Source organism: Burkholderia sp. Tr-20390, assembly GCF_017104595.1.
Classification (GTDB): domain Bacteria; phylum Pseudomonadota; class Gammaproteobacteria; order Burkholderiales; family Burkholderiaceae; genus Burkholderia.
The window spans coordinates 1-56,872 of record NZ_JAAGPC010000006.1 but is presented as its reverse complement, the minus strand read 5'-3'; the positions used below and the strand labels follow the sequence as shown (position 1 = coordinate 56,872).

The window sequence follows — 56,872 nt, the reverse complement described above, 5'->3', positions numbered from 1 at the left end:
GACACTGCAGCGACTTGCCGCCGGCCGTCACGTTGCGCGTGCCTTTCGGCGCGGCCGCCTGGAAGCTCAGCTGCACGTTGGCGACCCCCTTCGCGTCGATCGACGGCGCGAGCCGCACCTGGGTCTGGCGCACCATCGCGCCGTTCTCGTCGCGCGGCAGGTTGTCGGCGTTCGGGCAACCGTCCGGCATCGCGACCGCCCCGCTCGGCGGCACCGACTTCCAGTTGAAGTCGTCCGTCTCGCCCGAGCGGATCTTGCGGGTCTCCTGCGTATTGCCGAAGCTCTTCGAGTCGACCTTGACGGTGTATTCGAGCTGCCCGGTACCGCCGCCCTTCAGGCTGCCCTTGACCGGCGGCGCCGCGAATACGCTCGCGCTGACGCACGCCGCCGCGAACACGACCGACCACGTTGCGGCGACTGACAAGCTGCGTTGGCTCATGCTGACCTCCTTGGTATGCGGCGGCACGCGCGTGCCGCGCGGTTTTCGATGCATGATGCGCTGCCAGTCTACCGCCAAGCGGGATGCAATGCGCCGCAAACGCATCGGGTGTTACCCCGCTTGCGTTCGCGGCGCCGCAACCTTACATGCGAGGCCGGCTCAGAAGCCGCTCAGCACGAGCTTGCCGATCGAACGCCCGGCCTCGAGCAGCTGGTGCGCGCGCCGCACGTTCGCCGCGTTGATCGTGCCGAGCTGCTCGCCGACCGTGGTGCGCAGCGTGCCGCCGTCGACGAGCCGCGCGACTTCGCCGAGGATCCGGTGCTGCTCGATCATGTCCGGCGTCTCGAACATGGCGCGCGTGAACATGAATTCCCAATGAAACGCCGCGCTCTTCGCCTTCAGCAGTTCGACCGGCACCGGCTTGTCGTTCTCGACGATCGTGCAAATGCCGCCCTGCGGCCGGATGACCTCCGCAGCGGCAGGAAAGTGACGATCCGTGTCGTTGAAAATCAGCACGTAGTCGACGTTCGAATACCCGGCCTCGCGCAGCTGCGCAGGCAGGTCGCCGAAATGGTCGACCACCGCGTCCGCGCCCAGCGAGCGCACCCACTCGGCCGACGCCGGTCGCGACGCGGTCGCGATCACGTGCAGCTTGCCGAGCGCCTTCGCGAGCTGGATCGCGATCGAACCCACGCCCCCCGCGCCGCCGATGATCAGCACCGACTTGCCGGCGTCCGCGCCCTGCGGCGACACGCGAAGCCGGTCGAACAGCGCTTCCCACGCGGTCAGCGCGGTGAGCGGCAGCGCGGCGGATGCGGCGAAATCGAGCGTGCGCGGCTTCAGCGCGGCGATCCGCTCGTCGACCGTATGGAATTCGCTGTTCGCGCCCGGCCGCGTGATGCTGCCCGCGTAGAACACTTCGTCGCCGGGCCGGAACAGCGTGACGTCGGCGCCGACCGCGACCACCGTGCCGGCCGCATCCCAGCCGAGCACGCGCGGCGTGTCCTCGACCTGCGGCTTCGGCGCGCGCACCTTGAAGTCCACAGGGTTCACGGAAATCGCCTCGACCTTCACGAGCAGGTCGCGCGGGCCCGGCACGGGCTGCGGCAGCTCCACGTCGAGCAGCGCTTGCGGGTCGTCGATCGGCAGATAACGGGTCAGTCCAACGGCTTTCATCACGACACTCCTTCAGGAAATCCTGTGGGCCGCGGCGCAGCCCCATGAACGTCATCGTAGGCAACCCGATCATTCGCGAAAAGCGCTATATTTCCTGAAACATTTTCAGGAATTTCAGAATAATGGCCTCCGATCCGATTCCGGCCCCGGATAAACCGCTCGATCTGCTCGACGTCGCGCTGTTCGTGCGCGCGGCGCTGCTCGCGAACGTCACCGCCGCCGGCCGTGAATTCGGTGTGTCGGCCGCGGTCGCGAGCGCGCGCATCGCGCAGCTCGAACGCCAGCTCGGCGCGCGGCTGCTGCACCGCACCACGCGCCGCATCAGCCTCACGCAGGACGGCGAAGTCTTCATGGCGCACGCCGACACGCTGCTGTCGGCCGCCGATGCCGCGCGCGCATCGGTCGGCCACGGCCGCTCCGAGCCGTACGGGCGGCTGAAGGTGTCGATGTCCTCGTCGTTCGGCCGCCAGCATGTCGCGCCGGTGATTCCCGCGTTCCTGCGCCGCTATCCGTCCGTGTCGCTGGACCTGCGGCTGTCGGACGAGATCGTCGACCTCGTCGACGACGGCTACGACGTCGCGATCCGCCTCGGCGCGCTGAAGGATTCGACGCTCGTCGCGCGCAAGCTCGCCACGAACCGCCGCGTGCTGTGCTGCTCGCCCGCGTATCTCGCCGAACACGGCACGCCGCGCCATCCGGCCGACCTCGCACAGCACGAGTGCGTGATCCTCGGCGACCAGCGCGACTGGTCGTTCGCCACGCCGCAAGGCCCGCTCACCGTGCGGGTGGGCGGCCGGCTCGTCGCGAGCAACGGCGAGGCGATCCGCGAAGCGCTCGTCGACGGCTTCGGGATCGCGATCAAGTCGACCTGGGACGTCGGCCCGCTGCTCGCGAGCGGCGCGCTCGTCACGGTGCTCGACGACTATCCGTTCGCGGAAGACATCGCGATCTGGGCCGTCTACCCGAGCCGCGCGCACGTTCCGCTGAAGACGCTCGCCTTCATCACGTTCCTGGCCGAGCATTTCGGCGATCCGCCGTACTGGGATCGCGCGGACGGGCCATGACCGCCCCGCCGCGCACGGTTTCGATCCGCCCCCCGCCGCCGCGTGCGGCCAACCGGCTACAATGGCGCGTTCGCCACGCAAGGGCCCGACTCCGGACGGGGCCCGCACCGGCAGGCGGCCGCCCGTTGGCCGCATACGCATTTCATTCGTTTCCCAACCATCCCGTCATGACCCACAACCTCGTCATCCAGAGTCTTGCGCCGCTGTCGGACACCCATCACAAACCGCTGCTCGCGCTGTCGCGCGGCACCCGCATCGTGCAGACCGACGATCATGCGCTGCGGATCGACAACGCGAACCCGGCGCAACGCCTCGACATCGATGCCTACTGCGGCACGCACGCGCTCGACTTCGCGTTCGTCGAGGCCGGCCTCTCGCTCGGCGATTTCGGGCTCGCCGTGATGGACATGGATTCGACGCTGATCACGATCGAGTGCATCGACGAGATCGCCGATTTCTGCGGGCTGAAAACGCAGGTCGCCGAGATCACCGAAGCGTCGATGCGCGGCGAGATCCGCGACTTCAACGAAAGCCTCACGCGCCGCGTCGCGCTGCTGGCCGGGCTCGACGCGCACGCGCTCGAACGCGTGTACGAGGAACGGCTGCAACTGTCGCCGGGCGCCGAGAAGATGCTCGCCGGCGTGAAGGCCGCCGGCATGAAGACGCTGCTCGTGTCGGGCGGCTTCACGTTCTTCACCGAACGGCTGAAGGCGCGCCTCGGCCTCGACTACGCGCATGCGAACACGCTCGAGATCGTCGACGGCAAGCTGACCGGCAAGGTGCTCGGCGAAATCGTCAACGCCGACGTGAAGGCGCGCCTGCTGCGCGAGACATGCGCGTCGCTCGGCCTCGAGCCGCGCCGCGCGATCGCGATGGGCGACGGCTCGAACGACTTGAAGATGATGGCCGAAGCCGGGCTGTCGGTCGCGTACCACGCGAAGCCCGTCGTGCGCGATGCGGCGACGGTCGCGTTCGATCACGTCGGCCTCGACGGGCTGCTGCGGCTGTTCTGATCCCGCGGCATCCGAAATGAAAAACGCCGGCGCGATGCAACATCGCGCCGGCGTCTTGTTTTTCTGCCGAACGTTGTCGGCGGGCGATCAGCCCAGCGCAGCCTGCATCGCGCGCTCGATGTCCGCACGCAGGTCGCCCTCGTCTTCCAGGCCGACATAGAAACGCACCAGCGTGCCGCGATGCGCCCAGTCCGGACGCATCGACGCGACGTCGTAAGGCATCGCGAGGCTGCACGCGCCGCCCCAGCTCCAGCCGATCGCGAACAGCTCGAGCGACTCGACGAAGCGGTCGACCTGCTCCGCACTGTAGCGTTCGTCGAACACCACCGAGAACAACCCGCCCGCGCCGGTGAAATCGCGCATGAACGACGCGTGCCCCGGGCAATCGGCGATCTGCGGGTGCAATACCGCCGCGATCTCCGGCCGCGCCTTCAGCCATTGCGCGAGCGCAAGCGCGCTCTTGCTGTGCGCGTCGAAACGCACCTGCATGCTGGGCAGGCTGCGCAGCACGAGCGAGCAATCGTCGACCGACACGCCGACACCGCAGCGCATCCGCGCGAGCTTCAGCTGCGCATGCAGCGCCGCGTTCGCGGTGATCGTCGCCCCCATCAGCACGTCGCTGCCGCCCGACTGGTACTTGGTCAGCGCCTGCACCGAGATGTCGACGCCGTGTTCGAACGGCTTGAACGCGAGCCCGGCCGAAAAGGTGTTGTCGATCGCGGTAACGATGCCGCGCGCCTTCGCGGCCGCCGTGATCGCCTGCACGTCCGGCACTTCCATCGTCACCGAGCCGGGCGCCTCGATCCAGATCAGCCGCGTGTTCGGCTGGATCAGGTCGGCAATGCCGGCGCCGATCAGCGGATCGTAGAAGCGCGCGGTGATGCCGAAATCCTTCGCGAGCCAGTTGCCGAAATCGGCGTTCGGCCCGTACACGTTGTGCGGAATCAGCACGTCGTCGCCGGCTTTCACGATCCCGAAGTAGACATTCATGATCGCCGCGAGGCCCGACGGCTGCAGCAGCGCATGCGTGCCGCCCTCGATCTCGGCAAGCCGCTGCGCGAGCGCGAGCGACGTCGGCGTCGCATGCAGGCCGTAGCGCCACTGGTTGTCGTTGTGCCAGACGAGTGCACGCATCGTCGCGAGATCGGGAAACACGACCGTCGACGCGCGCGCGACCGGCGGCACGAACGAACGGAAGCCTTCCGGGATCACGTCGTCGGGTTGAACGATGCGGGTTTGCAGTGCGCGCTTGGGAGTGGATGCAGTCATGACGGGAAGCCGGGCACGAGGCCGTTCGGTTGCGGAATATGCAGCTAGATTAGCCAAAATCGGCGCAATTGGCCCGGTACAATGCGCGCCGCATGCACCGAGCCAGCGCGGGTTCAGTCGTCGGTGCGCAGATTGACGACGCCGCCCACCGTCTCGATTTCCTGCACGCGGCCGTCGCGCACCTGCAGCGCCGCACGCTTGCCCGGCGCGAGACGCAGCACGACGGGCTGCGGATCCGACTCGTCAGAATTCATCCGGTCGGCCTTCAGGGCACCCGTCGCGTCGAAGCGGCCGATCCACACGCCCGTGATGTTCGTGCCGTCGTTCGATTCCTCGATTTCGAGCGTGTCGCCGTCGCGATCGCCCGCGAGCAGCACAACCTCGCCCGTATCGGCGAACTGGTATTCGCCGTGCACGCCTTCCTCGTCCGTCTTCGGGCCGAGATGCACGACGATCGGCCGGTCACCGAGCGTGCCTTCGTAGCGCGGCAGGCGGGCGAACTCGGGATTCGGCTTCAGCGGCCGCGCCGTTGCCGGTTCATCCTGCTGCGCGCCCGGCGCGACAGCCTGCGCCGCGACGACGCCCGGCATCACCATGCCCGCCGCCAGCGCGCCCGCGACGACGAGCGCCCGTTGCCATTGCGAATATCGACCCACCGTGTGTTGCTCCTTGCTTCAGATTCGCTCGAAAATCGCGGCGATGCCCTGCCCGCCGCCAATGCATACGTCACGAGCGCCTTGCCGTGGCCGGCGTGCGCATGCCGCGTCAGCCCTGCATCAGGCGCTCCACCGCATCGCGGTGCGGAATCGGCGCGACCGCACCGTAGCCCGTCGTCGAGAGTGCCGCCGCCGCGTTCGCATAACGCGCCGCCGCGAACGGATCGTCGCCCGCGACGATCCGCGCGACGAACGCACCGCCGAAGCAGTCGCCCGCGCCCGTCGCGTCGACGGCTTCGACCGCGAAGCCCGGCACGACGCGCCGCTCGTTCGGCGTCGCCACATATGCGCCTTCCTTGCCGAGCTTCAACGCGACGACCTGCGGCCCGTGTTCGAGCATCGCATCGACGATCGCATCGCGATCATTCGCGCCGGTGAGCGCCGTCACGTCGTCCCAGCTGGGCAGGCAGATGTCGGTCTGGCGCAGCGCCTCGCGCATCACCGCGCGGGCGCGCGGCAGCGGCCACAGCTTCAGCCGCAGATTCGTGTCGAAGCTGACCTTCGCGCCGTTACGGCGCGCGTGGTCGATCCCCGCGAACGCGGCGTCGCACGCGGCCGTGCTGATCGCCAGGCTGATGCCCGACAGGTGCACGGCTTTCGCGGCAGCCAGTGCGTCGAGCGGCAGATCACCTGTTGCATAACGGCTCGCCGCCGAGCCCGCACGCAGGTAGTCGAACTGGTGACCATCGGCGCCGTGCGTGACGAAGTACACGCCGGTCGGCGCCGTGCGGTCGATCCGCACGTACGTCGTGTCGACGCGTTCCGCGCGCCACATGTCGGCCAGCAGGCGGCCGAACGGATCGTCGCCGATCGCCGACACGAAGCCCGTCGATGCGCCCTGGCGCGCGGCGGCGATGCAGAAGTTCGACGTGTCGCCGCCGAAGCCCTGCAGGAATTCAGGCCGGCCCGGCTGCGACTGGTTGAATTCGATCATCGCCTCGCCGAGCGCGAGGATCTCCGGAAATGCGGCGGTCATCGCTTACACCTCGCCCCACAGATCGTGGCCGTCGGCGCCCGTGATCTTCACGGACACGAAATCGCCGACCTTGTAGCGCTTCGATGCCTTCGCCGCCGGCTCGACATAGACGACCCCGTCGATCTCCGGCGCATCGGCCGCCGTGCGGCCGATCCCGCCTTCCTCGCTGACTTCGTCGATCAGCACCTTGAGCGTCTTGCCGACCTTGCGCTGGATGCGGTTCGCCGACACTTCCTCGGCAACTTCCATGAAGCGCGCGCGGCGTTCCTCGCGGACTTCATCCGGCAGCGCGCCGTCGAGTTCGTTCGCGGTCGCGCCTTCGACCGGCGAATACGCGAAGCAGCCGACGCGATCGAGTTCCGCTTCGCGGATGAAGTCGAGCAGCGTTTCGAACTGCTCTTCCGTCTCGCCGGGGAAGCCCGCGATGAACGTGCTGCGAATCGTCAGGTCCGGACAGATCTCGCGCCACTTCTGCACGCGCTCGAGCACCTTCTCGGCGTTCGCCGGACGCTTCATGCGCTTCAGCACTTCCGGGTGCGCGTGCTGGAACGGCACGTCGAGGTACGGCAGCACGTGGCCCTTGAACGGGCCTTCGGCCATCAGCGGAATCACTTCGTCGACGCTCGGATACGGATACACGTAGTGCAGGCGCACCCATGCGCCGTACTGCGCGGCGAGTTCGCCGAGCGCGGCGACCAGGTCGGTCATGCGCGTCTTGATCGGCTTGCCGTTCCAGAAACCCGTGCGGTACTTCACGTCGACGCCGTACGCGCTCGTGTCCTGCGAGATCACGAGCAGTTCCTTCACGCCCGACTTGAACAGGTTCTCGGCTTCGAGCATCACTTCGGCGACCGGGCGCGACACGAGGTCACCGCGCATCGACGGGATGATGCAGAACGTGCAGCGGTGGTTGCAGCCTTCGGAGATCTTCAGGTACGCGTAGTGGCGCGGCGTGAGCTTGATGCCGGCCGCGGGCACGAGATCGGTGAACGGGTCGTGCGGCTTCGGCAGGTGCGAATGCACGGCCTGCATCACTTCGCCCACTGCGTGCGGGCCGGTGACGGCGAGCACCTTCGGGTGGACTTCCTCGATCAGGTTCGAGCCGCTGGCGCTCGACTTGGCGCCGAGACAGCCGGTGACGATCACCTTGCCGTTCTCGGTCAGCGCTTCGCCGATCGCGTCGAGGCTTTCCTGCACGGCTTCGTCGATGAAGCCGCAGGTGTTCACGACGACGAGGTCGGCACCGTCGTAGGTGCCGGAGATTTCATAACCTTCGGCGCGCAGTTGCGTGATGATCTGTTCGGAGTCGACGAGCGCCTTCGGGCACCCGAGGGATACGAACCCTACTTTGGGGGATTGGGACATCTGGAATGTGGGGGCGTGGCAGCAAAAGCGTGAGTTTACAGCCATTTAGGGGTGGCGAGGCAAAACAGGCGATCGGCGGCGGCATCGACCGTCGAATCGGATGCACGACGCGCCGGCGGGCCGTCATGCGACGGCTGCCCGATGCGTCCCTTTCAATTTGAAATCGCGCCGTCTGCCGCGACGCGTCGACGATCAAGCCACGTATGGCCGTCGACGGGCGCATCACGGCAGCGATGTCCCCGCAACGCGCCATCGGTCTACACGCATCGAAAAGTATGAAAAACTTCACGCTCGCCGCGCTCGACGCATCGCAGTCAACTGACCGCCGAGCCGGCGCCCGATCTTCCGCGTTCATCCTGCCTATACAAAAGGACGCTACATGTCAGTACGACGTTTGATATGCACCTGGCTCTCGCTGTGCCCGTTGATTGCAGGCACGGCGATGGCCCAACCCGTCGAGGTACCGGGCTTTACCCACGTGCGCTCCCTGGGCGGCATCGACGAATACCGTCTGGATGCCAACGGCCTTACCGTGCTTGCCGCGCCCGATTCCGCCGCGACGGTGGTCAGTTTCCAGGTGTTGTACCAGGTGGGTTCACGCAACGAAGCCGCGGGCACGACCGGTGACACTCACCTGCTCGAGCACCTGATGTTCAAGGGCAGCCGGCACTACAACAAGGCGCTCGGCAATTCACTGAACAGCTACATGGAGCGCGTGGGCGCGACCTTCAACGCCACCACGTCGATGGACCGCACCAACTACTTCGGCACGCTCGGGCGCGATGCGCTGGAAGGCTACATCGCGATCGAGGCCGACCGCATGCGCAACCTCCTGCTGCGCCCGGAAGACCTGGCCAGCGAGATGACGGTCGTACGCAACGAGTACGAGCGAGGCGAGAACAGTCCTTTCACCGCCTTGTTCCAGCAGGTCATGGCCACGGCTTACCAGGCGCATCCCTACCACCATCCCACCATCGGCTGGCGTAGCGACATCGAGCATGCGAGCGTGGACAAGCTGCGCCGTTTCTACGACACCTTCTACTGGCCGGACAACGCCACCGTCATCCTGGTCGGCGATTTCCGGCCGGACCAGGCGTTGGGGTGGGTCAGGCAGTATTACGGCGCCATCCCGCGCGCGCCCCAGGCCATTCCCGCTGTCACGACCGAAGAGCCGCCGCAGCAGGGGCCGCGAAGGCTGGTGCTCAAACGCGCGGGCGCAACGGGCAGTCTGATCATCGCCTTCAAGGGGCCGCGCGCGCTCGACCCCGATGCGGCTGCGTTGACCGTACTGGGCCTGGTATTGAGCCAGGGCAAGAGCAGCCGGCTGTATCGCGCACTGGTCGACACCACCGTTGCCACGCAAGCCGGCGCCGGCTTCCATGCGCTGCGCGATCCCGGTCCGTTCGTCGTGACAGTCAGCCTGCCGCCCGACACGAAACACGAGCAGGCCGAGAAAATCGCCTGGACCGAACTGGAGCGGATCAAGACCGAGGGCGTCACTCGCGAGGATATCCAGCGGGTGCTGGGCCCTTACCGGGCCGATCAGGTCTACCAGCGTGACGGCGTCCGCGCGACGTCCGCCCGATTGGGCCACGCGGTCTCGCTGGGCGACTGGACACGGTTCGTCACCGAGCTTGAAGAACTGGAAAAGGTGACGCCCGCCGATGTGCAGCGCGTCGCCCGCAAGTACCTCGTTGAAAACCAGAGCACCACCGGCTGGTTCGTCCCGGAGAAATCGTAATGAAGCAGGTTCGTTTCAACCCTCTGCGGACGTGGCTCGTGTGGTTCGCCTTGCTATGCCTGCCTGTCGCGGCTCAGGCAGGCATCGCCGAGCGCGTCGTGCGCGCCCAGGCCGGCAGCATCACGCTATTGACCTATTCGATGTCGCCGCATGAAATGGTCTCCCTTACCGGGGTGATGCCCCTGGGCGATGCCGACACCGCCAGCAAGGCGGCCAATCCCGCCGTGCCGTTGCTGACGGGCATGTTGCTGCAGGAGGGCAGCACCCGTCGCGACAAGGTGGCGATCTCCGCGCTGCTGGAAAGCCTGGGTGCTCAGTTGTCGTTCCAGACCGACGGCGGCTATGTCGGCATACACGGCCAAAGCCTGACCAAGGATTTGCCGACGCTGATCGACCTGATGGCCGAGCAGTTGCGCCTGCCGGCCTTCAAGCCGGAGGAGCTGGCCAAGGCCAAGAGCCGGCTGGAGGCCGCGGTCCGTAACGCCGGAGAAAACCCGTCGGCTCGGGCCACCGAGGCGCTGAATCGGTCCATTTACCCCGCCGCCCACCTCAACGCACCGGTGCCGCGCGAACGGATGCTCGACGCGATCGCCGCTGCCACGCTGGACGACATCAAGGCCTTTCATCAAGCCTATTACGGGCCCGCCCACATGACGCTCGTCGTGGTCGGCGGCGCGGACCCTCGCCGCCTGCAGTCCATGGTGACCGAAGCCTTCGCGGGCTGGAGCGGGGGCCGGGCACTCGTGCGACAGGGCCCGCCACGCAAAGCAAGCCGGCCCGACACGCAGCGCATCGCCATGGGGGACAAGGAATCCATCAGCGTGATGCTGGGTCAGGCCATCGACCTGCGCGCCAACGATGCCGACTATCTGCCCCTCAGCGCGGGTGTCAACATCTTGGGCAACGGCTTCACCGGCCGCCTGATGGCAGGGGTCCGCGACAAGGAAGGCCTGACCTATGGCATCCGCGCCGGCCTGTCCGGGCTCTCCCTGATGGACGGCGGATTCGTCATCACCAGCAGCTTCGCCCCGCCCCTGCTGAACAAGGGCGTCGCCAGCACGCGCCGGATTCTGGATGCCTGGTGGAAACAGGGCGTGACCCAAGCGGAACTGGATGCACGCAAGGACGGCATGATCGGCCGCCATCAAGTCGCGATGGAAACCACCGCGCAGATGGCCGCCATGATCGCGCAGACGGTGCTCCAGGACCGCCCGCTGAGTGACCTGGACACCTATGCCGAGCGCGTCCGCGCGTTGACCGTCGAACAGGTCAACTCCGCCATCCGCAGGTACCTGGACCCTGACAAGATGACGTTAGTGGAAGCAGGCACGTTTGCGGAGAAATAACTGCCGCCTCGCTTCGTTCCGCGCCCCGCCCGGCTTCGGCCGGGCCGCTGCCATCGCACGATCGTGCGTGCGCCTGCGCTGCGCAGAACGCCACCGGATGCAGCTTCCCGCCGACGGTCGCAATCACCGACCGGTTTTGACAATCCGCGCCGGTCGCCCAGTCCTCGCTCCGGCTGCATATCCGTGCACGATGCTGCACATGGACCGTGCCGAAACACGTATAGGAAACGTGCGTGCCGCTCGCGTCGGTTTGATGCGGGATGAGGGGCTGTCGGCTTACCGTCAACGCCATGTGCGGCAAGATGCGTGGCCACGTCCCGAACGACGAGGCGGCGATCAAGCTGCTCTGGCTGGCGCTGCGCAACGTGCTGGCCAAGACCATGCGGTCCGCCTTCGACCGGAAATCGGCGAAGTGACGGGGTTCCACCCGCAAGCGTCGCTTCCCGACAATTCCGCCGGAACCGCCCCGTCGCTATGCGAAAATCGCAGCGTCCACGCTCTTCCCTCTCTTCCATTACCCAACGGGGCTCGCATGACCACCCACATCACGATCGAATTCACCGAACACGCAGCCGAAGCCATTGGCGAGCAAACCAGCACCAGCTTCTCCTACGACCAGGGCGCGCATGTACCGCAACCGGGCGACTTCGTCGAACTCGAGAATTCTCACCAGACGTTCCTCGTGATCGGCCGCGTGTTTTCGCTCAAGGCCAACTACAGCGCCGTCAAACTCGTGCTCGATCTGCCGCCGCACGACGACGAGCAAGGATTCCCGGCATAAGACAAGCCGGGCCGGTAACGTCGGCCATTGCGCACGCCCGGCCCGCCTCGTATTGAACCGCCAACCACGAGCGCGTAAAAAAACCCGCCGAAGCGGGCCCACGCAACAGACCAATCCAATCCGGCGCTCACGGAAACTTCGCAGCCGTCAGGCACCGCTCGAACCACACCGCATCGTCCCCGTCACCGATCGGCCACATTTCCGCATCGAGTTGCGGCAGCCCGGCTACCGGCGCTGACGCGCGGTTATCGCCTCCGGACGCCCCCGCACGCGTCCACGCCGACTGCGCGCCACCGGTGTCGCACGCACTCCCATGGGCCTGCGCTTCGCAGTACGCAACGGGTCGCACCTTCCCGCCATCGGCCGTGCTCACCGACCGGTACTGATAGACCGCCCCGGTCGCCCAGTCCTCGCTCTGGCTGCAGACCCGCGCACGATGCTGCACATGGACCGCGCCGAAACATGCGTAGGAAACGTGCGCACCAGTCGCATCGTCGGGAATGAAGTCGCAGTTTGCATCGAAACCGGTAAGCGGGCCGCCCGTGTATTTCGCGAGCCACTGGCGCTCGGCCTGCGCACGCGCGATCAGCCCTTTGTTCGATTGATCAGCCAGTACGGCAGTGCGCCGATCGATTGCCTTGCGCACTTCGTCGACGGCGAGCGGACGACCTTCGTAATCAGCGTCGAGACGGTTGTTGCGCGCGCTGATCCAGCGGCGCTGGCTGCGCACCAGCATGTCGCGGATCGCCGTGTCCGGTGCGGCCTTCAGCGCACCCGCGTATGCAGAATTCATCCGCGAGTCGGCTGCGCGCAGGATGGAGCTCGCGCAGATGCGCTTCTCGATCGACTGCACGGCTTTCGCGCAATCCATCGCAAAGGCAGGCACCGCCACGCCAACGCCCAGCATGAACATCGAAGCCAAACCAGCCAGTCGGCCAGCCGGTGCCACTCGAATCCCACGCATGCTTTCTCTCAGTCGGTTTTTCTTGGTCGCATTGCCTCGACGCGGCATCGCGCATCACGGCCTGTCGTGCCCGGGCGGCGTCATTGCATTTCGCCGAACGCAGCTTCCACGCCACACCGCGCAGCGCAGCGCAGCGCCGCTCATGGTACGCGCGCCTGCACGAACGCGCACCACCAGGCACGACACGCCCCGGTGTTCCTTCGCAAGTGACGGGATCTCGATCGACTGGACAACGGCCACGCACGCCCGAACCCGGCATGCGCATTCGGTGCCGACGGTCATGAACGACCGTCGGCGAGAGGGTCCGGCAGGCGGCGGCCGCACATCGTCGCGCACGAATGCACGATCGGCCGCCCGCGCCGCGCTGCTTCGCGGCACCGACGCCCGACGGGTTGCCCGCCGCGGTCGGGCCGCCGCGAAACCGTTACTTCTTTTCCGGCTCCGACGCGCCCGGCTGCTTGAACGGGAACGTGCTGAACATCGACTTCGCCTGGTTCTGCATCTGCTCCTGCATCTGCACGAACATGTTCTTCGACTGCTCGATGTAGCTGGTCATCATCCCTTGCATCATCGGCGCCTGCATGTTCATGAACTGCGACCAGACTTCCGGATTCATCGCATTGCCTTCGTACAGGTTCTTCGACTGATCCGCGAGCTTGTTCTGGATGTCGATGAACGCCTGGATGTTCTTTTCCAGGTACGTGCCCATCATGCCCTGCATCGCATGCCCGTAGAAACGGATGATCTGCGACAGCATCGACGACGAGAACATCGGCACGCCGCCGCTTTCCTCTTCCAGGATGATCTGCAGGAGAATGCTGCGCGTGAGGTCTTCGTTGGATTTCGCGTCGACGACCTTGAAGTCCTCCTGCTCCAGCACGAGTTGCTTCACGTCGGTCAGCGTAATGTACGTGCTTGTCTCGGTATCGTAGAGCCGACGGTTCGGGTACTTCTTGATGAGCCGTTCGGCCGTCTTCTTTGTAGTAGTCATGTAACGCCTTTGAGTGCAGCGTAGCGGAAGTGACGAATCCCCGCCGCCCGAATCCGGGAGGCGGGGGCCTTCGGAAAACGCCCGGCTGCGCGGCCACCCGGCCCGCGCAGCGCGGACGCTCAGCCCATGTGCAGGCCGCCGTTCAGCGAGAAGTCTGCGCCCGTCGCGAAACCGGAATCGTTCGACGCGAGCCACGCGACGATCGAACCGATTTCCTCCGGCCCGCCGAGACGCCGCACCGGAATCGTCGCGACGATCTTCTCGAGCACGTCCGGGCGAATCGCCTTCACCATGTCGGTACCGATGTAGCCCGGCGACACGGTGTTGACCGTCACGCCCTTCGTCGCGACTTCCTGTGCGAGCGACATCGTGAAGCCGTGGATACCGGCCTTCGCGGTCGAGTAGTTGGTCTGGCCGAACTGCCCCTTCTGGCCGTTCACCGACGAAATGTTGATGATCCGGCCCCAGCCGCGTTCGACCATCCCGTCGATCACCTGCTTCGTCACGTTGAACAGGCTCGTCAGGTTGGTGTCGATCACGGCGGTCCAGTCTTCGTGCGTCATCTTGCGGAACACGACGTCGCGCGTGATGCCCGCGTTGTTGACCAGCACGTCGATCTCGCCGACTTCGGCCTTGACCTTGTCGAACGCTTCCTTGGTCGAGTCCCAGTCGCCGACGTTGCCTTCCGACGCGATGAAATCGTACCCGAGCGCCTTCTGCTCCTCGAGCCATTTCACCCGGCGCGGCGAGTTCGGGCCGCAACCTGCGACCACCTTGAAGCCGTCTTTCGACAGGCGCTGGCAGATGCTGGTGCCGATGCCGCCCATCCCGCCCGTTACGTACGCAATTCGCTGAGACATAAATCTCACTCCATTTTTTGGTTTCGAGAGCTGCCGGAGGCCCCCTCTGACTTCACGTGACGCCGGCCGAAGCCGCAATCGGCCGGCACACGAATTCGGTTCGCTTGTGGCGAACGACCGCTGACGGACTGCCGGTTACGGAGGGCCGCTTACGGACGCTCGACCGCGAGCGCGACCCCCATCCCGCCGCCAATGCACAGCGACGCCAGCCCGCGCTTCGCATCGCGCTTGGCCATCTCGTGCAGCAGCGTCACCAGGATCCGGCAGCCCGACGCGCCGATCGGATGCCCGATCGCGATCGCCCCGCCGTTCACGTTCACCTTCGACGTGTCCCAGCCCATCTGCTTGTGCACCGCCAGCGCCTGCGCCGCGAATGCCTCGTTGATCTCCATCAGGTCCAGGTCGCCCGGCGTCCAGCCCGCGCGCTCCAGGCACCGACGCGATGCCGGCACCGGGCCCATGCCCATCACGCTCGGATCCACGCCCGCGTTCGCATACGCCTTGATCCGCGCCAGCGGCGTCAGGCCCAGCGCCGCCGCCTTCTGCGCCGACATCACCAGCACCGCCGCCGCGCCGTCGTTCAGCCCCGACGCGTTCGCCGCCGTCACCGAGCCGTCCTTCGAGAACGCCGGCTTCAGCCCGGCCAGCGATTCCGCCGTCACGCCGTGACGCACGAATTCATCGGTGGCGAACTGCAGCGGCTCGCCCTTGCGTTGCGGAATCGCCACCGGCACGATTTCATCGTCGAAGCGGCCGGCCTTCTGCGCGGCTTCCGCCTTGTTCTGCGACAACGCCGCGAACGCGTCCTGCTCTTCGCGCGTGATCCCGTATTCCTTCGCGACGTTCTCCGCCGTGATGCCCATGTGATACTGGTTGTACACGTCCCACAGGCCGTCGACGATCATCGTGTCGACCAGCTTCGCGTCGCCCATCCGGAAGCCGTCGCGCGAGCCCGGCAGCACGTGCGGCGACGCGCTCATGTTCTCCTGGCCGCCCGCGATCACGATGTCCGCGTCGCCCGCGACGATCGCGTTCGCCGCCAGCATCACGGCCTTCAGGCCCGAGCCGCACACCTTGTTGATCGTCATCCCCGGCACTGCCGTCGGCAGCCCGGCCTTGATCAGCGACTGCCGCGCCGGGTTCTGCCCGGAACCGGCCGTCAGCACCTGGCCCATGATCACTTCGCTGACCTGCTCGGGCTTCACGCCCGCACGCTCCAGCACCGCGCGAATCACCGTCGCGCCCAGCTCGGGCGCCGCAATCTTCGCAAGCGAGCCGCCGAATTTGCCGACCGCGGTCCGCGCGGCCGATACGATCACTACGTCCGTCATTTCCCTTTCCTCCAGGCCCGCACGACACGGCGCATCGCTACCGGCCCTGTTAAAAAAACTGCGGTGCACCGGACAGCCTGCGCCGCTGTCCGGTTTTCGTCAATCGCGCTGCAATACGTAGCGGCCCGGCGCCGGCTCGATCACCGGGAACTGCGCGGTACCGGGCTGGGCGGGCGGCTCCACCTTGCGGCCGCCGTACTGGTCGAGCCATTCGACCCAGGTCGTCCACCAGCTTCCCGGATGCTCGGTTGCACCGGCGAACCAGTCGTCCGCCGATTCGGGCAGGTCACTGTCGTTGACCCAGTAGCTGCGCTTCTTCTTCGCCGGCGGATTGATCACGCCCGCGATGTGCCCCGACGCGCCGAGCACGAACTTCAGCGGGCCCGACAGGATCGACGTCGACGCATAGGCCGTCTGCCACGGCACGATGTGATCCTCGCGCGAACCGTAGATGAAGGTCGGCACGTCGATCAGCGTCAGGTCCACCGACTCGCCGCACACGGTCAGCGCGCCCGGTTCGCGCAGCTTGTTCTCGAGATAGGTATTGCGCAGGTACCACGCGTACATCGGGCCCGGCAGGCTGGTCGAATCGCTGTTCCAGTACAGCAGGTCGAACGGCGCCGGCGTGCGGCCCTTCAGGTAGTTGTCGACGACGTAGTTCCACACGAGGTCGTTCGGCCGCAGGAACGAGAACGTGTTCGCGAATTCGACACCGCGCATCAGCCCCGGCTGCGCGCCGTTCTTGCCGCCGATGGTCTGCTCGCGCATCTGCACGTGCGCCTCGTCGACGAACACGTCGAGAATGCCGGTATCGGTGAAGTCGAGCATCGCGGTGAGCAGCGTCATCGACGCGGCCGGATGTTCGCCGCGCGCGGCAAGCACCGCGAGCGCGGTCGCGAGCATCGTGCCGCCGACGCAGAAGCCGAGCGTGTTGATCTGCTCCCGGCCGCTGACCTGCTGCACGGCGTCGATCGCCGCGAGCAGCCCTTCATTCATGTAGTCGTCCCACGTCTTGTGCGCGACCGATGCGTCCGCGTTGCGCCACGACACGAGGAACACCTGATGGCCGTTCGACAGCGCATGCGCGACGAGCGAGTTCTCGGGCTGCAGGTCGAGGATGTAGAACTTGTTGATGCAAGGCGGCACGATCAGCAGCGGCCGCTCGAACACCTTGTCCGTCTTCGGCGTGTACTGGATCAGCTGGATCAGGTCGTTCTCGTAGACGACCGCGCCTTCAGTACACCCGAGATTCTTGCCGACCACGAACTGCGATTCGTCGGTCTGCGAAATCTTGCCGCGCTGCATGTCGCCGAGCAGGTTCATCATCCCTTGCCGCAGGCTTTCGCCCTGCGTTTCGAGGATCGATTTCTGTGCGTCGGGATTGAGTGCGAGGAAGTTGCTCGGCGCGGCGGCTGCCGTCCATTGCTGGACCGTGAAACGAATGCGCTCGCGCGTCTTCGGATCGGTCTGCAGCGCGTCGGCCAGTTCCTGCAGATAGCGCGCGTTGAGCAGATACCAGGCCGCCGCGAACGCATGCGCCGGCGACGCCTTCCACGCATCGCCGCTGAAACGGCGGTCCTTCAGTTCGGGCGACTCCAGCTTCGCCGCGGCGGCCTGCTGCATCAGCGCCATGCAATCGCGCGCGTAGTCGGCCTGCAACGCCTGCAGCCGCTCGGGCGGAATCGCGGCGGCCGGCAGCTTCAATCCGGCGAACGGCGACGCCATCGCGCCGAAATCGGGCATCGACGGCATCTGGAACGGGAACGATGTCGGAAACTGGAATGTCGCGAACGGATTCACGGTGGCCGACGCAGTCGCGGCGCGTGCCGGATCTGCAAAACCGCGCCACGCGTTCAACCACGACTCGAACATCTGCTGCATCGGCTGGGCGGCCGGATCGAAACCAATGCTGCCCGGGGAAGTGCCCGCCTGAGCGGACGTCGACGATTTTTTCGATGCTGTCATTACCTGCCTTACCGGTGATTCGTGAGCGTCTATCGTGAAATCCTGCTCGCGCGCGGCATGCCGGCTGCGAGCCGGGCCGTCATGCTCTGGAGAGGCGTCTCCAGATTCTGCCGCAGTGCGGTATTTTTATCATTATCGTTTTCCCCATGTGAAGCGCCATGTCAAACCACTGAACATTTCCGTACGGAGATAATCCTCGCACAACAGACGGGACAAGGGTTCCGGCGAAACATAAAACATTTTGGTTGACTTGACTTCGGGATTTTCCATTCAATCGCGCATGCAGCGCGGCATCGCGGCCGAAATATCGAGATAACCCGATTTTGCGGCGCAATAAACTCCACGCGCATGCGCATTCCGTCAATCGGCCAGCCAGATCGCTGCTGCCATGCGGCCCGTCACGCGATCGCGCCGGTACGAATAGAAGCGTGCCTGTTCGGTGACCGTGCAAGCCGTCCCGCCGCTCACGTGCACAACGCCCGCACGCGCGAGACGCAGGCGCGCAAGCGCATAGAGATTGGCGAGAAATTTGCCCGGCGCGCCATCGATCGCGACGAACGCAAGCCGGGTTTCATCATGCTCCGACTGCGGGGCCGTGTCGAGAAACGCGTCACGCACGTCGGCGCCCACCTCGAACGCCTGCGGGCCGATCGCCGGCCCGAGGTACGCGTGAAGCGCGTCCGTCGCACCGCCCGCGAGTGCCGCGACACGCGCCGCGGTCTGCTCGACGACGCCGGCCGCCAGCCCGCGCCAGCCCGCATGGGCGGCGCCGACCGCACGACCCTGCGTGTCGCACAGCAGCACGGGCAGGCAATCCGCGACCATCACGACGCAGACGGCACCCGCGCGGTCGGTGACGCTCGCGTCGGCCTGCACGGGCGCCGACGCCATCGGCGCCGCCGCGATCACCTCGTCCGCGCGCACGATCTGCGCGCCGTGAACCTGCTCGAGCCACGCAGCGCTCGACTGGCCCGCCAGCGCCAGCAAGCGTGCGCGATTCCCCGCCACATGGGCCGGGTCGTCACCGGTATGCAGGCCGAGATTCATCCCGCCCGGCAGCGCGTCGCCGCGCTGCCAGCGCCCGTACGGGCCTTCGCTCACGCCACCGTCACGCGTCGTGATCAGCGCGCGCACGCGCGGCGACACCTGCCAGTCGGGCTGCACGCAGTCCTGCCACGTCAACGGCGCCAGGTTCGTCATCGGCACTCACTCCTCCTCATCGTCCAGGTACGGCTCGTCATCGTGATACTCGCCGCCGAAATCGTCATCGTCGTAGACACCGTCATCGTCGTCGAATTCCTCGTCGCCCTGCCCGAAGCCGAGCGCCGCGACGAGTGCGTTCATGTCGTCCGGCAGCGGGCAGCGCCATTGCATCGCCTTGCCCGTGACCGGATGCACGAGCCCGAGCCGCCATGCATGCAGCGCCTGACGCGCGAACCCGTCCGGCAGCGGCGTGACCGAGCGCTTGCCGCGCGCACGCCCGTACACGGGATCGCCGAGCAGCGGATGCCCGGCGTGCGCGCAGTGCACGCGGATCTGGTGCGTGCGACCGGTCTCGAGATCGCACTGGATCGCCGAAACCGGCTGACGTTGCCACAGGCATGTGTCAACCGTGCGGAAATGCGTGCGCGCGGGCTTGCCCGATGCCCCCGTGACGACGGCCATGCGCGTGCGTTCGCGCGGATCGCGGCCGATCGGTGCGTCGATCGTGCCTTCCTCGGGCATCGTGCCCCACACGAGCGCGAAATAGCGGCGCTTCACCGTGCGGGCCTGCAACTGGCGCACGAGATCCGTCTGCGCGGCCAGCGTGCGCGCCACCACCATCAGGCCCGACGTTTCCTTGTCGAGCCGGTGGACGATCCCTGCGCGCGGCAGGCCGGCCGCCGCGTCGCCGTAGCGATGCAGCAGCCCGTTGAGGATCGTGCCGCTCCAGTTGCCGGCGGCCGGATGCACGACGAGGCCGGCCGGCTTGTTGATGACGACGAGCGCGTCGTCCTCGTAGATCACGTCGAGCGGCACCGGCTCCGGCGTAAAGGCGAGCTGCTCGGGGAGCAGGTCGGGCACGAGTTCGATCTTCGCGCCGAGCGGCACCGGCTGGCGGATCTTCGCCGGCGCGCCGTCGACGAGCACGCGCTGCGCCTCGATCCAGCTCTGCAGCCGGCTGCGCGAGAATTCGGGGAACAGTTGGGCAAGCGCCTTGTCGAGGCGTTCGCCCGCAAGCGACAGCGGCACTTCGACGACGCGCGGCGCTTCATCGACCGCCGCGGACGGCACGACGGGCGGCTGCATTGCGTCGCCGGTCAGATCGTCATCGAGGGAATCCCCCGAGGCGGCGTCGGCGGGCCGATCGCTTGGGCTATAATCTTCGCGATTTGGTGTGCCCGGCTGGGCATTCTGCGAACTTGAACGGGTCATTTAGACTGGGTCACCGAGACTTGAAGCTAGGACATGCGAGCATGATGAATTCGACCAAACGCACGGCCAGAACCGTCGCCGCCCGGGCTGCGGCGGTAGCGGCCGCGGCCCTCATCGCCGGCTGCCACGGCTTGCCGCAGAAGCAGGACGAGACGGCTACCTGGTCGAACAACAAATTATACTCAGAGGCCCAGGACGCACTGTCCGGCGGCGACTGGGGCAAGTGCGCGAAATATTTCGAATCGCTGCAAGGTCGCGATCCGTTCGGCCATTTCGCGCAGCAGGCGCAGATCAACGTTGCATACTGCAACTGGAAGGATAACGAAGCGGCCGCCGCCGACCAGGCCGTCGATCGCTTCATCCAGCTCCACCCCGATCATCCGGATATCCCGTACGCGTACTACCTGAAGGGGATGATCCACTTCAACGACGATCTCGGGCTGTTCGGCCGCTTCTCCGGCCAGGACATGAGCGAGCGCGATCCGCAGGCACTGCGCGAATCGTACGATGCGTTCAAGGTCGTCGTCGACCGCTTCCCGAAGAGCAAGTACGCGCCCGACGCCGCCGCGCGGATGCGCTACATCGTCAACGCGCTCGCATCGCACGAAGTGCACGCGGCCGACTACTACTACCGGCGCGGCGCCTACGTGGCGGCCATCAACCGTGCGCAGCTCGCGATCAAGGACTACAAGGGCGCGCCGGCGATCGAGGACGCACTGCACATCATGATCCTGTCGTACGGCAAGCTGAACCAGCCGGAACTCGCCGAGGACACGAAGCGCGTGCTCGCCGGCACGTTCCCCGACAGCCCGTACGTCACGGGCCACTCGCGCCCCGGCGCGAAGAAGTCGTGGTGGCAGTTCTGACGCAAGCAGCGTGCAGCACACGCTGCACGAACAAAAAACCCGGCCATCGAGCCGGGTTTTTTTATTGGCGCCGCATTCAGGCGGCGCCGGTGCAATCGCGCGACGATCGCCGCACGCACCGTCACGTGCGCTTTGCCGAACGGTGCTCGTCGAAGAAGTCCTGGACGACCGCGATCTCGCGGGTCCGCTTGAACGGCGGCAGGCTTTGCCAGATCCGGCGTCCGTAGGGCTTGTCGACGAGCCGCGTGTCGCAGATCATCAGCACACCGCGATCCGTCTCCGCGCGAATCAGCCGGCCCGCGCCCTGCTTCAGCGTGATCACGGCCTGCGGCAACTGGTGCACGGCGAACGGGCTCAGCCCCTTCTTCGTCAGCGCGTCGAGCCGCGCGGCCAGCACCGGATCGTCCGGCGGCGCGAACGGCAGCTTGTCGATCACGACGAGCGACAGCGCGTCACCGCGCACGTCGACGCCTTCCCAGAAACTCTGGCTGCCGACCAGGATCGCGTTGCCATACGCACGGAAACGGTCGAGCAGTTCAGTGCGGCTTGCATCGCCCTGCACGAGAAGCGGCATGTTCCAGCCGCGCGATTCGATCACGTCGCGCAGCTTCGACGCGATCCGGTCGACCGCGCGCAGCGTCGTGCACAGCATGAACACGCCGCCACCGGACGCCTCGATCGCCGGCAACGCGGCGTCGAAGACGGCATCGGTAAACGCCGGCGAAGACGGTTGCGGCAGGTTGCGCGGCACGTACAGCAGCCCTTGCGACTGGTAGTCGAACGGGCTCGCGAGCGTCATCGAGCGACGCGAGCTGAGGCCCATTTGCGCCGCATAGTGCGTGAAGTCACCGCGCACCGACAGCGTGGCCGACGTGAACACCCAGGCACGCGGCACGCCCGCGCGCTGCTTGGCAAAGATCGGCGCGACCGACAGCGGCGTTTCGTGCAGCTGGACCGTATGCGCGAACACTTCGACCCAGCGCACCTTCTCGTTCGGATCGCCGTCGGATGCCGCCTTGTCGCCGGCCGCCGTTGCGTCGGCCTTCGCCGCCGCTTCCGTCGCGCCGGGTGCGACCCAGCCGGCCAGCAGGTCCTGCAGCTCGCGTGCGCGCCGCAGGCACGCGCCGAGCGATTCCGCCCGTTCGGCCTGGCTGGCAAGCGCCGACGCCAGCGCGTCGAGCGCAGCCTCGAGCGCGTCGAGCGCACCGAACATCGGGTGATCGTCGCCGAGCTGGGCGAGCGACATGCGGACGATCTGGTCGTTCGCGAACGCCAGGCGCAAGTCGCGCGCCGCGCGCTCGAGATCGCCGCCGAGCTTCACCCACTCGACCGCGTCGCGTGCATGGCTCAGGCCTTCCGCCACCGTGTCGCGGGCGAGCTCGAGGATCTGCGTCGTCGACAGCGTTTCGCCGAAGAACAGCGTCGCCGTTTCCGGCAACTGGTGCGCTTCGTCGAAGATGACCGTGTTCGCGTTCGGCAGCAGCTCGGCCATCCCCGTATCGCGCAGCATGATGTCCGCGAAGAACAGGTGGTGGTTGACGACGACGACGTCGGCCTGCTGCGCCTCGCGCCGCGCCTGCATCACGAAGCATTCCTTGTAATGCGGGCATTCCTGGCCGAGGCAGTTGTCGCGCGTCGACGTGACCATCGACCACACGGGTGCCGTTTCCGGCACGCTCGCGAGCTCGGCCTTGTCGCCGCTCTTCGTGATCTTCGCGAAGCGGACGATTTCCTGCAGATAGGCCGTATCCTGCCGCGACGGCAACCGGCCGTTGTCGGCCGTGCGTTGCAGGTAGTAGTGGCACAGGTAGTTGGCCCGGCCCTTCAGCATCGCGACCGACACCGGCACCGCCAGCGCGTTGCGCACGGTCGGGATGTCGCGCGCGAACAATTGGTCCTGCAGGTGTTTCGTGCCGGTCGACACGATCACCTTGCCGCCCCACAGCATCGCAGGCACGAGGTACGCATAGGTCTTGCCGGTACCCGTGCCGGCCTCGACGATCAGCGTGTTGTCGCCGGCATCGCCGTCGACTTCGGCTGCCGCGGCGGCGTCCGCGCCCGTTTCGGCCGCCTTGTCGCCGTCGCCGAGGCGACGTGCCGGCCGCTTGCGGGTTTCGAAGATCTCGGGTTCGGGCATCCGGCGCGCGGACGCCTCCATCGCGGACGCGACGGCGCGCGCCATCTCGATCTGCGACTGTCGCGGCCGGTAGCCGTCGAGCGCACGCGCCAGCAATCCGCCTTCGCCGAAGATCGTGTCGAGTTCGTCGACGCGCTTGCGGCTCAGCTCAAAGGTGCCTTCGGGCGCACGAGCGCGCCCGGCGGGCGACACGTCGCGCCGGGCATCGGGGGTGGCTTCAAGCGGTGAATTCAAGGCAAGCGTTCCTGTGTCCAGCGCCCGGGCGGCGCCGGCGCTTGCCAGGCCGCGCTCAGGCGCGCTTATCCGGTTCCAGCTGCGATTGCAGCAAAATGATTTTGTCCTTGGCCGCCAGCTTTTCCTTCTTCAGCCGGTGCAGCGTGATGTCGTCGATGTCGGAGTGCCCTTCCTTCAGCTCGATCTCCCGAGCGAGCTGCTGGTGCTGCTCCTGCAATGCAGCCAAACGGTTGTGCAATTCCTGCTGCTGTTCCGTGTGACGGTTTTGCATACTTGCCTCCTCATCGAAGCAGCGCGCCGACTGGCGTGCCAGCGCGCCCGAGACTGATCTCGATCAATCCAACACGTTACTGCCCCTGCTGTTGCTTCTGCTGCGCCTTCTCGGCCGCTTCCTTCTGACGCTGCTCGACATCGGCCTTGTGCTGCACGGCTTCCTTCTGCTTCTGCTCGTAGCGCGCGGCGTTGTCCGCCCGCTCCTGCGCCTTCTGCGCGGCCTGCTGGTGCGCCTGGTCGAGCTTGCGCTGGAAGTCGCCCTGCTTCTGGTCGTATGCCTGCTTGTTCGCCGCGCGCTGCGGCCCTTCCGCGCCACGCTGCGCCTGCTTCAGCGCATTCTGCTCCTGCTTGTCGCGGAACGCAGCCGCGTTTGCCGCATCGTTCGCCGCGCGCTGCGGTGCTTCCGCCGCGTTCTGCGCCGCCTTCAGCGCCTGCTGCTGGTCGCGCTGCTGCGCACGCACCGCCCGCTGCTCGTCGTTGAGTGCGAGCTGCTCCTGGCGGATGCTCGCCCGCTCGTCGCGCATCTTTTCACGCGCCTTGCCGAGACAGTGATTGACGAAGAACTTGCTGTAGCAATCGTGCTCGGCCACCGCATAACGATAATCGTTTTCTGCGGAGCGTTGATTGAGCACTTTTTGACGGGCGTCGAAATCCGGTGCGGCCGTGGCCGTCACGGGCGCCGCCGCGGCGGCGGCCGGCGCGGTTGCGTCCGAAGCTTGCGCGAACGCGCCGGAAGGCCCGGCAGACAAAGCCGCGGCGAGCGCTGCGCCGAGCGCGACGAGAGAAATTCGGGAAGTTGGCAACGTCGTAGGAAAGCTGCGGGACATGTGTCAAATTCTATCACCCCCGGCTGGGCGCTCCGCCATTTATGGCAAAATGCCCCGCTTCACTCACCCGCGGCATCCGGCCCGTCGGGCCCGCCACGCAGCCCGCCGCTTCGGGCCTGCCGGCCCCCGCCGCGATTTCAGCAGGCAGATCATCCACGACATGACGGAAACCGTAGCACTCAAGATCGTACAGCGCATCGCCACCGAACTGTCCGTCCAGCCGCGCCAGGTCGCGGCGGCCGTGCAACTCCTCGACGAAGGCTCGACCGTTCCGTTCATTGCCCGGTACCGCAAGGAAGTGACCGGCAACCTGGACGACACGCAGTTGCGCCAGCTCGAGGAACGCCTCCTGTATCTGCGCGAACTCGAGGATCGCCGTGCGTCGATCCTGTCGAGCATCGACGAACAGGGCAAGCTGACCGACGAACTGCGCGCCGCGATCGACGCGGCCGACAGCAAGCAGGTGCTCGAAGACCTTTATCTGCCGTACAAGCCGAAGCGTCGCACGCGTGCGCAGATCGCCCGCGAAGCCGGCCTCGAGCCGCTCGCCCAGGCGCTCCTCGCGAACCCGCTGCTCGACCCGCAGGCCGAGGCAGCCGCCTACGTCGACGCCGACAAGGGTGTAGCCGACATCAAGGCCGCGCTCGACGGCGCGCGCGACATCCTGTCCGAACAGTTCGGCGAGACGGCGGAGCTGCTCGGCAAGCTGCGCGACTACCTGCACAACCAGGGTGTCGTGTCGTCGGCCGTCGTCGAGGGCAAGGAAAACGAGGAAGGCGAGAAATTCCGCGACTATTACGACTACGCGGAAACGATCAAGACCGTGCCGTCGCACCGCGCCCTCGCGCTGTTCCGCGGCCGCAACGCGGGCGTGCTGACGGTCAAGCTCGGCCTCGGCGAAGAACTCGACGCGCAGGTGCCGCATCCCGGCGAGGCGATGATCGCGCGCCATTTCGGCATCGCGAACCAGAACCGCCCGGCCGACAAGTGGCTGTCCGACGTATGCCGCTGGTGCTGGCGCGTGAAGGTGCAGCCGCACATCGAGAACGAGCTGCTCACGCAATTGCGCGAAACGGCCGAAACGGAAGCGATCCGCGTGTTCGCGCGCAACCTGAACGACCTGCTGCTGGCCGCGCCGGCCGGCCCGAAGGCCGTGATCGGTCTCGACCCCGGCCTGCGCACGGGCGTGAAGGTTGCAGTCGTCGACCGCACCGGCAAGGTGCTCGCGACCGACACGATCTACCCGCACGAGCCGCGCCGCGACTGGGATGGCTCGATCGCGAAACTCGCACGCATCGCCGCGCAGACGCAGGCCGAGCTGATCAGCATCGGCAACGGCACGGCGTCACGTGAAACCGACAAGCTCGCGGGCGAACTGATCGCGAAACACCCGGAGCTGCGCCTGCAGAAGATCGTCGTGTCGGAAGCCGGCGCTTCGGTCTATTCGGCATCCGAGCTGGCCGCGAAGGAATTCCCGGAGCTCGACGTGTCGCTGCGCGGCGCCGTCTCGATTGCACGCCGCCTGCAGGATCCGCTCGCCGAGCTCGTGAAGATCGAGCCGAAGGCCATCGGCGTCGGCCAGTACCAGCATGACGTGAACCAGCGCGAACTCGCCCGCTCGCTCGACGCGGTCGTCGAGGACTGCGTGAACGCGGTCGGTGTCGACGCGAACACCGCGTCGGCCCCGCTGCTCGCCCGCGTATCGGGCCTGAACGCGACGCTCGCGCGCAACATCGTCGACTACCGCGATGCGAACGGCCCGTTCCCGTCGCGCGAGCACCTGCGCAAGGTGCCGCGCCTCGGCGACAAGACCTTCGAGCAGGCCGCGGGCTTCCTGCGCATCAACGGCGGTGAGAATCCGCTCGACCGCTCGTCGGTGCACCCGGAAGCGTATCCGGTCGTCGAGCGGATGCTCGCGAAGATCAGCAAGCGCATCGACGACGTGCTCGGCAACCGCGAAGCGCTGTCGGGCCTGTCCCCGACGGAATTTGTTGACGAACGTTTCGGCCTGCCGACCGTGCGCGACATCCTGTCCGAACTGGAGAAGCCGGGCCGCGATCCGCGCCCCGAATTCAAGACCGCGACGTTCCGCGAAGGCGTCGAAAAGGTGTCGGATCTCGTGCCCGGCATGACGCTCGAAGGCGTCGTGACGAACGTCGCCGCGTTCGGTGCGTTCGTGGACATCGGCGTCCACCAGGACGGCCTCGTCCACGTATCCGCGATGTCGACCAAGTTCATCAAGGACCCGCACGAAGTCGTGAAGGCCGGCCAGGTCGTCAAGGTGAAGGTGATTGACGTCGACGTGAAGCGCCAGCGCATTGCGCTGACGATGCGCCTCGACGACGACGCGGCGGCGCCCGGCATGTCGTCGCGCGGCGGCCAGGATCGCGGCAACGCTGCGCGCGGCGCGGCCCGCCCGCAGCAGCGTTCGCGCGAGCCGGAACCGGCAGGCGCGATGGCCGCGGCATTCGCGAAGCTGAAGCGCTGAGCACCCGCAAGCCACTGCGCGACAGAAAAAAAGCCCGCCGAAAGGCGGGCTTTTTTACGACTTCGGCAAACACGGCGCGCGGCCCGACGGCCCGCGCGCCACACCTTGCGTCAGATTTCGATCTTCGTCCCGAGCTCGACCACGCGGTTTGCGGGGATCGAGAAGAAGTCGGTCGGCTTCGCGGCATTCTGGTGCATCCAGGCAAACACGCGCTCGCGCCAGATCGACATCCCGGGCAGATGCGTCGGCACGACCGTTTCGCGCGCGAGGAAGAACGACGTATCCATCAGCTCGAACGTCATGTCGTGCGTGCGGCCGAATTCCTCGAGCACGGCCTTCACGTCCGGCGTCTCGTTGAAGCCGTACTCGGCCTTGACGATATACAGCCCGCCGCCCGCATCACGCGAGGACTGACGCTTGTCGTCGCGCACGTAAGGAAAGTCGCGCGTGACGAACGTGAGGAAAATGGTGCGCTCGTGCAGCACCTTGTTGTGCTTCAGGTTGTGCAGCAGGCTAACGGGCACGAGCTTGTCGTTGCCGGTCAGGTAGATCGCGGTACCCGACACGCGATGCGGCGGATGCGCGAGCAGCCCCTGCAGGAACGGTTCGAGCGGGATACCGTCGGCCGCCGTGCGCTCCTTGACGATGTGACGCCCCTTGTACCAGGTCATCAGCAGGAAGAACAGCAGCGCGCCGATGCCGAGCGGCAACCAGCCGCCCTGCGCGACCTTCAGCAGGTTCGCGCCGAAGAAGCCGAGGTCGACTGCGAGAAACACCGCGATGATCGCGCCGACCAGCAGCCGGTTCCAGTTCCACACCTTCACCATCACGACCGCGGCGAGCACGGTCGTGATCACCATCGTCGCCGTCACCGCGATACCGTACGCGGCCGCGAGGTTGTCGGAGCTCTTGAAGCCGATGACGATGCAGAGGATCACGAACAGCAGCAGCCAGTTCACGACCGGCACGTAGATCTGGCCGATCGCGAGTTCCGACGTGTGCAGCACCTTCATGCGCGGCACGTAGCCGAGCTGGATGGCCTGCGACGTCAGCGAATACGCACCCGAGATCACCGCCTGCGACGCGATCACGGTCGCGACCGTCGACAGCACGACGAGCGGCAGCAGCCCCCATTCGGGTGCCAGCAGGAAGAACGGGTTCTCGATCGCCTTCGGGTTCTGGATCAGCAGCGCGCCCTGGCCGAAGTAGTTCAGCACGAGCGACGGCATCACGAGCCCGTAGGCGGCGATGCGGATCGGCTTCGCGCCGAAGTGGCCCATGTCCGCGTAGAGCGCTTCCGCACCGGTCAGCACCAGCACGACCGAGCCGAGCACGACGTACGCCTGCAGCAGGTGATCGGCCATGAACGACGCCGCGTAATACGGGTTGATGGCGGCCATGATGCCCGGCACGCGCACGATGTGGTACACGCCGAGTGCCGCGATCACGACGAACCACAGCACCATGATCGGGCCGAACAGCTTGCCGACCAGCGCGGTCCCGTGACGCTGGATCCAGAACAGCGCGATCAGGATCACGATCGTGATCGGCAGCACGAGATGGGACAGGTGTGGCGTCGCGATTTCGAGACCTTCGACCGCCGACATCACCGAGATCGCCGGCGTGATCACCGCGTCCCCGTAGAACATGCACGCGCCGAAGATCCCGAGCGCCATCAGCGCGCCCGCGACGCGGGTCTTCGAGTCGAGCGGCCGCAACGACAGCGCCATCAGCGCGAGCACGCCGCCTTCGCCGTTGTTGTCCGCGCGCATCACGAACAGCAGGTACTTGATGCCGACCACCAGGATGATTGCCCAGAACAGCAGCGAGATCACGCCGAGAATCGATCCTTCGGTGAGCGGAATGCCGTGTGCGGGGCTGAACGCCTCCTTGAGCGAATACAGCGGGCTGGTGCCGATGTCGCCGAACACGACGCCGATGGCTGCTATCGCTAGCGCCCGCATCGAGTGTTGTTGCGTCGAATGCGGCGCGTGTGCTGCGTCGGTCGCGTGGATCGTGTCGTTCATATGAAGCGTAATAATCGGGTCCGGGTCGGACAAAACGAGCGCTATTCTACTCGCGCCCCCGTGAAACGCCGCCCTGCTCTGTTGCCTTGTCACCACGTGATCCACGCTGCGCATGCAATCCGGCGCGAGCTGTGGCAGGGCTGCCAATCATAGCCGGGGCAGCGGCGCCTGCCTACCGGATCCACGGTTCGCGCAGTGCCGGCAAGGATGGCGCCCCAATGAAAAACGGCGCCGCAAGCGGCGCCGTACAAGGCTTTCCTTCGATTGGCCGGCCGCTTATGCGCCCGAGCCGTCGCGCTGCGCGCGACCGCGCTTGATCCACGCCTCGAGGTTGTGCGGGCGAACCGTGTCCCACTCCTCGAACGGCTGATGAATCCACGGATTCGTCGGCAGGAACTGCGTGTGATAGTCGGGCTTGACCTTCGAGCAACCCTTGTACCAGAGCACGGCCGAGCGCACGGCCGTCACCGACGGATAGCGCTCCTTCAGGTGCTCCTGCACGCGCGCAAGCGTCACGCCCGAATCGACGAGATCGTCGACCAGCAGCACGTTGCCCGCCAGGTTGCCGCGCGTCATCGTGATGTACTGCGCGATGTCGAGGTCGCCCTGCTCCGTGCCGGCCGCTTCGCGGTACGAACTCGTCGCGAGGATCGCGAGCGGCACATCGTAGATACGCGACAGTTGATCGCCGACGCGCAGACCGCCGCGCGCGAGGCACAGGATCTGGTCGAACTTCCAGCCCGATGCATGCACCTGGAGCGCGAGCAACTCGATGAGACGGTGATACTCGTCCCAGCCTACCCACAGGTTCTTGTCGTCGTTGCGCGGATCGGTCATCAAGTCTGCCGCCGTCATCGTGATTTGCTGCGTCATCTGTAAATTACACCTTGAACGGATGGCGGAGCAGGATCGTTTCGTCGCGGTCCGGACCCGTCGACACCATGTCGACCGGCACGCCAGCCACTTCCTGGACGCGGGTCAGGTAAGCCTGCGCGTTCGCCGGCAGTGCTTCCCACGTCTTGATGCCGACCGTGCTTTCCTTCCAGCCGGCAAACGTTTCGTATACCGGCTCGCAACGGGCCACGTCAGCGGCGCCGCGCGGCAGGATGTCCACATCCTTGCCGTCGATCTTGTAGCCGACGCACAGCTTGACTTCGTCGAGGCCGTCGAGCACGTCGAGTTTCGTCATGCACAGGCCCGACACGCCGTTGATCTGGATCGAGCGGCGCAGCGCGGCTGCGTCGAGCCAGCCGGTGCGGCGCGGACGGCCGGTGACCGAACCGAATTCCTTGCCGACGTTCGCGAGCGTGACGCCAACCTGGTCCTGACGCTGCGGATTGTCCGCATCGTACAGTTCGCTCGGGAACGGGCCCGAGCCGACGCGCGTGCAATAGGCCTTCGTGATGCCGAGGATGTAGTTGAGCTTCTGCGGACCCACGCCCGCGCCAGCCGATGCCGCACCTGCGACGCAGTTGCTCGACGTGACGAACGGATAGGTGCCGTGGTCGATGTCGAGCAGCGTGCCTTGTGCGCCTTCGAACAGCAGGTTCTGGCCCGCATTGTTCGCGTCGTACAGGCGGCGCGACACGTCGGCCACCATCGGCTTCAGGCGGTCTGCATAGCCCAGCATCGTGTCGAGCGTGGCCTGGAAATCGACAGCCGCGCCGCCCAGGTACTGGGTCAGCACGAAGTTGTGGAAATCGAGGTTTTCGCGCAGGCGGTCAGCGAAGGTCTTCGCGTCGAACAGGTCCTGCACGCGCAGCGCGCGGCGGCCGACCTTGTCTTCGTACGCGGGGCCGATGCCGCGGCCCGTCGTACCGATCTTGCCCGCGCCCTTGCGCGCTTCGCGCGCCTGGTCGATCGCGATGTGGTACGGGAGGATCAGCGTCGTGGCTTCGGAAATGAACAAGCGGTCGCGCACGTTCACGCCCGCTTCTTCCAGCTCGCCGATTTCCTTGAACAGTGCTTCGGGGGACAGGACGACGCCGTTGCCGATGTAGCAGGCGACGCCTTCACGCATGATGCCCGACGGAATGAGGCGCAAGATCGTTTTCTTGCCGCCGATGATGAGGGTGTGGCCGGCGTTGTGACCGCCCTGGAAACGCACGACGCCCTGAGCGTGGTCCGTCAGCCAGTCGACGATCTTGCCCTTGCCTTCATCACCCCATTGCGTTCCCACGACGACGACATTGCGCCCGGGAGTCACGTTCACTGCGCTGGCAGACATGTTGATTCGTTAGCTGGTTAAAAACGTATTCTACCTATGTTCGCGGGCGATTCCGAATTTTTCCGTTTCGCTTCAACGATATGCACGCCGAAGCACGTCCCGCGAACGCCTGTTTATCGGGGTTCGACCACCCATGCGCCGTTGCGCTCGACGAGCGAACGGTCGCACGCGAACTCGTCGAGCACATGATCGTGGCCCGGCAGCGCCTGGATCACGACCTCGCCCGCATCGCGCAGCGCCGCGACGGCCGCGTTCAGCGCATCGTCCTGCGCCCACGGCGCGAGAATCGCGGTGCCGCGCGCCTCGACCGGCGAAATCCGCGCGAGCTCGCGCAGGTCGAGCGAGAAGCCCGTAGCGGGACGGGCACGGCCGTACGCCTGGCCGACGTGGTCGTAGCGACCGCCCCGCGCGATCGCGTTCGGCACGCCGTCGATGTAGGCGCTGAACATCGCGCCGCTGTGATATGCATAGCCGCGCAGGTCGCCGAGATCGATCGCCACTTCGGCACCTTTCGCCTGTGCCGCGAGCTGTGCCAGATCGTCGAGCGCCCGCGTGATTTCGGGCAGCACCGGCAAGCGTGTGCGTGCCTCGGCGAGCACGCTTGCGTCGCCATAGAGATGCGGCAGCGCGCGCAGCGCGGCGCGCGTATCGGCACCGAGATCGTCGGTGAGCTCGTTCAGCAGCGGCACGTCCTTGCCCGACAGCGCGTCGTACAGCGACTCGCCGCGCTCGGCGGCCTGCGCATCGCGCGCCAGCAGCGCCGCGAGCACGCCCGCGTGGCCGAGGTCGAGACGAATGCGCGACAGGCCCGCGAGATGCAGCGCGTCGAGCATCAGTTGCTGAATCTCGAGGTCGGCTTCCAGCCCGGCATGCCCGTAGATTTCGGCGCCGATCTGGATCTGCTCGCGCGTCGCGTGCAGGCCGCGCGGACGCGTATGCATCACGTGGCCCGCATAGCAGAGGCGCGTCACGCCCTGGCGGTTCAACAGGTGCGCGTCGATCCGTGCGACCTGCGGCGTGATGTCCGCACGCAGGCCGAGGGTGCGACCCGACAGCTGGTCGACCAGCTTGAAGGTGCGCAGGCGCAGGTCTGCACCGCCGCTCGTCAGCAGCGATTCGAGATACTCGAGCAGCGGCGGCATCACCATTTCGTAGCCATACGAACGGAAGCGGTCGAGCAGCCTGCGGCGCAGCTCCTCGATCTTGCGCGCTTCCGACGGCAGTACGTCGGCGATATTCTCGGGAAGTAACCAGGTCGACATCGGTACGGTCCTACGACGGGAAACAGCGCGCGACACGCGCGCCGCGATATGAATCGGAAATTCTGAATTCGGGCGGGACGAACGGCGGATAAGCCGTCCGGATCAAGTCTGCGGTCAGGTCGCGAGCAGCAGCAGTATGAGCCCGAGCACCATCACGATCAGCCCGCCGATCCGGATATGATGCGGCGGCCGCTCAGCTATTCTACGAAACGTGTCGCGCCAGGCGACGGGAAACACGAAGGGGAACGCCCCCTCGATGATCAGCATCAGCGCTACTGCGAGCAACAACGAGCCAGCCAGGTCCATGCGAGCGACGGCGCCGCTCGACGCGGCGCCCCAAGGTCAGTGTTTGCGGGGAGCAGGCGCCGCCGGTGCGGCACCGCCCGTCGGGCTGCGCATGAAGCGGAAGAACTCGCTGTCGGGATCGACGACGATGATGTCGTTGCGCTTGAACGTGTTCCGGTAAGCCTGCAGGCTCGCGTAGAACTGGTAGAACTGCGGATCGCGGCCGAACGCGTCGGCGGCAATCGTCGCGGCCTTCGCGTCGCCCTCGCCCTTGATCGTCTGCGCGGATTTGTACGCGTTCGCGAGCACGGCCTGCTGTTCGCGTTCGGCATCCGCCTTGATCTGCTCGACGTCGGCCGCGCCTTGCGCACGCACCTGCGCCGCCTGATCGCGCAGCGCGCCGATCATCCGCTGATAGACGGCATCGGTCTGCGCGGCCGGCAAGTCGACGCGCGTCAGCTGGACGTCGACCACGTCGACGCCGAAACCGGATGCCTTCGCCTTCACTTCGTCGCGGGCCGCATCGGCGATCGCACGCTGGCCGCCGAGCGCGTCGTCGAGCGCGCGCTTGCCGAACGCGTCACCGAGTGCGCTCTTCAGCGCGCCGGCGAGACGATCGCCGGCTGCCGACGGGTCACCGCCCGTCGTCGTGAAATACTTCATCGGATCGCTGATCCGGTACTTCACCGCGTAGGCGACGAGCAGGTCGCGCTTGTCTTCCGTTGCCAGTTGCAGCGGATCCGACGACTCGAGCGATTGCAGGCGCGTGTCGATCAGCGTGGCCGTCTGCAGCGGCGGCGGCAATTTGAAATGGATGCCAGGGCCCGCCAGTTCGGGTTGCGCGCCATCGCGCCCCGACAGCACGGCCGCATGGCGCGGATCGACGGTAAGGACGGTCGACGATGCCGCGAAGGCAACGATCACGATTGCGACGACGAGCGCAATGATTCGGTTCATGTTCTGCGCTCCCCGTTACTTCAGATCGTCTTCGCGCGACCGGCTGCGAAACGCCTCGCGCGATCGCAGCACGTCGGTGCCCGACGCCGCCACGGCCGACGCCGCACTCGCGGGCGCCGCTGCAGCCGGTGCGGCAGCCGCCGGTGCCGACGCCGCGTCGGGTGCGGATGCGCCCGTGGACGTCGCGGCGTTTTGTCGCCCCTGCTCGACGAGCTTGTCGAGCGGCAGATACACGACGCTGTTGCCGCCCTTGTTGCCGACGAACACCTTCGTCGAATTCGAATAGATTTCCTGCATCGTCTCGATATACATCCGCTCGCGGATCACCGCGGGCGCCTTCGAATACTGCGCATAGACCTGCTTGAAGCGATCGGCATCGCCTTCGGCTTCCGTGACCACGCGATCGGCATACGCCTTCGCTTCGTCGACGAGCTTCGCCGCATCGCCCTGCGCCTTCGGCAGCAGGTCGTTTGCATATGCTTGCGCGGCGCGCTTCGCGGCCTCGCGCTCATCACGCGCCTTCGCGACTTCACCGTACGCGGCCTGCGTCTGCTCGGGCGCCGCAACACTCTGCATCGTGACGGCCGTCACCTCGAGCCCCGACTGGTAGCGATCGAGATCGCGCTGGATCGCGGCGGAGAGCTGCTCGCGCAGCGCGTCGCGATCCTGGTTCAGCACGTCGGCCGCGCTGCGCGTGCCGACGATCGCACGTACCGCGGCCTGGGCGGCCTGCGAGACGCTGCGCTCGGGGTCGACACTGCGGAACAGGTAATCGGTCGCGGAACGGATGCGGTACTGGACGATGAAGCGCACGTCGACGATATCGGCGTCGCGCGTCAGCATTGCCGCTTCCTTCACGTTCGCGAGACGCACGACGTTGTTGCGGCCGATTTCGATCGAGCGGACCTGCGACGTATCGACGATCTCGTGCGACGCGAACGGATAAGGCGCACGCCAGTGCACACCCTGGCCGACCGTGCCCGACAGCTTGCCGAGCTGCAGCACGACGCCCGTCTGCCCTTCCTGCACGACGAACAGCCCGCTGCCCGCGTAGACCGCGACCAGCACGCCGATCACGATGCCGACGCCGACGCGCGCGGCTCGCCCGTTGTCAGGACGGAAGCCGTTGCCGCCCTTGCCGCCGAACAGGCCGTTCAGGCGCCGGTTGAAGTTGCGCCACATCTCGTCGAGATCGGGCGGACCATCGCCGTCGCCGCCTTGCGGACGCTTCGATTCGTTCGGGCGGGGACGGGATCCGTCTTTGCCATTGCCTTCGCCGCGTCCCCAGCGGGGATCGTTGATCGACAGCAAGGCGCGCATCCGCCGCCAGGTACTCCGCTCGTTGTATTCGTTCACCAGAGTTTGTTCACCAGATTAGACGCCGACGAACCGGCCGGGACCGGTTAGCGCCCGTGTTCGGAAATCGTGTGGTCTTCGTGTGGTTCAGCGGGGGCGCCGTCGAGCGCGCCGTTGGGTAACGTCGCGCTGGAAAGGTGTTCCGCGGAGGCGATTTCGGCGATGGCGGCACGCAACGCGTCAAGACCCTGACCGGTGCGCGCGCTCAAAAAGACGCGCGAAATATTACCATACTCGTCCCGCTCGACCGCGTCGCCGCGGGCCGCCAGCTCAGGCACGGCGTCGATCTTGTTGAACACCAGCACCTGGCGGATCGTGTCCGCGCCGATCTCGTGCAGCACGCCATTGACCTGCTCGATCTGTTCAAGCCTGACCGCGCTCGACGCATCGACCACGTGCAGCAGCAGATCCGCGTGGATCGTTTCCTCGAGGGTCGCGCGGAATGCGGCGACCAGCTGGTGAGGCAACTCGCGGATGAATCCGACCGTATCCGACACGACGATCTGGCCGACCTCGTCGCCGAGGTACACGCGCCGCGACGTCGTATCGAGCGTGGCGAACAGCTGGTCGGCCGCGTAGGCCTGCGCTTTCGTCAGCGCATTGAACAGCGTCGACTTGCCCGCGTTCGTATAGCCGACGAGCGACACCGACATCGTGCCGCTGCGCGCGCGCTGGCGGCGTTGCGTGCTATGTTGCCGGCGCAGCCGGTCGAGCCGCGACTTCAGCATCTTGATGCGTTCGCCGATCAGCCGGCGGTCGGTTTCGAGCTGGGTTTCACCGGGGCCGCGCAGGCCGATACCACCCTTCTGCCGTTCAAGGTGGGTCCATGCGCGAATGAGCCGCGTCGACAGGTACTGAAGCTGCGCGAGCTCGACCTGCAGCTTGCCTTCGTGGCTGCGGGCACGCTGGGCAAAGATGTCGAGGATGAGGCTGGTGCGATCGACCACGCGCCTGTTAAGTGCCTGCTCCAGATTACGTTGCTGGGCCGGCGCCAATGCGTGGTTGAAGATGACGATTTCGACGTTGTGCGCGTCGCAGGCGAGCCGGAGTTCTTCGGCTTTGCCGCTGCCGATGAACATCTTGGCATCGGGACTGGAGCGACGACCCGTGAGGGTGACTGCGGGACGGGCCCCCGCGCTGGAGGCGAGAAGACTGAGTTCTTCGAGACTGGCTTCGAAATCGGTCTTGCCGAAATCGATGCCGACGAGCGCTGCGTTGATCAAATTTTCAGGTGTCAAGATAAGGCGGCTGGCATCGGTCGCTCGCGGCGACCGGATGCCGGCCGCTGCGATAGGTTAGGACGAGGCTTCCGCGTCCGGGTGGAAATTCACCGGGCGCGCCGGCACGACCGTCGAGATGGCGTGCTTGTACACCATCTGGGTCACCGTATTACGGAGCAACACGACGTACTGGTCGAACGATTCAATGTTCCCTTGAAGCTTGATGCCGTTGACGAGGTAGATCGAAACGGGAACGTGCTCTTTGCGCAGTGCGTTCAAAAACGGGTCTTGTAACAATTGCCCTTTGTTGCTCATGGCGTACTCCATCTTTTTTTGCAGGTTGATCTGGACTGGCGGCGAAGAAAAAGAGATCCGGCGCCAATCGCTACACTATAGCCGATTTTGCCTGGCCCGCCCGGGGCATAGGCCTTGCGGCCAACCCCTTGCGTGACGCGTGTAACAGACGTCTTCAGCTCTTGTCCGCGTACGGATTGTTCGACGAACGGAACTCTATGCGCAATGGAGTCCCTGTCAGCGAGAAAGTTTCGCGGAACCGGTTTTCCAGGTAACGCTTGTACGTTTCCGTCACGGCGTCGAGCGCGTTACCGTGGATGACGATGATCGGCGGATTCTGGCCGCCCTGGTGCGCGTAGCGCAGCTTCGGACGCACCGGGCCGCGACGGCGCGGCTGCTGGAATTCGACCGCCTCGATCAGCGCGCGCGTGAGCTTCGGCGTCGGCAGCTTCGCCATCGCCGCCGCGTACGCGTCGTCGACCGAGCGCATCAGCGTGCCGATGCCCGTCTTCTTCGTGGCCGAAATGAAGTGCGATTTCGCGAAGTCGAGGAATTTCAGCTTGCGGGTCAAATCCGCTTTCGCGCGATCGCGCGCATGCTCGTCGAGCCCGTCCCACTTGTTGACGCCGATCACGAGCGCGCGGCCCTGTTCGACGACGAAGCCGGCGATGTGTGCGTCCTGGTCGGAAATGTCCTGCTGCGCATCCAGCAGAAGAATGACCACGTTCGCGTCGGAGATCGACTGCAGCGTCTTCACGACCGAGAACTTCTCGATCGCCTCGAACACCTTGCCGCGGCGGCGCAGGCCGGCCGTGTCGATCAGCGTGTATTTCTTGCCGTTACGCTCGAAGTCGACGTAGATCGAATCGCGCGTCGTGCCCGGCATGTCGAACGCGATCACGCGATCCTCGCCGATCAGCGCGTTCACGAGCGTCGACTTGCCGACGTTCGGGCGGCCGACGATCGCGATCTTGATGCCGCGCGAAGGATCGTTCTCGTCCTCTTCCTCCGGACGGTCCGCATATGCGACATCCAGCGCCTCGTTGATCATGTCGGTGACGCCGTCACCGTGCGCAGCCGAGATCGCGCGCGGATCGCCGAGCCCGAGCTCGTAGAAGTCCGTCGCGACCGCCGTGTACTTCATCCCCTCGGCCTTGTTGACGACGAGGAAGATCGGCCGGCCGGTCTTGCGCAGGTAGTCGGCGATCGACTTGTCCTGCGGCGCGAGCCCGTTGCGGCCGTCGACGATGAACACGACGATGTCGGCTTCCTCGACGGCCTGCCGCGTCTGGCGTGCCATCTCGTGCAGGATGCCGTCCTTCGCGACGGGCTCGAAGCCGCCCGTGTCGACGACCAGGTACGGCCGCTCGCCGACACGCCCTTCGCCGTAATGGCGATCGCGCGTCAGGCCCGGCAAGTCGGCGACCAGCGCATCGCGCGAGCGCGTGAGCCGGTTGAACAGCGTGGATTTCCCCACATTGGGGCGCCCAACGAGGGCAATGACCGGTTTCATCTGTGTTTTCTACGGTGAAGCGCAGCAGCGGGAGGCCCGCTGCTGCGGGCGGCTGCGCTGAATGAAAATATCACGAATTCGCGCCGCGCCGGATGCGCGCGCCTGGCGCGCGTTGCACGCCATCGTCTTTCGTCTCGAACTGCCTTTCAAATACCGAGCGGCCGGGAGCACCGGCCGCCTTCAAGTCACGCGGCCGCGGCGCACGGGACAAGCCCGTCGCGCCGCGGCCGCGCATGTTTCCTGCGCGTCAGCGCGGACGGAATCCGTACAGGCCGCCGTCCTTCGTCTGCACGACGAGCGTATTGCCCGCGAGGACCGGCGCCGCCGTAATCGCGCTGCCGTCGGTCTTCATCCGTGCGATGAAGCTGCCGTCTTCACGCGACAGGAAGTGCACGAAGCCCTTGTAGTCGCCCAACACGACCGCATGCCCGAGCAGATACGGCACGCCGACGTCACGGCTCTTCAGCTTGTCGTTGCGCCACAGCTGGTTGCCCGACGCAGCATCGTACGCGGTCACGACCGACCAGTCGTCGCCGCCGGCGACCACCGAATCGTCCTGCGCGAGGCCGCTGCGGCTCGAGAACGCCTTTTCCCACAGCGGGCGGCCCGAGTTCGCATCGAAGCAGCCAAGCTGCCCCTGGAACGTCACCGCGCAGGCTTCCGCGCCCACGAGCGTCGGCGGACCGCTGACGTCGTTGATGCGCTCGACCTCGGTCACGCCCTTCGGGAACGATACCGGCGTCTGCCAGAACGGCTCGCCCGTCTGCAGGTTGATCGCGACCAGCCCGCCGCCGGGGAAGCCCGCCAGCACTGCCGCGTCACCCGCGAACGTCATGCCGGCCGACACGCGCAGGTTCAGCGGCACCGCACGGTTGCGGTAGTTCCACTTCTGCTCGCCCGTCTGCGCATTGAACGCGATCACCTGGCCGTCGATCGTGCGGACGACCACGAGGCCGTTGCCGACGAGCGGCGGCGAGAAGATCTCGCCCTGCACGGTGGTCTTCCACAGTTGCTTGCCGTCCGGGCCCAGCACGAACACGCCGCCCTTCAGCGCGCCGACCGCGGTCAGGTTGCCATCGCTGCCAACACCGGCCGACAGGTCGGAGCCGACCTTCGCGCGCCAGAGCGTCTGGCCCGTCTTCGCGTCGATCTTCTCGACCGAACCGTTCTCGCCCGCTGCATAGACGGCGTCGCCCACGGCCACCGGCGAGAACAGGTAGCGCCCGCCCTTGCCGACGCTCGCCTTCCAGACCTGTTGCACGTCCATCACGGGCTTGAACTCGGTGAGCGGCGTCGGCACGCGGCGCGCGTCCTTCGACGACGAGCAGGCCGCCAGTGCGAGGACAGCCGCCGCGCAGGCAACGGGCACAGCGTAACGTTTCAGCAAATTCATCGGTTAGCGAAGCAGAGTTAAGAGGTTGAGGGTACCGGGGTTCAGCCGCCGAGCGCGTCCAGCTTGAACTGCACGAGCTGACGCGCAGACTGGTCGTCCTTCGACAGGCCGTCGAGCGCGAGCTTGTACGCCGCGCGCGCATCGTCGGTCTTGCCTTGCGCGGCAAGCAGATCGCCGCGGCGATCGGCCACGAGGCCCTTGAATGCATCGACCGGCGTACCCGACAGCAGCGCGAGGCCCGCATCGTACGCCTTCTCGTCGAGCAGCAGCGACGCGAGACGCAGCTTCGCGATCTGCTTGTACTCGTCATCCTTGGCGTGATCGACGGCCCATTGCAGCTGCGCCTTCGCACCGGCCGAGTCGCCGGCTGCGTACAGCGTCTTCGCAGCGGAAAGTGCAGTCATCTGCGCATACGGCGTGCTGCCGAACTTGTCTTCCATGTCGGCGGCCGCGCGAGCGATCGTCGCCTTGTCGTTCGCGGCGGCGGCCTTCTGGACCTGTTCGTACAGCCCGGACGCCTCGGCAGCCTGACGGCGCTGCCAGTAGTTCCAGCCGTTGAAACCGGCCGCGACGACGAGCGCCGCGAGCACGATCCACGTGGTGAGGTTGCCCCAGCGGGCCCACCACGCCTTGACACTTTCAATCGATTCTTGTTCGTCGTGGTAACTCATCGGCGAGCGATTCCTTCCTGTTCAGGCTTTTCTTGTCGAGCGGATGCCAGCGCGATCAGTCGTCGCCGTCTTCGGCGGATGCAACCATCGCATTGATTAGGAATTCGGTCAAGCCTTCGACCGGTACGGTCTGCTGAACGTTCTTTTCCCCGTCTCCGCCCGCACCGCGCAGCGCTTTCACGCCCACCGTGCCGTTTGCGACCTCTTCTTCACCGAAGATCACCGCGAACGCGGCGCCGCTTGCGTCGGCCCGTTTCATCTGCGACTTGAAGCTCGCCGGCGCGCCGTCGGCGCTGCAGTGGAAGATCACGTCGAGGCCCGTGTCGCGCAGGCGCTCGGCCGCGATGAACGCCTGTTCACGCGCGGTCTCGCCCTGGTGCACGACGTACACGTCGACGCCTTCCTGCTCGGGTGCAAGATCCTCTTCCTTCAGCAGCTCGAGGATCCGCTCGATGCCCATCGCCCAGCCGCACGCGGCGGTCGGCTTGCCGCCGAGCTGCTCGATCAGCGGATCGTAGCGGCCGCCGGCGGCGACCGTGCCCTGCGCGCCGAGCTTGTCGGTGACCCACTCGAACACGGTCAGGTTGTAGTAGTCCAGGCCACGCACGAGACGCGGGTTGATCTTGAACGGAATGTTGTTCGCGAGCAGCAGGCGCTGCAGCCCTTCGAAGTGCGCGCGCGATTCGTCGCCGAGGAAGTCGATCAGCTTCGGCGCGTTCTGCGCGATTTCCTGCAGCGCGGGGTTCTTCGTGTCGAGCACGCGCAGCGGGTTCGTATACAGGCGGCGCTTCGCATCCTCGTCGAGCACGTCGGCAAACTGCTCGAGGTACTTGATCAGTTCGACGCGATGCGCGGCACGCTCTTCGGCAAGGCCGAGCGAGTTGATCTCGAGCTTGATGCCGGTCAGGCCGAGATCGTCCCACAGGCGCTGGCACATCATGATGATCTCGGCGTCCGCATCAGGACCCGCGAAGCCGAGCGCCTCGACGCCGACCTGGTGGAACTGGCGATAGCGGCCGCGCTGCGGACGCTCGTGACGGAACATCGGGCCGATGTACCACAGGCGCTTCGGGCCGTCGTACAGCATGTTGTGCTCGATCGACGCGCGCACGACGGCCGCGGTATTTTCCGGGCGCATCGTCAGGTTTTCGCCGTTCAGCGCGTCGGTGAAGCTGTACATCTCTTTTTCGACGATGTCGGTGACCTCACCGATGCCGCGCGTGAAGAGCTGCGTGTGCTCGACGATCGGCGTGCGGATGTTCTGGTAACCGTAGGCGCGCAGCAGCGATTTCACCGTGGCTTCGAAGAACTCCCAAAGGCCGGCATCCTGCGGAAGGATGTCGTTCATGCCCTTGACGCCGGTGAGCTTCTCGATCTTGCGTTTTTGTTCAGTCATCGTGTGTGTGGACGAATTAGTTCGTGGCCTCAGCGCGGCCGTAGTTGCGTTCGACGTAGTCGCTGACGATCTGCTGGAATTCCTCGGCGATCCGCTCGCCGCGCAGCGTCTTGACCTTCTCGCCGTCGATGAAGACAGGCGCGGCCGGGTTCTCGCCCGAGCCCGGCAGGCTGATGCCGATGTTCGCGTGCTTCGATTCGCCCGGGCCGTTGACGATGCAGCCCATCACCGCGACGTTCATTTTCTCGACGCCCGGATACGCCTTGCGCCAGACCGGCATCTGTTCGCGCAGGTAGGTCTGGATCTGCATCGCCAGCTCCTGGAACAGCGTGCTCGTCGTACGGCCGCAGCCCGGGCACGCGATCACCATCGGTGCGAACGAGCGCAGGCCCATCGTCTGCAGGATTTCCTGGCCGACGATCACTTCGCCCGTGCGCGATGCGCCCGGTTCCGGCGTCAGCGAGATGCGGATCGTGTCGCCGATCCCTTCCTGCAGCAGCACGCCGAGTGCAGCCGTCGACGCGACGATGCCCTTCGAGCCCATGCCGGCCTCGGTCAGCCCGAGGTGCAGCGCGAAGCCGCAGCGGCGGCTGAGTTCGCGGTACACGGCGATCAGGTCCTGCACGCCGCTGACCTTGCACGACAGAATGATGCGGTTGCGGCCGAGGCCCAGCTCGACCGCACGCTCGGCCGAGCCGATCGCCGACTGGATCAGCGCCTCGTACATCACGCTCTGCGCATCCCACGGCTGCGAACGCGCACCGTTCTCGTCCATCATGCGCGCGAGCAGGTCCTGGTCGAGACTGCCCCAGTTCACGCCGATCCGCACCGGCTTGTCGTACTTGGCCGCCGCCTCGATCATTTGCGCGAACTGCGTATCGCGCTTCGCACCCTGGCCGACGTTGCCCGGGTTGATCCGGTACTTCGACAGCGACTCGGCGCAGCCCGGGTAGTCACGCAGCAGCAGGTGGCCGTTGTAGTGGAAATCGCCGACGAGCGGCACGGTCACGCCCATGCGGTCGAGCTGCTCGCGGATCGCCGGCACGGCGGCCGCGGCCTCGGGCGTGTTGACCGTGATGCGCACCAGTTCGGAGCCCGCGTTCGCGAGTTCCTTGATCTGGATTGCCGTGCCGATCGCGTCGGCCGTGTCGGTATTCGTCATCGACTGCACGCGCACCGGCGCGTCGCCGCCGATCGTCACGAGCTGCCCGCCCCAGCGGACATCCACCGCATGCGATACGCGGCGCGGCTGGTGCCCGCCGAACACCGGCTCGGTTGAACAAATCTGACTGCTGCGTGGGGATTGAGCTTCGGATTGCATCGATAGATCCATTTACGCGGAATGCGCCGCGACGCGGCGCATGAATTGAAAAAGCGCCGTGCCCTCGCGGCCTGCCGATATCGACGACAGGCCTTCGCCACGGCGCTTGACGTCAGGGCAACGTGAACCGCGCCACATTACCCCGCGCTGCCGAATATTTTGCCGGATCGACAGGTTTTCCGTCGAACGCGATCGCGTCGAGGCCCGCCTTGTTGCCGATCGTGACCTTGAACGGGCCGTCGCCGGCGACCTGCTTCGCCTCGCCGCCGTGCACCAGCCCGGAGAACAGCTCCTTGCCGCTCTTGTCGCGCACGCTGAACCAGCTGTCCTGCTTGACCTTCAGTTCGATCATCGACTGGCCTGCCGCCACCGCGACGCTCGCCGGCTGGGCCGGCGCGGCGGCGCTTGCCGCCGACGTTGCCACGACGGGCTGCGATGCGGCTGCCGTCACGACCGGCGCCACGGGCGCAGGCGCCGGAGCAGCCGACGCAACTGCCGGCGCCGGGGCTGCAGACGCAGCAGCCGGGGCCGGAACCTCATTCGCAACTACCGCGGATGCACCGTTCGAGGCCGCCCCTTCGACTGATGACGATGATGCCGCCGACACGCTCGCGGCCGACGCATGCTCCGCATCGCCGCTCTTGAAGCGCGCGAGCAGGCCCGACGAATCGCCGCCAGTGTGCCACATCAGTACGGCAACCACCGCGACGACGACGATCCCCGTGCCCCAGAGCCACGGGTGATGCCGCGACGACCCGCCCAGCGGAATCGACACGCGACCGCGCGGCAGATCCGTGCCCGACGACGCAGGCATCGACAGGTCGACTTCCGGCACCCCGCGCTCACGGCGCAACGCCTGCGCGAACGGTTCCGGATCGACGCCGAGCATCTTCGCGTAGCTGCGCACGACCCCGAGCGCGAACGTCACGCCGGGCAAATGGCTGATGTCACCGGCCTCGAGTGCCCGCAGCTTCTGCGGTGCGACCTTGAGTCGCGCCGACACGTCGTCGACGGTCCAACCCCGCGTCTCCCGAAGCTGCGCCAGTCGGCTGCCGACTGCCGCAAGCGATTCCAACCCTGCCGGTGCCGGCTTCGCGCCATTCGTCTCTGCGCCGTTAGACGGCTGCGGCTCACTCATCCTTGTCCTCGCGTCGATTCTTCTTCACTGGCGGCCGCCGCCGGTTCCCGCCGGCCGGCACCCGCAACTGTCCATACCATGCGCGACGCCGAGGCGCCGCGACCGATCGCTATTCGCGTGTTGTACCGCTCAAAGGCCCTGGCATCCCCGGCCAGGCATCCCTGTCAAATCGCCCGAACTTCGATGATTTTTCCTGCTGCGCCCGTCCGTTCCGCGAGGCGCGTGCGGTCCTTCACTGCGCCGGCCAGCTGGCCGCACGCGGCATCGATGTCGTCGCCGCGCGTCTTGCGCACGGTCGTGACGACACCCGCGTCGATGAGGACCTGTGCAAAGCGCTTGATCTGCTCCGGCTTCGAGCGGATGAGGCCCGATTCCGGAAACGGATTGAACGGGATCAGATTGAACTTGCACGGCACGTCGCGTGTGACGGCCAGCAGTTCGCGTGCATGCGCTTCGGTGTCGTTGACGCCGTCCAGCATGCAGTATTCGAAAGTGATGAAGTCGCGCGGCGCGACTTTCAGATAACGCTGGCAAGCCGCCATCAGCTCGCGCAGCGGATACTTCTTGTTGAGCGGCACCAGCTCGTCGCGCAGCGGATCGTTCGGCGCGTGCAGCGACACGGCCAGCGCGACCGGCAGCTCGGCGCCGAGGCGGTCCATCATCGGCACCACGCCGGACGTCGACAGCGTGACGCGGCGGCGCGACAGGCCGTACGCGTTGTCGTCGAGCATCAGCCGCATCGCCGGCACGACCGCGCTGTAATTCAGCAGCGGCTCGCCCATGCCCATCATCACCACGTTGGTGACGACCCGTTCGGCCTTGCCGTTCGGGCCGGGCGTGCGGCCCAGGGACGCTCGCAACGCAAATTCGGCCATCCGGAGCTGACCGATGATTTCAGCTGTCGACAGATTGCGGGAAAAGCCCTGCTTGCCCGTCGAACAGAAGCGGCAGTTGACCGCACACCCGGCCTGCGACGACACGCACAGCGTGCCGCGCGTCTCTTCCGGGATGAACACGGTTTCGACCGCATTGCCGTTTCCGACGTCGATCAGCCACTTGCGCGTGCCGTCGGCGGAAACGTGATCGCTGGCGATCTCGGGCATGCCGATCGACGCGCGGCCCTTGAGTTTTTCTCTCAAGGACTTCGCGAGATCGGTCATGCCGTCGAAGTCGCCAGCGTTGTACTGGTGGATCCAGCGCTGCAACTGCTTGGCGCGGAACGGCTTCTCGCCGAGGCTGCCGCAGTACGCGACAAGACCCTCGGCATCGAAGTCGAGAAGATTGACGGAAGTTTCGCTCGTCATGATGTGCTGCCTTGCCGCGTGCGCTGAATCCTGCCTACTTGCTGCCAGCCAGGGCTTAGCGCGAGTAAACGTTCATTTCCGGGAAGAAGAACGCGATTTCGACCGCTGCCGTTTCAGCAGCGTCCGAGCCGTGCACGGCGTTCGCGTCGATGCTGTCGGCGAAGTCGGCGCGGATCGTGCCCTTTTCTGCCTTCTTCGGATCCGTTGCGCCCATCAGGTCGCGGTTCTTCAGGATCGCGCCTTCACCTTCCAGAACCTGGATCATCACCGGGCCCGAGATCATGAAATCGACGAGGTCCTTGAAGAACGGACGCGCTGCGTGAACCGCGTAGAACTTCTCTGCGTCAGCACGCGACAGGTGTGCCATGCGCGATGCGACGATCTTCAGGCCGGCGCCTTCGAAACGGCTGTAGATCTGGCCGATCACGTTCTTTGCCACCGCATCCGGCTTGATGATCGACAGGGTGCGCTCGATTGCCATAAAAACTCCAAAAAATTAAGAAGTTACAGGTTCAAATGAATCCGCTATTGTAGCACGATCCCGTGTATCATTGCGATTGAACCCTTACACACGTGAAAGGTTCCGAATCCATATGTTTTGTGCCGCCTGGCCATTGAAACCTCCCGGCACGGAACGTATCTTAGCCATAGCTGCTCCGGTTTGCTGCGCCGCACACCGCGTGTGCCGAACCGGCCCCGGACGCCCACGCGTTCAATGTTAGGAGAAACCATGAACGACTATCCGTACAATTTCGGCCGCGGCGGTTCCGTCAGCACCGCCGAGGTTCGCAACCGCGTGCTGCGGAACACGTACTGGCTGCTCGCGCTGTCGATGGTGCCGACCGTGCTGGGCGCCTGGGTCGGCGTCGCGACGGGCTTCTCGCTGTTCGCGGCCACGAGCCCGATGATGAGCCTGCTCGCGTTCTTCGCGATCGCGTTCGGCTTCATGTTCGCGATCGAGCGGACCAAAAACAGCGCGGCCGGCGTATTCGTGCTGCTCGGCTTCACGTTCTTCATGGGCCTGATGCTGTCGCGGCTGCTGAGCTTCATCCTCGGCTTCTCGAACGGCCCGTCGTTGATCATGCTCGCGTTCGGCGGCACCGGCATCATCTTCGCCGCGATGGCGACGATCGCCACCGTCAGCAAGCGTGACTTCTCGGGGCTCGGCAAGTGGCTGTTCATGGGCGTGATCGTGATCCTGCTCGCATCGGTCGCGAACATCTTCCTGCAACTCCCGGCGCTGATGCTCACCGTGTCGGTGCTCGCGATCGCGATCTTCTCCGCCTACATGCTGTTCGACGTCCAGCGCGTCGTGAACGGCGGCGAGACGAACTACATCTCGGCCACGCTCGCGATCTACCTCGACCTGTACAACGTGTTCACGAACCTGCTCGCACTGCTCGGCATCTTCGGCGGCAACCGCAACTGACGTTCGCTACACCCCATGAAAAAACCGGCCCGCGGGCCGGTTTTTTTACGTCCGCCGCCGGACTCAGTCGCGCTCGAATAGCGCGATCGATTCGACGTGCGACGTATTCGGGAACATGTTCACGACACCGGCGCCCTTCAGGCGGTAGCCGGCCTCGTGCACGAGCAGGCCCGCGTCGCGCGCCAGCGTCGACGGGTTGCACGACACGTACACGATGCGCTTCGGCAGCGGACCTTCGCCGCTCTGCGCGATCTCGGCCAGCGCCTTCGACACCGCGAGCGCGCCTTCGCGCGGCGGGTCGATCAGGAACTTGTCGAATGCGCCGAGCGCACGCATGTCGTCGCCCGTCACTTCGAACAGGTTCCGGCATGCGAACGTCGTGTGGCCGTCGACACCGTTCTCGCGCGCATTCGCCAGCGCGCGCGTCGTCAGCGTATCGCTGCCTTCGATGCCCATCACCTCGCGCGACAGCCGCGCGAGCGGCAGCGTGAAGTTGCCGATCCCGCAGAACAGGTCGAGCACGCGGTCGTCGCGCGACGGCGCGAGCAGGCGCAGCGCGCGGCCCACCAGCACGCGGTTGATCTGATGGTTGACCTGCGTGAAATCGGTCGGCTTGAACGGCATGCGGATGCCGAATTCCGGCAGCGTGTAGTCGAGCGACACGTCGAGCGGATAGAACGGCGTCACCGTGTCCGGCCCTTTCGGCTGTAGCCAGAACTGCACCTTGTGCTCGTCCGCGAACGCGCGCAGCAGCGCTTCGTCGTCCGCGTTGATTGGCTCCAGCACGCGCAGCACGAGCGCCGTGACCTGCGAACCGACCGCGAGCTCGATCTGCGGCATCCGATCGCGGATCGACAGCCCCTCGACGAGGCGGCGCAGCGGCACGAGCAGCGCCGACACGTGCGGCGGCAGCACTTCGCAGCTCGTCATGTCGGCGACGTAGCTGCTCTTCTTCTCGTGGAATCCGACCAGCACGCCGCCCTTCTTCGCGACGTTGCGCACGGTCAGGCGCGCGCGGTAGCGATAACCCCACGACGGGCCGTGAATCGGCGCGAACATCGTTTCCGCGCGCAGCTTCGCCAGGTGCCACAGATTGTCTTCGAGCACGCGCTGCTTGACCGCCACCTGTGCACGCATGTCGAGATGCTGCATCGAGCAGCCGCCGCAGGTACCGAAGAACGCGCATTTCGGCTTCGTGCGCATCACGCTCGGACGCAAAATGTCGACGACCGTCGCCTGCTCGTAGCTCGGCTTGCGGCGGAAGCTCGAATAGGTCACACGCTCGCCCGGCAGCGCACCCTCGACGAAGATGACCTTGCCCGGCTCGCCGTCCTCGGTGATCGTGCGGCCGACACCGCGCGCTTCCATGTCGAGCGATTCGATCTCGAGAACCGGGGCGATTCCGGGCGCGACGGGCGCGTTTCTTGATTTGCGCGCAGAAGTGGGGACGGCTTCGGACACCAGCTTTTCCTGACAAACGTTGAAGAAGGCGAGATTGTAGACGACGCGAGCCCGCATCGCCCGCTTTGCATGCGGCAAGGGTCGATACTTAAGCATAGACGGCCCGACATTGCGCCGGAACGGCGAGACAGGCGGCCCGAGAGACCAGCGGCCGCGTGCCCGTGGCGCCGACTCAGGAGCGGCCCCGGGGGCCCGAGATCCGCCCGACAGGAGATTCGACCATGCAACTGATCGACTGGAACATCCAATGGGGTCGGGACGCGGACGGCGGCGTCGATCTTTCGCGCACCGTCGCAGCGATCCGCGCGCTCGGCGACTTCGACGTGCTGTGCCTGCAGGAAGTCACGCGCGGCTTTGGCGCACTGCCCGGCCGGCCCGGTGCCGACCAGTTCGCCGAACTCGCGGCGCTGCTGCCCGGATATACGATCATCGACGCGATCGGTGCCGACTTGCCGCCCATTGAAACCGGCGCACCGCGCCGCCAGTTCGGCAACGCAATCGCGACCCGGCTGCCGGTCGGGCGCGTGCTCCGCCAGTTGCTGCCGTGGCCGGCCAACGCCGGCGCGCCGTCGATGCCGCGCGTCGCGCTCGACGTCGAGTTGCAGACGCCCTTCGGGCCACTGCGGGTGGTCACCACGCATCTGGAATATTATTCGGCGCGCCAGCGGCTCGCCCAGGTCGACGCATTGCGCGACCGGCACCGCGAGGCCTGCGCGCACGCGGCACGACCGGCGCCCGCCGAAAACGCCGAGGGGCCGTTCAGCGCAACCGGCCAGCCATGCGATGCGATCGTCTGCGGCGACTTCAACAGCGCGTTCGGCAGCGACGCCTATTGCCGACTCCTGGAGCCGATCTCGGACGCGCCGTGCTTCATCGACGCATGGGTCGCTCGACACCCGGGCCGCATGCCACCGCCGACGGCGGGTGTCTACGATACGGTGCAATGGTCGGAGGGGCCGCTCGCGTGCGACTTCGTGTTCGTGACCGATACGCTGCTGCCGCGCGTCACGCGCTGCGAAATCGACGGCGACGTGCGCGCGTCCGATCACCAGCCGGTGCTGCTCGAACTGGCATGATCGGGCCGCCGGCCGCAGCGCACCTCGCCCGCGCTATGCGTCGAAACCGGCCAGGTATTCGGCCCAGTGCGACGCAGGCTCCTGTGCAAGCGAGTTCTTCACGAGCAGGATCTCGTCCGCATACTCGCTCGGCGTCAGGCCGCCGCGCATCAACTGGAACCGGCAGTACAGCAGGTAGGTATTGACGACGTCGGTTTCGCAATAGTTGCGGATTTCCTCGATCCGCCCGGCCTGGAACGCCGGCCACACCTGGCTGCCGTCCATGCCGAGCTTGCCCGGAAAGCCGCACATCTTCGCGAGCGCGTCGAGCGGCGCATTCGCGCGCGCCTGATACATCGCGAGCACATCCATCAGGTCGGTATGCCGCGAGTGGTAGCGCGAGATGTAGTTGTTCCACTTGAAATCGCGGTCGTCCTCGCCGAGATCCCAGTAGCGGCTCGCGGGGATGCCGTGCACGAGCGCGCGGTAATGGAGCACCGGCAAATCGAAGCCGCCGCCGTTCCACGACACGAGCTGCGGCGTGTATTTCTCGATCACGCGGTAGAACGACTGGATCAGCGTCGCTTCGTTGTCCTGCGGCGTACCGAGCGAGCGCACACGAAAACCGTTGTTGTCGCGGAACACGCAGGAAATCGCCGCGATGCGCTGCAGGTGGTGCGGCAGGAAATCGCCGCCGGTCTTCTCGCGGCGGGCGGCGAATGCATGTTCGGCCACCGCGGCATCGTCGAGCGTCGCGGGCAGGTCTTCCAGACGGCGAATGCCGTCGACATCGGGAATCGTCTCGATGTCAAAAACAAGAATCGGAGTCATCAGTTACAGAACGGCGTCCTTGCGCACACCGTTGGAGGCGAAAAACCGCTTGAGGCGCACCAGCGCTTCCTGCTGGATCTGGCGCACGCGCTCACGCGTGAGCCCCATTTCGTCGGCCAGCTCCTCGAGCGTTGCCGGTTCGATGTGGTTCAGGCCGAAGCGGCGCTCGATCACATGCCGATGCTTGTCGGACAGCCGCGACAGCCACGCGCGCGTCAGCGTCTCGAGCTCGCGGTGCTGAACCTCCGCGTCGGGCGACTGGCTTTGGTCGTCGGGCAGGAGGTCGAGCAGGCTGCTCGCGGGATCGAGGTCGAGCGGCGCGTCGAGCGATGCCGTGTGCTCGTTGAGCGCAAGGATGTCGGTGACTTCCTCGGCGGTCTTGCCGGTGAGATAGGCGATGTCGTCGATGCTGGCTTCGCGGCGCTCGGCCGCTTCACCCGTCGACATCGAGTTCTTTTCAAGGTGGCGCTTCGCGCGCAGCACCTGGTTCAGTTCGCGGATCACGTGCACCGGCAGGCGCACCGTGCGGGCCTGGTTCATGATCGCGCGCTCGATGCTCTGCCGGATCCACCACGTCGCGTAGGTCGAGAAACGGAAGCCGCGCGTCGGGTCGAATTTCTCGATGGCATGCATCAGGCCGAGGTTGCCTTCCTCGATCAGGTCGAGCAGCGGCACGCCACGGTTCAGATACCCCTTCGCGATGCTGACGACGAGACGCAGGTTGCGCTCGATCATCACCTGCCGCGCCTCGAATTCGCCGGCCTTGGCCAGACGCGAATAGCGCTGTTCCTCCTCGACGGTGAGCAGCGGCTTCACACTGATGCGGTTCAGGTAATGCTGGATCGTGTCGGCCGTGAGCTCGGCCTGCAGCATCGTGCGGAAATCGTCGACATCGGGCGCCGCCTCGGCACGGCCTTCGCGCTCGTCGTCGCCACCGTCCGCGTCGGTGTCGGCGTCGCGTGCCTCGAGGTCACGCTCGTTGTCCGCGACGTCGTCTTCGTCGTCCGTCGAAGCACCAGCTCGCCCCACCGATGCTTGCGTGGCTCGACTGATTTTCTCAGACTCGGCTTGCGGCTCGTGGCGCTTCGATTTCGGCATGGTCGTCTCGGTTATTGAGGCGGCAAATACTTCAGCGGATCGACAGGTTTACCCTGCCGGCGAACCTCGAAATGCAGCATCACGCGGTCGGAATCGCTGTTCCCCATCTCGGCGATCTTCTGCCCCTTCGTTACCGCGTCCCCCTCTTTTACCATCAAAGCGCGATTGTGTGCATACGCCGTGAGGTAAGTTGCATCGTGCTTGATGATAATGAGGTTGCCGTAGCCGCGCAGGCCATTGCCCGAGTAGACGACGCGACCGTCGGCCGCCGCCTTCACGGTCTCGCCGGCCGACCCGCCGATATTGACGCCCTTGTTCTTCGCGTCGTCGAAACCGTTCAGCACGGGACCGCGCGCGGGCCATGCGAACGTCACGGGGCCGCTCGGCGCGGCTGCCGTATCGCTCGATGCGGCTGCCGCGGCAGGCGGCGTCGCGACCGACGACGACGTGCCGGCGGCCGGCGTTGCCGGGCCGCTGCTGAGCGGCGCGGTCGCAACGGCGGCGCCCGCGATCGGTGCGGCGACCTGCGTGCCCGCAACGGCAGCACCAGCCTGCGGCGAAACGCGCAGCAGCTGGTCGACTTCAATCTGATTCGGGTTCGCCAGGTTGTTCCACGCGGCGATGTCGCGATAGTTCTGCCCGTTTTCGAGTGCGATCCGGTACAGCGTGTCGCCCGGCTTCACCCGGTAGTAACCCGGCGGCGCCGGCGGAAGCGGCGCCGCGGGCTGCGCGGTGCCGGTCGTGCCGAGCGAACCGGAGCGATCGACGACGGGCGCGTTGTCGAGCCGCGTCGCACAGGCGGCCAGAAGCGTGGAGAACGCAGCTACGCAGATCGCCCGCTGGGCGAGCGTGAGCGGTTCCCTGGAACGGTTGTTTTGCATCGCGCGCAACATACTCATCGGTTTCAAATTACTCCGGATTTTAAAGGGACAAAGAAAACGCGATCAAGCCGTGACTCTCGCCATTGCGCGTGCGCGACGCGCTCGACGAGCGTGAGCACCTGGTGCTGCCCGCTCTGCGCGCCGACCGGCGCGACGAGCCGCCCGCCGATCGCGAGTTGCTCGAGCAGCGCCTGCGGCACGTCGAGCCCCGCCGCCGCGATCACGATCGCGTCGAACGGGGCTGCGGACGGCAGGCCGACACGCCCGTCGCCGTAGTGCAGACGGATGTTCGGCACGCGCAGCGGCCGCAGGTTCAGCTTCGCGCGCTCGTAGAGCGGCTTGATGCGTTCAATCGAATACACGTCGCGTGCCACGTGGCTCAGCACGGCGGCCTGATAGCCGCAGCCCGTGCCGATCTCGAGGACGCGCTCGAGCGTGCGGCCGGCCATCGCGAGCTCGATCATGCGCGCGACGACCGACGGCTTTGAAATGGTCTGCTGGTGGCCGATCGGCAACGCCGAATCCTCGTAGGCCTGCGTTGCGAGCCCCGGATCCACGAACATGTGTCGCGGCACCGCGGCCATCGCTTCCAGCACACGCGCGTCGGTCACACCGTTCGCGCGCAGCCGTTCGACCATCCGTTCGCGCACACGTTCCGACGTGAGCGCGAACGCGCCGGCCGGCGCGACGCTCGGCGCGGCCGGCTTCGGCATCGCGGGCTTCAGTGCGGTCGGCTTCGGTGCGGTCGCCGGCTTCGCGGCGGAGCCGGGCAAGGCCGTCCGCACCGCAGCAGGCTTCACCGCAACCGGTTTCAGCACGGCCGCAGGCTTGTCGGCGGCCTTCGATACCGCAACCGCCGCATGGCGTTCGCCGGCCCGACCGTCCGACTTGCGTGGCGCTCGCTTGAGATCTTCGAGCGCGAGCGGGAACCGCTTCGCGCGCTCGCCGCTCATGAAGCCCGCCCTCCGGCGCGCGCCCATTCGCGCGTCGCGGGCAGCATCTGCGTGTGCGTGAGGTCCAGCTGCAGCGGCGTGATCGACACGAAACCGTTTGCCACTGCGTGAAAATCAGTGCCGTCGCTGGCGTCCAGCGCTTCGCCCGCCGCGCCGATCCAGTAGATCGGTTCGCCTCGCGGGTCGGTCTGGCGGATCACCGGCTGCGACGGATGACGCTTGCCGAGGCGCGTGACCTTCCAGCCTTTCAGTTCGTCGTACGGCAGGTTCGGAATATTGACGTTGAGCAGCGGCTGGCCCGGCAGCGGATGTGCACGATAGTGCTCGACGATTTCCGCGGCGACGCGCGCGGCGTCCGCCAGATGGGCCCAGCCCTTGTCGACCAGCGAGAATGCGATGGCCGGCACGCCGAACATGATGCCTTCGGTGGCGGCCGCAACTGTCCCTGAATAGAGCGTGTCTTCGCCCATGTTCTGGCCGTTGTTGATTCCGGAAACGACGAGGTCCGGCCTGGCGTCGGCCATCCCCGTCAACGCGACGTGTACCGAATCGGTCGGCGTGCCGTTCACGTAGAAGAAACCCGTACTCGCCGCGCGCTGCACCGACAGCGGCCGCGACAGCGTGAGGGAATTCGACGCGCCGCTGCAGTTCTGCTCGGGCGCGATCACCGTGAGCTCGGCCAGCGGCTGCAGCGCGTCGCTGAGCGCGGCGAGACCGGGGGCGAGATAGCCGTCGTCGTTGCTGAGTAGGATTCGCATCCGGCGATTGTAACCGAGGAAAGATGGCGCGAGAGCGACAGTCCGGCGACTGCGGATGGGCGGCCGCGGGCACCCGAACACGCCGCGCCGCCGCGTTGCGGTGCGGCGTTCCGCGTGCACAGGAAAACGCTGCGCCGCCCCGGGTTTTCCCCCGCCAACGGGGCGCCGTTGGGCAATGCCCAGTTCCGGGAGCCCGGCGCGAAGCGACAGGCCCGAGGTTGTTCAAATCGCGCCCGCTTCGCGCAGTGCGGCAATCGCCGGCGCGTCATAGCCGAGGCCGCGCAGCACCTCGTCCGTATGCTCGCCGAGTTCGGGCCCGAGCCAGCGCGTTTCGCCCGGCGTGTCGGACAGCTTCGGCGTGATGTTCGGCAGCGGGATGTCGGTGCCGTCGGCCAACTTGAAGCGCTGGATCATCTGCCGCGCGACGAACTGCGGATCGGTAAACATGTCGGCGGCGCTGTAGATGCGCCCGGCCGGCACGTCGGCCGCGTTGAGCACGACGAGTGCTTCTTCGATCGTGCGCGGCGCAAGCCACGCGGCAATCGCGTCGTCGATCTCCTGCGTGCGCGGCACGCGCCCGTCGTTTTGCGCGAGCGCGGGATCGTCGGCGAGGTCGTCGCGCTCGATCGCCTTCATCAGCCGCTTGAAGATCGGGTCGCTGTTGCCGCCGATCACGATGCTGCCGTCGCGGCACGCATACGTATTCGACGGCACGATGCCCGGCAGCGACGCGCCGGTGCGCTCGCGCACCATCCCATACACGCCGTATTCGGGCACCACGCTTTCCATCATGTTGAAGACGGCTTCATACAGTGCAACGTCGACCACCTGCCCCGCACCGCCGTTGACCTTGCGGTGATGCAGCGCCATCAGTGCGCCGATCACGCCGTGCAGCGCGGCGATCGAATCGCCGATCGAGATGCCGATGCGCGGCGGCGGCAGTTCGGGATAGCCGGTGATGTGACGCAGCCCGCCCATCGATTCGGCGATCGCGCCGAAGCCGGGCCGGTCGCGGTACGGGCCGGTCTGCCCGTAACCGGACAAGCGCACCATCACGAGGCCCGGGTTCTCGGCCGACAGCACGTCGTAGCCGAGCCCGAGCTTTTCGAGCAGGCCCGGGCGGAAATTCTCGATCACGATGTCGGCCTCGCGCGCGAGTTGCCGCGCGATCGCCTTGCCGGCGTCGGCCTTCAGGTTGAGCGTGACCGATTTCTTGTTGCGCGCCTGGACGGACCACCACAGCGACGTGCCGCCCTGCTCCGGATGGAGCTTGCGCCACTTGCGCAGCGGGTCGCCACCGTTCGGATCCTCGATCTTGATCACTTCCGCGCCGAATTCGGCGAACAGCCGCGACGCGAACGGTCCCGCGATCAGCGTTCCGAATTCGAGCACTTTGACGCCCGCGAGCGGGCCCTGGCTGGTGCTCATGTGTCTCCTAGGGTCTTTTTACATATGGAACGTGCATGCGTTGCCACGAGAACGGCCGCTCGCGAGGCGCGCGACGCCGCGAATACTGGACGTATCGCCAAGGAGCGCAACGCGGCGAGCCGCCGGCGGCGCCCGGCTTACATCGTGCGGCGGTCGAGCATCGCGCGGGCGATGGTGCCCGCGTCGACGTACTCGAGCTCGCCGCCCACCGGCACGCCGCGCGCGAGGCGCGTGACCGCGAGCCCGCGCGCCTTCAGCGTCTGGCCGAGGTAGTGCGCGGTGGCTTCGCCTTCGTTCGTGAAGTTGGTCGCGAGTACGACTTCCTTGACGACGCCGTCAGACGCGCGCCGCACGAGGCGGTCGAAATGGATCTCCTTCGGGCCGATCCCGTCGAGCGGGCTCAGCCGGCCCATCAGCACGAAATACAGCCCGCGGTAAGTCATCGTCTGCTCGAGCATGATCTGGTCGGCAGGCGTCTCGACGACGCAAAGCAGCGTCGGATCACGCTCTTCGTCGCTGCAGACCTCGCAGATCTGCGCTTCGGTGAACGTGTTGCACTTCTCGCAGTGCTGCAGGTGCTCGGTCGCGAACAGCAGCGACCGGCCGAGCCGCTCCGCGCCCTCCCGATCGTGCTGCATCAGGTGGACCGCCATGCGCTGGGCGGATTTCGGCCCGACGCCGGGCAGCACGCGCAACGCTTCGACGAGCGCGGACAGGGCGGACGGCTGTTTCATACGGCGGCAAAAAGTGACACGGACGCTACGCTCAGAACGGCAGCTTGAAGCCCGGGGGCAACGGCAGGCCCGACGTCATGCCGCTCATCTTTTCCTGCGACGTCGCTTCGGCCTTGCGCACGGCGTCGTTGAACGCGGCCGCGACGAGATCCTCGAGCATGTCCTTGTCGTCCGCGAGCAGGCTCGGGTCGATCGACACGCGACGCACTTCGTTGCGGCACGTCATCGTCACCTTGACGAGGCCGGCGCCCGACTGCCCTTCGACTTCGATCAGCGCAAGCTGCTCCTGCATCTTCTTCATGTTTTCCTGCATTTGCTGCGCTTGCTTCATCAGTCCGGCGAGGTTGCCTTTCAACATGGGAATACTCCTTCTTGATCGTGTGAAAACCGGCACGCGGCGCGTGCCGGCCAATGTGTGGGCGTGATTGTGCCTGTCGCTAGGCGCTCGGTTCAATGCAGCGTCGGCGGCGGGCCGTCCGGCGCCGCATCGGCGAGCGGGCGCACCGAACCCTCGACGATGCGCGCACCGAAATCGCGCACGAGCTGCTGGACGAACGGATCGCCGTGAATCTCCTGCTCGGCCTCGCGCTGGCGTGCCGCGCGCGCGGCCGCATCGAGCGCCGCCGCCGTACGCCGTGCGGGA

General features: G+C 66.3%; 52 protein-coding genes and 1 pseudogene (1 of these 53 cut by a window edge). 10 read left to right on the top strand and 43 right to left on the bottom strand.

Features of this window, described 5'->3' with window-relative positions; translation table 11 throughout:
- A protein-coding gene (locus G3N98_RS03885) for a DUF6013 family protein (protein ID WP_089473263.1) crosses the window boundary here: on the bottom strand, positions 1-439 show its 5' portion. 113 nt of this gene lie to the left of the window's left edge; 439 of the gene's 552 nt are visible here — the first part of the coding sequence; its start codon is at positions 437-439; its stop codon lies beyond the left edge, outside the window.
- Between the two features lie 159 nt (positions 440-598).
- Positions 599-1,615 (bottom strand): zinc-binding alcohol dehydrogenase family protein, encoded by a 1,017-nt coding sequence (locus G3N98_RS03880; protein WP_089472904.1) that lies wholly within the window; start codon positions 1,613-1,615, stop codon positions 599-601.
- Positions 1,616-1,737: 122 nt separating this feature from the next.
- Between G3N98_RS03880 and G3N98_RS03875 the strand changes: the two genes are divergently transcribed.
- Positions 1,738-2,679, top strand: coding sequence for a LysR family transcriptional regulator (locus tag G3N98_RS03875; RefSeq protein WP_206147259.1), 942 nt, complete (start codon positions 1,738-1,740; stop codon positions 2,677-2,679).
- A 167-nt stretch (positions 2,680-2,846) separates the two neighbouring features.
- Positions 2,847-3,692, top strand: a complete 846-nt coding sequence (gene serB / locus G3N98_RS03870; protein WP_089425542.1) for a phosphoserine phosphatase SerB — start codon at positions 2,847-2,849, stop codon at positions 3,690-3,692.
- A gap of 87 nt (positions 3,693-3,779) precedes the next feature.
- On the opposite strand, the gene G3N98_RS03865 is transcribed toward serB, so the two are convergent.
- The 4 genes from G3N98_RS03865 to rimO form a co-directional block, all read right to left on the bottom strand.
- Entirely contained in the window at positions 3,780-4,961 is a 1,182-nt protein-coding gene (locus G3N98_RS03865; RefSeq protein ID WP_069248082.1) for a cystathionine beta-lyase, read from the bottom strand.
- A gap of 113 nt (positions 4,962-5,074) precedes the next feature.
- Positions 5,075-5,617, bottom strand: coding sequence for a hypothetical protein (locus G3N98_RS03860; protein ID WP_089472906.1), 543 nt, complete (start codon positions 5,615-5,617; stop codon positions 5,075-5,077).
- Positions 5,618-5,726: 109 nt separating this feature from the next.
- Positions 5,727-6,653: a sugar kinase gene (locus G3N98_RS03855; protein ID WP_206147258.1), complete on the bottom strand. Its 927-nt coding sequence runs from the start codon at positions 6,651-6,653 to the stop codon at positions 5,727-5,729.
- A gap of 3 nt (positions 6,654-6,656) precedes the next feature.
- Complete coding sequence (gene rimO / locus G3N98_RS03850) at positions 6,657-8,018, bottom strand: 30S ribosomal protein S12 methylthiotransferase RimO (protein ID WP_027787268.1); 1,362 nt, start codon at positions 8,016-8,018, stop codon at positions 6,657-6,659.
- 442 nt (positions 8,019-8,460) lie between these two features.
- Between rimO and G3N98_RS03845 the strand changes: the two genes are divergently transcribed.
- From G3N98_RS03845 to G3N98_RS03835, 4 genes are all read left to right on the top strand, one after another.
- Positions 8,461-9,759, top strand: coding sequence for a pitrilysin family protein (locus G3N98_RS03845; RefSeq protein WP_241025726.1), 1,299 nt, complete (start codon positions 8,461-8,463; stop codon positions 9,757-9,759).
- Positions 9,759-11,105, top strand: a complete 1,347-nt coding sequence (locus tag G3N98_RS03840; protein WP_206147256.1) for a pitrilysin family protein — start codon at positions 9,759-9,761, stop codon at positions 11,103-11,105. The genes G3N98_RS03845 and G3N98_RS03840 overlap by 1 nt, the downstream gene beginning before the upstream one ends.
- Before the next feature lie 290 nt (positions 11,106-11,395).
- Positions 11,396-11,521 (top strand): hypothetical protein, encoded by a 126-nt coding sequence (locus G3N98_RS40150; RefSeq protein ID WP_277396879.1) that lies wholly within the window; start codon positions 11,396-11,398, stop codon positions 11,519-11,521.
- 116 nt (positions 11,522-11,637) lie between these two features.
- Positions 11,638-11,886 carry a hypothetical protein gene (locus tag G3N98_RS03835; RefSeq protein ID WP_089472988.1) on the top strand — a complete coding sequence of 83 codons (249 nt, stop codon included), beginning with the start codon at positions 11,638-11,640 and terminating at the stop codon, positions 11,884-11,886.
- Between the two features lie 127 nt (positions 11,887-12,013).
- Here G3N98_RS03835 and G3N98_RS03830 read toward each other — a convergent pair whose 3' ends face one another.
- From G3N98_RS03830 to G3N98_RS03800, 7 genes are all read right to left on the bottom strand, one after another.
- The gene (locus G3N98_RS03830; protein ID WP_241025730.1) at positions 12,014-12,799 is read right to left on the bottom strand and encodes a lysozyme inhibitor LprI family protein; all 786 of its coding nucleotides are present in this window, start codon (positions 12,797-12,799) and stop codon (positions 12,014-12,016) included.
- Between the two features lie 475 nt (positions 12,800-13,274).
- A complete protein-coding gene (gene phaR, locus G3N98_RS03825; RefSeq protein ID WP_006485265.1) occupies positions 13,275-13,841 on the bottom strand; it encodes a polyhydroxyalkanoate synthesis repressor PhaR in 567 nt (188 codons plus the stop codon).
- A gap of 119 nt (positions 13,842-13,960) precedes the next feature.
- Entirely contained in the window at positions 13,961-14,701 is a 741-nt protein-coding gene (locus G3N98_RS03820) for a 3-ketoacyl-ACP reductase (RefSeq protein ID WP_027784565.1), read from the bottom strand.
- Positions 14,702-14,850: 149 nt separating this feature from the next.
- The gene (locus G3N98_RS03815; RefSeq protein ID WP_089472990.1) at positions 14,851-16,032 is read right to left on the bottom strand and encodes an acetyl-CoA C-acetyltransferase; all 1,182 of its coding nucleotides are present in this window, start codon (positions 16,030-16,032) and stop codon (positions 14,851-14,853) included.
- 99 nt (positions 16,033-16,131) lie between these two features.
- A complete protein-coding gene (phaC, locus tag G3N98_RS03810; protein ID WP_206147255.1) occupies positions 16,132-17,997 on the bottom strand; it encodes a class I poly(R)-hydroxyalkanoic acid synthase in 1,866 nt (621 codons plus the stop codon).
- A 360-nt stretch (positions 17,998-18,357) separates the two neighbouring features.
- Complete coding sequence (pgeF, locus tag G3N98_RS03805; RefSeq protein WP_206147254.1) at positions 18,358-19,197, bottom strand: peptidoglycan editing factor PgeF; 840 nt, start codon at positions 19,195-19,197, stop codon at positions 18,358-18,360.
- Positions 19,198-19,203: 6 nt separating this feature from the next.
- Positions 19,204-20,412, bottom strand: coding sequence for an RluA family pseudouridine synthase (locus G3N98_RS03800; protein ID WP_174967504.1), 1,209 nt, complete (start codon positions 20,410-20,412; stop codon positions 19,204-19,206).
- A gap of 41 nt (positions 20,413-20,453) precedes the next feature.
- Between G3N98_RS03800 and G3N98_RS03795 the strand changes: the two genes are divergently transcribed.
- Positions 20,454-21,278: an outer membrane protein assembly factor BamD gene (locus G3N98_RS03795; RefSeq protein ID WP_011549700.1), complete on the top strand. Its 825-nt coding sequence runs from the start codon at positions 20,454-20,456 to the stop codon at positions 21,276-21,278.
- A gap of 121 nt (positions 21,279-21,399) precedes the next feature.
- Here G3N98_RS03795 and G3N98_RS03790 read toward each other — a convergent pair whose 3' ends face one another.
- The 3 genes from G3N98_RS03790 to G3N98_RS03780 all read right to left on the bottom strand — a co-directional run bounded on the left by G3N98_RS03790 (position 21,400) and on the right by G3N98_RS03780 (position 24,749).
- Positions 21,400-23,649: an ATP-dependent DNA helicase gene (locus G3N98_RS03790; protein WP_089472992.1), complete on the bottom strand. Its 2,250-nt coding sequence runs from the start codon at positions 23,647-23,649 to the stop codon at positions 21,400-21,402.
- A 55-nt stretch (positions 23,650-23,704) separates the two neighbouring features.
- Complete coding sequence (locus tag G3N98_RS03785; protein WP_006478692.1) at positions 23,705-23,920, bottom strand: YdcH family protein; 216 nt, start codon at positions 23,918-23,920, stop codon at positions 23,705-23,707.
- A 76-nt stretch (positions 23,921-23,996) separates the two neighbouring features.
- Positions 23,997-24,749, bottom strand: coding sequence for a hypothetical protein (locus G3N98_RS03780; protein WP_089472993.1), 753 nt, complete (start codon positions 24,747-24,749; stop codon positions 23,997-23,999).
- Positions 24,750-24,909: 160 nt separating this feature from the next.
- On the opposite strand from G3N98_RS03780, the gene G3N98_RS03775 reads away from it, so the two are divergent.
- Positions 24,910-27,237 (top strand): Tex family protein, encoded by a 2,328-nt coding sequence (locus tag G3N98_RS03775; RefSeq protein ID WP_206147253.1) that lies wholly within the window; start codon positions 24,910-24,912, stop codon positions 27,235-27,237.
- Between the two features lie 110 nt (positions 27,238-27,347).
- Here G3N98_RS03775 and G3N98_RS03770 read toward each other — a convergent pair whose 3' ends face one another.
- From G3N98_RS03770 to ndk, 17 genes are all read right to left on the bottom strand, one after another.
- Positions 27,348-29,264, bottom strand: coding sequence for a potassium transporter Kup (locus G3N98_RS03770; protein ID WP_069248096.1), 1,917 nt, complete (start codon positions 29,262-29,264; stop codon positions 27,348-27,350).
- 276 nt (positions 29,265-29,540) lie between these two features.
- Positions 29,541-30,137: a phosphoribosyltransferase gene (locus G3N98_RS03765; RefSeq protein WP_011352251.1), complete on the bottom strand. Its 597-nt coding sequence runs from the start codon at positions 30,135-30,137 to the stop codon at positions 29,541-29,543.
- 7 nt (positions 30,138-30,144) lie between these two features.
- Positions 30,145-31,491, bottom strand: a complete 1,347-nt coding sequence (locus G3N98_RS03760) for an adenylosuccinate synthase (protein WP_039360238.1) — start codon at positions 31,489-31,491, stop codon at positions 30,145-30,147.
- A 113-nt stretch (positions 31,492-31,604) separates the two neighbouring features.
- Positions 31,605-32,753: an ATP phosphoribosyltransferase regulatory subunit gene (locus tag G3N98_RS03755; protein WP_089472995.1), complete on the bottom strand. Its 1,149-nt coding sequence runs from the start codon at positions 32,751-32,753 to the stop codon at positions 31,605-31,607.
- 114 nt (positions 32,754-32,867) lie between these two features.
- The gene (locus G3N98_RS03750) at positions 32,868-33,059 is read right to left on the bottom strand and encodes a DUF2065 domain-containing protein (RefSeq protein ID WP_011352254.1); all 192 of its coding nucleotides are present in this window, start codon (positions 33,057-33,059) and stop codon (positions 32,868-32,870) included.
- A 36-nt stretch (positions 33,060-33,095) separates the two neighbouring features.
- Entirely contained in the window at positions 33,096-33,995 is a 900-nt protein-coding gene (locus G3N98_RS03745; protein WP_089431157.1) for a protease modulator HflC, read from the bottom strand.
- Positions 33,996-34,010: 15 nt separating this feature from the next.
- Positions 34,011-35,351, bottom strand: a complete 1,341-nt coding sequence (gene hflK, locus G3N98_RS03740) for an FtsH protease activity modulator HflK (RefSeq protein WP_206147252.1) — start codon at positions 35,349-35,351, stop codon at positions 34,011-34,013.
- 47 nt (positions 35,352-35,398) lie between these two features.
- Entirely contained in the window at positions 35,399-36,574 is a 1,176-nt protein-coding gene (gene hflX, locus G3N98_RS03735; RefSeq protein ID WP_174946413.1) for a GTPase HflX, read from the bottom strand.
- 72 nt (positions 36,575-36,646) lie between these two features.
- A complete protein-coding gene (hfq, locus tag G3N98_RS03730) occupies positions 36,647-36,886 on the bottom strand; it encodes an RNA chaperone Hfq (RefSeq protein WP_006399927.1) in 240 nt (79 codons plus the stop codon).
- 154 nt (positions 36,887-37,040) lie between these two features.
- Positions 37,041-38,378 (bottom strand): ribosome biogenesis GTPase Der, encoded by a 1,338-nt coding sequence (gene der, locus G3N98_RS03725; protein WP_046545849.1) that lies wholly within the window; start codon positions 38,376-38,378, stop codon positions 37,041-37,043.
- 247 nt (positions 38,379-38,625) lie between these two features.
- Positions 38,626-39,771: an outer membrane protein assembly factor BamB gene (bamB, locus tag G3N98_RS03720; RefSeq protein ID WP_089425558.1), complete on the bottom strand. Its 1,146-nt coding sequence runs from the start codon at positions 39,769-39,771 to the stop codon at positions 38,626-38,628.
- 41 nt (positions 39,772-39,812) lie between these two features.
- A complete protein-coding gene (locus tag G3N98_RS03715; protein ID WP_039360256.1) occupies positions 39,813-40,442 on the bottom strand; it encodes a tetratricopeptide repeat protein in 630 nt (209 codons plus the stop codon).
- A 55-nt stretch (positions 40,443-40,497) separates the two neighbouring features.
- Positions 40,498-41,838, bottom strand: coding sequence for a histidine--tRNA ligase (hisS, locus tag G3N98_RS03710; RefSeq protein ID WP_039360260.1), 1,341 nt, complete (start codon positions 41,836-41,838; stop codon positions 40,498-40,500).
- A gap of 16 nt (positions 41,839-41,854) precedes the next feature.
- Complete coding sequence (gene ispG, locus G3N98_RS03705) at positions 41,855-43,159, bottom strand: flavodoxin-dependent (E)-4-hydroxy-3-methylbut-2-enyl-diphosphate synthase (RefSeq protein WP_089425933.1); 1,305 nt, start codon at positions 43,157-43,159, stop codon at positions 41,855-41,857.
- Between the two features lie 112 nt (positions 43,160-43,271).
- Positions 43,272-44,297 (bottom strand): helix-turn-helix domain-containing protein, encoded by a 1,026-nt coding sequence (locus tag G3N98_RS03700; RefSeq protein ID WP_206147251.1) that lies wholly within the window; start codon positions 44,295-44,297, stop codon positions 43,272-43,274.
- Between the two features lie 164 nt (positions 44,298-44,461).
- Positions 44,462-45,601, bottom strand: coding sequence for a 23S rRNA (adenine(2503)-C(2))-methyltransferase RlmN (rlmN, locus tag G3N98_RS03695; protein WP_206147250.1), 1,140 nt, complete (start codon positions 45,599-45,601; stop codon positions 44,462-44,464).
- Positions 45,602-45,656: 55 nt separating this feature from the next.
- On the bottom strand, positions 45,657-46,082 hold the full coding sequence (gene ndk, locus G3N98_RS03690; RefSeq protein WP_006478674.1) for a nucleoside-diphosphate kinase: 426 nt from the start codon (positions 46,080-46,082) through the stop codon (positions 45,657-45,659).
- 249 nt (positions 46,083-46,331) lie between these two features.
- On the opposite strand from ndk, the gene G3N98_RS03685 reads away from it, so the two are divergent.
- Complete coding sequence (locus tag G3N98_RS03685) at positions 46,332-47,030, top strand: Bax inhibitor-1/YccA family protein (protein WP_006761414.1); 699 nt, start codon at positions 46,332-46,334, stop codon at positions 47,028-47,030.
- A 63-nt stretch (positions 47,031-47,093) separates the two neighbouring features.
- On the opposite strand, the gene rlmD is transcribed toward G3N98_RS03685, so the two are convergent.
- Positions 47,094-48,548 (bottom strand): 23S rRNA (uracil(1939)-C(5))-methyltransferase RlmD, encoded by a 1,455-nt coding sequence (gene rlmD / locus G3N98_RS03680; RefSeq protein ID WP_241025725.1) that lies wholly within the window; start codon positions 48,546-48,548, stop codon positions 47,094-47,096.
- Between the two features lie 164 nt (positions 48,549-48,712).
- On the opposite strand from rlmD, the gene G3N98_RS03675 reads away from it, so the two are divergent.
- Positions 48,713-49,567 (top strand): endonuclease/exonuclease/phosphatase family protein, encoded by an 855-nt coding sequence (locus G3N98_RS03675; protein WP_206147248.1) that lies wholly within the window; start codon positions 48,713-48,715, stop codon positions 49,565-49,567.
- A 33-nt stretch (positions 49,568-49,600) separates the two neighbouring features.
- Here the strand turns inward: G3N98_RS03675 and G3N98_RS03670 are convergent, their stop codons facing one another.
- The 9 genes and pseudogenes from G3N98_RS03670 to G3N98_RS03630 all read right to left on the bottom strand — a co-directional run.
- Entirely contained in the window at positions 49,601-50,377 is a 777-nt protein-coding gene (locus tag G3N98_RS03670; RefSeq protein ID WP_039360281.1) for a 3'-5' exonuclease, read from the bottom strand.
- Between the two features lie 3 nt (positions 50,378-50,380).
- A complete protein-coding gene (rpoS, locus tag G3N98_RS03665; RefSeq protein ID WP_206147247.1) occupies positions 50,381-51,475 on the bottom strand; it encodes an RNA polymerase sigma factor RpoS in 1,095 nt (364 codons plus the stop codon).
- Positions 51,476-51,486: 11 nt separating this feature from the next.
- Positions 51,487-52,374 carry a peptidoglycan DD-metalloendopeptidase family protein gene (locus G3N98_RS03660; protein WP_069248110.1) on the bottom strand — a complete coding sequence of 296 codons (888 nt, stop codon included), beginning with the start codon at positions 52,372-52,374 and terminating at the stop codon, positions 51,487-51,489.
- Between the two features lie 5 nt (positions 52,375-52,379).
- Positions 52,380-53,309, bottom strand: coding sequence for a protein-L-isoaspartate(D-aspartate) O-methyltransferase (locus tag G3N98_RS03655; RefSeq protein WP_206147246.1), 930 nt, complete (start codon positions 53,307-53,309; stop codon positions 52,380-52,382).
- Positions 53,306-54,067 carry a 5'/3'-nucleotidase SurE gene (gene surE / locus G3N98_RS03650; RefSeq protein ID WP_089473001.1) on the bottom strand — a complete coding sequence of 254 codons (762 nt, stop codon included), beginning with the start codon at positions 54,065-54,067 and terminating at the stop codon, positions 53,306-53,308. The genes G3N98_RS03655 and surE overlap by 4 nt, the downstream gene beginning before the upstream one ends.
- Positions 54,068-54,289: 222 nt before the next feature.
- Entirely contained in the window at positions 54,290-55,495 is a 1,206-nt protein-coding gene (locus G3N98_RS03645; protein ID WP_089425563.1) for a CaiB/BaiF CoA-transferase family protein, read from the bottom strand.
- Between the two features lie 137 nt (positions 55,496-55,632).
- Positions 55,633-56,229: a recombination mediator RecR gene (gene recR, locus G3N98_RS03640; protein WP_006478665.1), complete on the bottom strand. Its 597-nt coding sequence runs from the start codon at positions 56,227-56,229 to the stop codon at positions 55,633-55,635.
- 31 nt (positions 56,230-56,260) lie between these two features.
- The gene (locus G3N98_RS03635; RefSeq protein WP_006482124.1) at positions 56,261-56,587 is read right to left on the bottom strand and encodes a YbaB/EbfC family nucleoid-associated protein; all 327 of its coding nucleotides are present in this window, start codon (positions 56,585-56,587) and stop codon (positions 56,261-56,263) included.
- A gap of 92 nt (positions 56,588-56,679) precedes the next feature.
- Positions 56,680-56,872 (bottom strand): annotated as a pseudogene (locus tag G3N98_RS03630) (DNA polymerase III subunit gamma/tau); the annotation flags it as partial.

Excerpts from the sequence above, each read along its gene's own strand:
- surE (WP_089473001.1), bottom strand. The coding sequence starts at position 54,067 with ATGCGAATCCTACTCAGCAACGACGACGGCTATCTCGCCCCCGGTCTC.
- G3N98_RS03880 (WP_089472904.1), bottom strand. The coding sequence starts at position 1,615 with ATGAAAGCCGTTGGACTGACCCGTTATCTGCCGATCGACGACCCGCAA.
- G3N98_RS03660 (WP_069248110.1), bottom strand. The coding sequence starts at position 52,374 with ATGAGTATGTTGCGCGCGATGCAAAACAACCGTTCCAGGGAACCGCTC.
- hisS (WP_039360260.1), bottom strand. The coding sequence starts at position 41,838 with ATGACTGAACAAAAACGCAAGATCGAGAAGCTCACCGGCGTCAAGGGC.
- G3N98_RS03875 (WP_206147259.1), top strand. The coding sequence starts at position 1,738 with ATGGCCTCCGATCCGATTCCGGCCCCGGATAAACCGCTCGATCTGCTC.
- rimO (WP_027787268.1), bottom strand. The coding sequence starts at position 8,018 with ATGTCCCAATCCCCCAAAGTAGGGTTCGTATCCCTCGGGTGCCCGAAG.
- G3N98_RS03835 (WP_089472988.1), top strand. The coding sequence starts at position 11,638 with ATGACCACCCACATCACGATCGAATTCACCGAACACGCAGCCGAAGCC.
- phaC (WP_206147255.1), bottom strand. The coding sequence starts at position 17,997 with ATGACAGCATCGAAAAAATCGTCGACGTCCGCTCAGGCGGGCACTTCC.
- G3N98_RS03780 (WP_089472993.1), bottom strand. The coding sequence starts at position 24,749 with ATGTCCCGCAGCTTTCCTACGACGTTGCCAACTTCCCGAATTTCTCTC.
- pgeF (WP_206147254.1), bottom strand. The coding sequence starts at position 19,197 with ATGACGAACCTGGCGCCGTTGACGTGGCAGGACTGCGTGCAGCCCGAC.
- G3N98_RS03785 (WP_006478692.1), bottom strand. The coding sequence starts at position 23,920 with ATGCAAAACCGTCACACGGAACAGCAGCAGGAATTGCACAACCGTTTG.
- G3N98_RS03795 (WP_011549700.1), top strand. The coding sequence starts at position 20,454 with ATGATGAATTCGACCAAACGCACGGCCAGAACCGTCGCCGCCCGGGCT.
- G3N98_RS03685 (WP_006761414.1), top strand. The coding sequence starts at position 46,332 with ATGAACGACTATCCGTACAATTTCGGCCGCGGCGGTTCCGTCAGCACC.
- G3N98_RS03745 (WP_089431157.1), bottom strand. The coding sequence starts at position 33,995 with ATGAACCGAATCATTGCGCTCGTCGTCGCAATCGTGATCGTTGCCTTC.
- serB (WP_089425542.1), top strand. The coding sequence starts at position 2,847 with ATGACCCACAACCTCGTCATCCAGAGTCTTGCGCCGCTGTCGGACACC.
- der (WP_046545849.1), bottom strand. The coding sequence starts at position 38,378 with ATGAAACCGGTCATTGCCCTCGTTGGGCGCCCCAATGTGGGGAAATCC.
- G3N98_RS03840 (WP_206147256.1), top strand. The coding sequence starts at position 9,759 with ATGAAGCAGGTTCGTTTCAACCCTCTGCGGACGTGGCTCGTGTGGTTC.
- G3N98_RS03750 (WP_011352254.1), bottom strand. The coding sequence starts at position 33,059 with ATGGACCTGGCTGGCTCGTTGTTGCTCGCAGTAGCGCTGATGCTGATC.
- G3N98_RS03765 (WP_011352251.1), bottom strand. The coding sequence starts at position 30,137 with ATGACGCAGCAAATCACGATGACGGCGGCAGACTTGATGACCGATCCG.
- G3N98_RS03635 (WP_006482124.1), bottom strand. The coding sequence starts at position 56,587 with ATGTTGAAAGGCAACCTCGCCGGACTGATGAAGCAAGCGCAGCAAATG.
- G3N98_RS03760 (WP_039360238.1), bottom strand. The coding sequence starts at position 31,491 with ATGTCTGCCAGCGCAGTGAACGTGACTCCCGGGCGCAATGTCGTCGTC.
- G3N98_RS03800 (WP_174967504.1), bottom strand. The coding sequence starts at position 20,412 with ATGACCCGTTCAAGTTCGCAGAATGCCCAGCCGGGCACACCAAATCGC.
- G3N98_RS03675 (WP_206147248.1), top strand. The coding sequence starts at position 48,713 with ATGCAACTGATCGACTGGAACATCCAATGGGGTCGGGACGCGGACGGC.
- hfq (WP_006399927.1), bottom strand. The coding sequence starts at position 36,886 with ATGAGCAACAAAGGGCAATTGTTACAAGACCCGTTTTTGAACGCACTG.
- G3N98_RS40150 (WP_277396879.1), top strand. The coding sequence starts at position 11,396 with ATGTGCGGCAAGATGCGTGGCCACGTCCCGAACGACGAGGCGGCGATC.
- G3N98_RS03820 (WP_027784565.1), bottom strand. The coding sequence starts at position 14,701 with ATGTCTCAGCGAATTGCGTACGTAACGGGCGGGATGGGCGGCATCGGC.
- G3N98_RS03775 (WP_206147253.1), top strand. The coding sequence starts at position 24,910 with ATGACGGAAACCGTAGCACTCAAGATCGTACAGCGCATCGCCACCGAA.
- G3N98_RS03700 (WP_206147251.1), bottom strand. The coding sequence starts at position 44,297 with ATGAGTGAGCCGCAGCCGTCTAACGGCGCAGAGACGAATGGCGCGAAG.
- G3N98_RS03845 (WP_241025726.1), top strand. The coding sequence starts at position 8,461 with ATGGCCCAACCCGTCGAGGTACCGGGCTTTACCCACGTGCGCTCCCTG.
- G3N98_RS03715 (WP_039360256.1), bottom strand. The coding sequence starts at position 40,442 with ATGAGTTACCACGACGAACAAGAATCGATTGAAAGTGTCAAGGCGTGG.
- G3N98_RS03755 (WP_089472995.1), bottom strand. The coding sequence starts at position 32,753 with ATGTCGACCTGGTTACTTCCCGAGAATATCGCCGACGTACTGCCGTCG.
- rpoS (WP_206147247.1), bottom strand. The coding sequence starts at position 51,475 with ATGCCGAAATCGAAGCGCCACGAGCCGCAAGCCGAGTCTGAGAAAATC.
- G3N98_RS03645 (WP_089425563.1), bottom strand. The coding sequence starts at position 55,495 with ATGAGCACCAGCCAGGGCCCGCTCGCGGGCGTCAAAGTGCTCGAATTC.
- G3N98_RS03655 (WP_206147246.1), bottom strand. The coding sequence starts at position 53,309 with ATGAGCGGCGAGCGCGCGAAGCGGTTCCCGCTCGCGCTCGAAGATCTC.
- rlmD (WP_241025725.1), bottom strand. The coding sequence starts at position 48,548 with ATGCGGGCTCGCGTCGTCTACAATCTCGCCTTCTTCAACGTTTGTCAG.
- phaR (WP_006485265.1), bottom strand. The coding sequence starts at position 13,841 with ATGACTACTACAAAGAAGACGGCCGAACGGCTCATCAAGAAGTACCCG.
- ndk (WP_006478674.1), bottom strand. The coding sequence starts at position 46,082 with ATGGCAATCGAGCGCACCCTGTCGATCATCAAGCCGGATGCGGTGGCA.
- G3N98_RS03770 (WP_069248096.1), bottom strand. The coding sequence starts at position 29,264 with ATGAACGACACGATCCACGCGACCGACGCAGCACACGCGCCGCATTCG.
- G3N98_RS03865 (WP_069248082.1), bottom strand. The coding sequence starts at position 4,961 with ATGACTGCATCCACTCCCAAGCGCGCACTGCAAACCCGCATCGTTCAA.
- G3N98_RS03815 (WP_089472990.1), bottom strand. The coding sequence starts at position 16,032 with ATGACGGACGTAGTGATCGTATCGGCCGCGCGGACCGCGGTCGGCAAA.
- G3N98_RS03855 (WP_206147258.1), bottom strand. The coding sequence starts at position 6,653 with ATGACCGCCGCATTTCCGGAGATCCTCGCGCTCGGCGAGGCGATGATC.
- G3N98_RS03670 (WP_039360281.1), bottom strand. The coding sequence starts at position 50,377 with ATGACTCCGATTCTTGTTTTTGACATCGAGACGATTCCCGATGTCGAC.
- ispG (WP_089425933.1), bottom strand. The coding sequence starts at position 43,159 with ATGCAATCCGAAGCTCAATCCCCACGCAGCAGTCAGATTTGTTCAACC.
- G3N98_RS03830 (WP_241025730.1), bottom strand. The coding sequence starts at position 12,799 with ATGTTCATGCTGGGCGTTGGCGTGGCGGTGCCTGCCTTTGCGATGGAT.
- bamB (WP_089425558.1), bottom strand. The coding sequence starts at position 39,771 with ATGAATTTGCTGAAACGTTACGCTGTGCCCGTTGCCTGCGCGGCGGCT.
- recR (WP_006478665.1), bottom strand. The coding sequence starts at position 56,229 with ATGAAACAGCCGTCCGCCCTGTCCGCGCTCGTCGAAGCGTTGCGCGTG.
- rlmN (WP_206147250.1), bottom strand. The coding sequence starts at position 45,601 with ATGACGAGCGAAACTTCCGTCAATCTTCTCGACTTCGATGCCGAGGGT.